A 57,671-nucleotide genomic window follows, 5' to 3' on the forward strand; every position below is an offset into this window, starting at 1 on the left:
GTATCGGCCGAGCACGATTCCTTATCAGGAGCATCGAGGGTTCAGCCGAACCTTCACTCCGGGTCATTTGAGCCTGGGATTGTTCTTTCCTTTGGAGGCCTTCGATGGGGACACGCCGAACATGCTCAACCAGGTCGCATTGGCCAAACGAGCAGAGGCGCTGGGCTTCTGCGCGCTCTGGTTTCGCGATGTGCCTCTTCGGGACCCTAATTTCGGTGATGTCGGCCAAGTCTTCGACCCCTGGGTTTACCTGGGCTATATGGCCGCTCATACGTCGGAGATAGCGCTTGGCACCGCATCCATTGCCATCCCGTTACACCATCCTCTGCACACGGCCAAGGCATCAGCCAGCGTCGATCAGTTGAGCGCAGGTCGCTTGATTCTGGGTGTGGCTTCCGGCGATCGCCCAGTGGAGTTTTCGGCTTTTGGCATCGATCCCGAAAGGCGCGGAGACATCTTTCGAGAGCACTACGAGGTGATTCGCCAAGCCCACAGCACCAGCTTTGAGCCCATTCGCTGGAGCGGTGGTGAGATGCAGGGTGCAGACCTCATTCCGAAACCCACAACCCAAGTCATTCCAATGTTCGTGACAGGCAATAGCCGCCAGTCACTGGATTGGATCGCGCGCGAAAGCGTCGGATGGATCAACTATCCACGCCCACCGAACATGCAGCGACTGATCGTGGAAGATTGGCGGCTGGAGGTCATGAAGCAATGTGGTTCCGTCTATAAGCCCTTCACTCAGTCGCTTTACATCGACCTCGATGAGAACCCGTCCACGCCGCCCACTCGCATTCATTTGGGGTTCAAACTTGGACACTACCATCTCCGGTTTTTGCTGGAGTCGCTTGAGGAAATCGGAGTGGACCACGTTATCCTGAATCTCAAATACGGAAAGCGCCCTGCTGCGCAAGTCATTGAGGAGCTGGGGACTCACATCGTTCCGCAATTCGGAGTACAGCCACGTCCTGAAGCGAATTGATCCGCCGGCCGCCTCCACGCCGGCTGAGGTGGTGCGATTCAACTGGTTGAATCATAAGGCCAATACCTGCTCAAGGAATATCAGTTGCAACGGCTCTTCGAGCAGGTGATCTGCCGTGGCGGCAAAGCGCTGAAAGTAAGGCATCGAAAAATGCGCATCCAGCGCCGTCTGATCCCTGAAAGCCTCGCGCATGTAGAACGTGTCCTGCTTGTCGCGCAGCTTGAACAACACATAATCGAGATTGCCCGGCTCTGCTCGGGTCGGCTCTACCAGCGCCAGCAGTTCTTGTTTCAATGCCAGTTCTTTGCCTGCCTTGGCCTTGAGCACGGCAATCGATACCAACACGTTACTGGACGAATTCATCGTCAACGCTCCAACATTAAAAAAATGGCAAGTGATGCCGCAGGCGGTTCAGCGGGCCCGCAAGCGACCCGCCTGAAGTGAAATCAGAAACCTTCGAGAACGATCTTGCCCCGGGCCTTGCCGCTCTCGACTAGCGCATGGGCACGACGGATGTTTGCCGCATTGATCGCACCGAAGTGCTCGCCCACAGTGGTTTGCAGAACTCCTTGGTCAATCAGAGCGCTGACCCGATTGAGCAGGTGATGCTGGTTGATCATGTCCGGGGTTTCATACAGCGAGCGGGTGAACATCAGCTCCCAATGCAACGACAGCGACTTGCGCTTGAGCGGCATCACGTCAAGGCTGTCGGGATCGTCAATCACACCCAGACGCCCTTGCGGTTTGAGCACGTCGATCAGTTGTGCAAAGTGCTGTTCGGTGTGAGTCAGGCTGGCGACATAGTCGATTTCCGGCACGCCGAGCGCTTGCAACTGTGCGAGCAGTGGCTGGCTGTGATCGATCACGTGATGCGCGCCCAGCTGCCGCACCCAATCAGCGGTTTCCTGGCGTGAGGCAGTTCCGATGACGGTAAGGCGGGTCAACTGTCGGGCCAGTTGCACCAGCATCGAACCGACGCCGCCAGCCGCTCCGGTGATCAACAGGTACTTGCCCTCCCCTGACCCCTCGACGACACCAAGCCGGTCAAACAACAATTCCCATGCAGTGATCGAGGTCAACGGCAACGCTGCCGCATCGGCGGCACTCAATGACCCAGGCTTGTGCCCGACGATCCGCTCATCGACCAGATGGAATTCGCTGTAACTGCCGGTGCGGGCAATCGAGCCGGCATAGAACACTTCATCGCCCGGCTGAAACAGCGTCACGTCAGCGCCGACCTCGCGGACAATGCCTGTGGCATCCCAGCCGAGGATTTTCGGTTCTTTTGTGAAAGTTCCGGCGCGCACCTTGGTATCGACGGGATTCACTGATACCGCGCGAACTTCAACCACCAGATCCCGTGGACCAGGCGTGGGCACCGGGAGGCTGATGTCGATCAATGCGTGTGGATTGTCGATGGGCAAAGCATGTTCGGTAAAGGTGATGGCTTTCATGGACACTCGCTGTCTGAAGGGTGATGCACTCGTTCGCAGCCATCTTCGACTTCCCATGCACAAAGAAAAACAAGCAGAATGCGCCAACACTTTCACTACAGGAGTGAAAATGATCCGCATCGATGATCTTGGTTTATTCATCCGCAGCGCCACGCTGGGCAGTTTCACCGCAGCGGCGCTGGAGGCTGATCTTCTGCCTGGTCAGGTCGCCGCCGCCATCAAACGTCTGGAACGCGAGCTGGACGTACGCCTGTTCGCCCGCACCACTCGCAGCCTGCGATTGACTGCCGAAGGCGAGCAATATCTGCCCACCGCCCACTCAGTGCTTGAGACCCTGCAGCAAGGCAAGGAAAATTTGCGTGGTAAGAACGCCACGCTACGGGGCGTCCTGCAGGTGACAGCACCCTCCGATCTGGGGCGCAACATACTGCTGCCGTGGCTGACGCTGTTCCGCCGTCAGCATCCAGAATTGACTTTGCGTTTTTTCCTATCGGACCAGATGGCCAATCTTTTTCGCGACCCGGTGGACGTGGCGATTCGATACGGCCCGAATGAAGACGCCAACTACGTGGCACTGCCGCTTGCACCGTGGAACCAGCGAGTGCTGGTTGCCTCGCCAGAGTATGTGCAACGCTGCGGTTCTCCCCAAACGCCGGATGACTTGAGCAAGCATCACTGCCTGCTCTATCTGCAAAATGGCCGGGTCTACGACAAGTGGAACCTGGGCGGGCAAACCGTGCAGGTTTCGGGGCCACTGTTCAGCGATGACGCCGATGTCGTGCGACGCTGGTCGTTGGACGGTGAAGGTATCGCCTACAAATCCTGGCTGGATGTCAGTGCCGATATCGCCGATGGGCGCCTGCTTGTGCTGCTGCCGGATTTTCCTGGCGAAGCTTCGCCTTTGAGTCTGGTGTGCCCGCATCGCAAGCAGATCAGCCCTGCGGTTTCCCAGCTTTATACGTGGTTGAGTGGTCAGTTTTCTGCGCTGAAGCGCAGTTGAACCGAATGACGACAATTGATGCTTGTTGAGCATCCCTCGCTTCGTGGTTCGGCGGATCAATGCGCTCACCAAGCACAATATCCGGAGCGTTCACCAAGAACGCTCCAAGGTAGGAATGACACCTGAAATGTAGCGCAGGACACCGGCATCGTTTGAAAGGGTGACAAAAAATTCAATAGCTTCTCCCTGTCCGTACCGTAAAGGGCCGGCTAACAGTCCTTTCCTTTATAGCAAGCGCATAGGTATGACCTAAATCTTTGGCCAGTTACTTCGGCCACAACATTAACCTTAAATACAAGTGCTTTAATAGGCCAGCATACAACCCATCTGATACTATTTTTTTTCGTTCACCTGAGCCTTTTTCGTCAACCAGCATTCTATAAAGTGCAAGCCCGATGTTCTTTAAAACAACAAAAAAGAAGCCAACTTATTTTGGCGCTTGGGCACACTGACGCGCTCAAGAATCCAGACCATCCCAGGATAAACAATAGGACCATGCTTTATCAGAAAGAAATGGGACAAATAACTATTCATTTGATTTGGAGATGGTGCCGTGCGAAAGCTTGGCTTGGGTTTCCTGGTAACGGGCGTTGTAGGGCAACTATCAGCATTATTATGGACGTACACAGCCACAGGACCACTTTGTGAAAACAATGTCGACAACTCCTACATCCAGAAAAACGTGACAAAGCTAAAACAACTCATCGATGACACCGCTAATGAAGTTGTAACAAACCTCACTACAAAATATTCCGACGGGCTCACGCCCCTTGCGGAAAACGAATCCCCCATACCCGACTCAACGGAGGCTCACGCCGTACAGTTTTTGATCGAAAAGCCAGACGAATCGCCAGTATTTTCGCTGCCTTCACTGCCCACACAAGCACGCAATTGGACAATTATCCTTAGCGGCCTGATTACTTCTACCGGCCTGCTCCTGGTGCTCTTCGCCCGCAAAAAAACCTCTGATCCGCAATGGCACGTCTTTCGCTCCGTACCTGGGTCGCTAATCACGCTGGAAAGCCCGTGCTTAACGTGTGGTAGCTATATTTTCCACGCTAAAAAAGAAGCTTCAACCACGCCTTCATCAGGCTTGTGGGTGATCGAAATAGCGTTGAACACACCCAGCCGCCATCGCGCCACAAATGCCATTAAGCAACTGGAATTACCGGTAGCGCGTAAAGAAAACAACTTTGTCGTCATCGGCCCGTATAAACAAAAACAAGACGCAGTTCGAGTCGTGAAAGAGTTGAGTGAAAGTCATGGCGTTCGAGGATGGATGATGGCAGGAAATTGACACAGCCCTATTGAGCACCGAGCCAACTTCGGACAACCAGCAACTTATTGTATGCCAGAAGAGAGCATTCATGATCGCAAAAGAACTTAGAGCAGAACTTGCCCTGAAGAAGTTTCTGGATTGCAACTTATGGATCCAACTTGAACTCAGCGAGCTGAGCTACAGCCTCGCTGATAATTGTGGATTGTCGCCGGAAGAATATCGCCTTAAATTTCTAAAAGAAGCATTTGAAGCAGAAGCAGACGCTCACGACTGCGATTGCTGGGATTTCATTCTGCAGTGGGTAGCCGAAACCATGGAAGAGCTTGAGTTGATGCGTGAAGAACGCATGAAAGAGATTTATGATTTTTTGGACGATTAGTGCATCCTACAAGTTTCGTAATCTATACACACCACTAATTCTAAAGATCAAAGACTAACTTCATCGGCGGGAGTATTGGCAAATACCCCCGCCCTTCTCTCGGTTCAAACCGCCGCGTAACAATCCACTACACGCCGATACTGGCTGGGAGAAGCTCCGATGTGTTGGCGGAAAAACCGTGTGAAATGACCTTGCTCGGAGAACCCGAGATTCTCCGACAACAGGCCCAACGTTCCACTGCGCTCACGCTCCAGCCAGGCAAAAGCCCGGCGCATGCGCGCGTCGTTCAGCAAAAGGGTCGGCGTCATGCCGGTGTCTTTCTTGAACAGCGCAAAGAAGTGTGCCCGAGACAGACCACAAGCCCGCGCGGCGTTGTCGATCGGGTTCGGATCATCGAGGTGCTCAAGCAACCAGGCGGTGCCACGGCGCACGCGCGCGTCCCGAAACTCATTTGAGTTCGGCGCACCCAGCAGCGACAAATGCCGCCAGCTGGAAAAGTCCTCGATCAGTTCGATCAGGAAGTCGAACAGCATGAACTCCAAGCGCTCTTTCGGCACGATCCCACAACCATGCGCTTCGGCGACCAGGATGTCGGCCAGGGTGCGATTTCGACTCGACAGCTCGATGCATGATTGGGAAAAAAAGTCCGGCCGACCGCTGAGCGCCAGCGACTGCTGGGCAGTGGCCAGCCAGGCGGGCTCGATGTAGAGCGCCAGGATGACGGTGGCACCCGCACCCGGCTGCGGATCGTAGAAATGCGGCTCCCAGGCGTTGACCAGCACCGCCGTGCGATCACTGAGCGGAACCCGCCGACCGTTAACGTTGAAGTAAGTGTCCTCGCCGGACACTTTGACCAGCACATGGCATTCGGAATGGGTATGGGTGACCAGCGAATGATCCATATTCAGCAAGGCGACCCGGCCAAACCTGCCGTGGAAAACCCGTTGGGCAATCGACATCAGATTCCTCCGCTCGCTTGAAGCGATATCGTTATCGGCCTCAATGCATATCATCGGGGCGTCTATCTATTTCTCAAGTCCGGCGATCGCTCTATGGTTCAGCAACACTTGGCTGGCCACTATCGCGCGCGAATGACCGAGCGTCTATATCGACTTTCGCAGGCCCCACGCTCGTCGGGAAAACCGCCTTACAAGGCATGGCGCTCTTTCCCGTGATAAACGCGCAGGATATCGGCCACCACCGCCAAGGCGATTTCCGCCGGGGCCTTGCTGCCCAGATCGAGGCCGATGGGCATGTGCAAACGGGCGATCTGTTCATCCGTCAGACCACCGATGCGTTTGAGCCGCTCGGCGCGTTTGGCCGAGGTTGCCTGAGAACCCATGGCGCCAATGTAAAACGCCGGGGTGTGGACTGCTTCCATCAGCGCCAGATCATCGATTCGCGGATCGTGAGTCAGCGCCACCACCGCGGTCGCCGCGTGGCAGCCTCCGGCGGCTATGAACATCGAAGGCAGCACACGTTGCATCTCCACGCCTTCGAGCTGGACATGCAGCATCTCCTCCCGGGGGTCGCAGGCGATGACTTCGCAGCCGATGGCGCGGGCGAAACTGGCGCAAGCTTCAGCGACCGGCGAGAGCCCCGCCAGAATCAATCGCAAGGCAGGGCCAACGCTGATGCGCACCCTTTCGTCGACGACTTGCACTCGCTCGCTGCCGTGTCCGGTGTCCGGGTCCAGGCGCAAGGCACCGCTGCTTAGCTCGACGTGACGCAGCAGACGACGCTGGCCGAGTAACGCCGCTTGCAGGCTCTCCAGGTGCGCGATCCATTCGAGACTGGCAGCGCGGTGCTCGACCAGCACGATCAGCACACCGCCACAGGGCAATCGTAAACGGTGGCGTTGCTCGACACTGTCGCCATAACTGACGATCTGCGACGGTTCGCGTAATTCACCGCGCGTCAGGCTCTCGAGAAACTCCTCTTCGACGCAGCCCCCCGACAGCGAGCCGACGTGTTCGCCCGCGCCATTGGTCACCAGCATCGCCCCCGGCGCACGCGGCGCCGAGCCATAGGTGGAGAGCACCGTGCACAGCCACTGGGCCTGCCCGTCGCGAGCCCATTGCAGTGCCTGGTCGATCACCTGAACATCGAGATGACGCATATTGTCTGTACCTCAAGCAAAGCGTGGTACTGCATGCCGGGTTACGTTTACGGTAACCTGCGAGCAACCTTGTTCAATCGTTGATTCAACATGTCTCCACAACAATTTCTGCAACTTGGGCCGCTACGCCTGGAATATCGCCAACTGCCTGCGGCTGATCCTTCGCGACCGACGCTGGTGCTGTTGCACGAAGGCCTCGGCAGCGCCGAACAATGGAAAGATTTCCCTCTGCAACTGGCCCAGGCCAGCGGTTACGGTGTGATCACTTACAGCCGTCAGGGTTATGGGCAATCGAGCCCGGTAAACCTGCCGCGTCCGCTGAACTACCTGAGCAGCGACGGCCCTCGGGAACTGCGGCAATTGCTCGATGCCTTGCAACTGTCGCAAGTGGTCTTGCTCGGTCACAGTGACGGCGCATCCATCGTCCTTGCCTATGCCGCCACCAACGATCCACGCGTGTTGGGCAGCATCGCACTGGCGCCTCACGTAATTGTCGAGGCCGAGAGCCTCGATGGCATTCGCCACACCACCGAGGCCTGGCATCAGGGCGAGTTGCGCGACCGCCTGGCACGCCACCATGGCACCAATGTCGACGGCGCTTTCTACGGCTGGAGCGACAGCTGGTTGCATCCGGACTTTTCCCTGGACGATCTCGAAGCGCAGTTGGCTTGTATCGAAAAGCCGCTGCTGGTCATTCAGGGTCGCGACGACCACTACGCCACGCCCGAGCAACTGGTGGTCATCCAGCGACAGGTCGCTGGACCGTGCCGCTGTGTGTTGCTGGATGACTGTCGGCACTCTCCTCAAACCGAAGCGCCAGAGCGGACTTTGCAGCTGATCGGCGAATTCCTGGAGCACCTCCCCACCGTTATTTGAAGTTGCCTTGGGTTTCTGGAATCACCACGCTGCCGATCAAGTAGATCACCGACAGACCGACGGCGAACATCGCCAGCACCATGGGAATCTGCGCCGGGCTGCTGCTGACCAGGGAGACAAAGGTCGGCATGGTTCCGCCGAGGGCGAAACCGATGTTCCAGGACAATCCGGTGCCGCTGGCTCGCAGCTCGGTGGCAAAGCGTTCGTTGAGGAAGATCAGAATCGGCGCGATGATCGCCCCGCCCATGAAGCCTATGCCCACGCAATACAGCGCAGTACGGGTCAGCGAACCCGATTCGGCGACACCCAGAAACATCATCGGCAGGCTCACCAGGTTGATCACACCCAGCAGCATGAAGGTCTTCTTTCGACCGATCAGGTCGCTCAGGTAACCGAAGGCCAGTGCTCCGACAATGGTTGCCACCGACCCGTACATGAGCATTTGCGAAGTCTGCGTATGAGGCACTTTGGCGACCACGTTGAGCAATGTCGGCAGATAACCGCAGGCCAGGTAATACGTGGCACCGCCGCCAAATGTAATCAGCAAGTTGACCAGCATCACGGCGCGGTACTCGCGACCGAACAGACGTTTGAGCGGCGACACGACAACTACCGCCGGCCCTTTGGTTTTGCGGGCTTGCTGCAGTTGCTGCCAGACTGGGGTTTCTTCCAGGTAACGGAACATCACCAGACCGAAAACCGTGCTGAGCAGGCCGCAGAAGAACATGAAGCGCCAGCCCCAGACGTCAAATTCCTCCCCGGGAAAGATCTGCGACAACACCAGATAAGTAGCTGACGCCAACAGCGCGCCCATGCCGGCGCCAGCGCCACCGATCAACCCGGACATCAAGCCGCGATAGCGCGGCGAGATGGATTCGGTGCCGATGGTGTGAGTGGAGGCAACGATGCCGCCAACGAAGATGCCCTGAATCACCCGTAATATCAGGAACAGTATCGGGGCCAATATGCCGACCTGATGAATGGTTGGCAACGCGCCAAACAGTGCCGTGGAAATACCGACGCCGACCATCGACACCATCAACGCACGCTTGCGGCCGTGTTTATCGGCATACGCGCCGAAGATCGCCGAGCCCAGTGGACGCACGAGCAAGGCCACGGCGAACGAGGCATAGACCGCGGCCAGCGACAGGGTCGGGGTGTCCGAGGGGAAGAACATGCGGCCGATGATCGGCGCCACATAGAGCAGAATGAACAGGTCAAACAAATCCAACGCCCAGCCGAATGTCGAGGCAAATGCCGCGAGCAAAGCCTTGCCCGGTGGAATCTGCGGTGTATCGATAGCGGCGCTGTTGGGTGATGCAGTTATTGTTGTTGTCGTAGTCATGGTTGCCTCACACAAGCGGTGAATCAAAAGGGGCGGCAGGCCCTGCTCCGTAAGGTGTACGCCGTTACCAACATACTCCCGGGCCTGCTCGCCGGTACGATTTACTCGCCGATAAACACGGCCGCGCGCTTGCTGTGAAACGCTTCAACGCCTTCCTTGAAGTCCTTGGAGCTGCGCAGACGGCTGTAGCAGTGACCTTCCATTTCAATCGCGACGGTCAGCGGCGCATCTTCGTTGTCGTTGATCAGTTTTTTTGCCGTGCGCTGAGCCAGCGGCGAGAAGCGCCGCAGTTCTTCAACCAACGCATCGACAGTGCTTTCCAGTTCGGTATCCGGCACGACCTCGGTAGCGATACCCCAGGCATAGGCCTGGTCGCCGGTGATGCGTTTGGCACGCATCACCATGTGCTTGGTGCGGGTGATGCCGATGATTTTCTGCAGGCGTGCGGAGCCACCCGAGCCCGGGATCTGCCCTAGGTTCTGCTCGGGCAAGGCGTAGCGAGTGGTTTGCGAAGCAATGCGGAAATCGCAGGCCAGGGACAGCTCGAAACCGACGCCAAAGGTATAACCACGGTTGGCAACGATCACCGGTTTTTCGCAACGTGCCGGTGCCGCGACGTTCCAGGCCAGCTTCGAAACGTGCTCCGGCGACGCTTCGAGGAAGCCTTTTATGTCGCCGCCGCTGGAGAAGTGTTCACCCACCGACCGCAGCACGATGACGCGCACATCTTTGTGTGCATCAAGGGCTTCGAAGACCAGGCGCAGTTGATCGCGCTGCCCCATGGAAATGACGTTCAACGGCGCCCGGTTCAGGATGATGTCAGCGCGCTCGCGGGACACATCGACTTCAACCTGGAAGCCATCGAACTGAGTGTCGAGAAATTGCTGGATCGCTTGTTGTTGCATGGGAGTGTCCTCTGGATGATTAGCTGATGGCCTTCAAGGCCTGTTCCTGGAATTGCGCCAGCAGCACGCGCCGCAGCACCTTGCCCACTGGAGATTTGGGAATCTGCTCGATGAACTGGTAACGCCGTGGCCGCTTGAATTTGGCCAGGCCCGAAGCGATGCAATGGGCATCGAGGTCGCCTTCCGAGACTTCGGCGCGCAGCTTGATAAACGCGGCAATGATCTTGCCCCACTGCTCGTCGGGCAGACCGACCACCACCACTTCTTCCACTGCCGGGTGCAGAGAAAGCATGTTTTCGATTTCTGCCGGGCTGACGTTTTCGCCGCCGGTGATGATCAAGTCATCGACACGACCCGTGACGAACAGATCGCCCTCCAGATCGAAGTAGCCGATGTCGCCGGTGAAATACCATCCATCACGCAACGCCTTGGCGGTCGCTTCGGGGCGGTTCAGATAGCCCTCGAACGCCTCGTCACTTGCCAGGTCGGCGATGATCTGGCCCTCCTCCAATGGGTTGACCTGCACGTCCGGCGTTTGAGCATCGATCGGCACCACGCGCACGCGCTGGTTCATAGCACTGCGCCCTGACGAACCGGGTTTGCGGTTGGCTTGCTGGTCGATGGTGAAGGTGTAGATTTCCGAGCTGCCGTAATGATTGACGAACAATTGCGGCTGGAACGCCTGCTCGACGCGACGCATCAAACCGTCGCTCATCGGCGCACCGGCAAAGCCGATTTTCTCCACACTGGCGACTCGTTCACGGGCAAAGGCCGGGTGCTCAATGAGCATGTGGTAGAGCGTCGGCACCAGGTACAGGTTGCTGACCTTTTCCCGTTCGATGGCCTGCAGCGTGGCTTCCACGTCGAACTTCGGCACACAGACGAAATGTCCGTCGATCAGCGCCATGGACAGCAACGAACGCACGCCCATGGTGTGGTAAAGCGGCATGACACCCAGCGTGCACTCGCTCTGGCGGTAGAGGTTTTGCGCTACGTGGGCAACCGCCGCGGCGCGTTCGCAACGGTGCCGCCGGGGCACGCCCTTGGGCTTGCTGGTGGTTCCGGAGGTGTACAGCAGCAGTGAAAAATCCTCGGCGTCGGCCTGCAAAATGATGCCTGAGGGGGTCTGCGAACACAGTTCCTCGAAACTCAGGTCGGTGTTGGCGGCACGCAGACCGGCGGTGATCCGTGGCAGCCTTGTGGCGGCGCTGCAACCGGCCACGGCGGTCACGGTAGCGTCGTCGTAAGCCACTGCACGGATTTGCGCATCTTCGATGCAGTAGCCCAGTTCATCGGCGGTCGAACGCCAGTTCAACGGGGTCATGACGATGCCCGTAAACTGGCAGGCCCAATGCAGGGTTGCCATCTGCCAGCGGTTTTGCATTGCTACCAGCAGTCGATCACCGCGTCGCAGCCCAAGGCATTGCAAGCCCCAAGCGGCGCTCTGGATATCGACGAACCAGTCCTCATAGGTTTTCTTCAGTTCACCGTCACTGACCGCCACGGCGTGCGGCCGGCGTTCAACGGCAGCGAGGAAACTGCGTCCGAGATCGAACATTTTTGTTATACCCCTTTGTTCGTTTGGCGCTGGGCAGCGACTTCGAGCACGGCCTGGACGATGCCTGTGTAGCCGGTGCAGCGACATAGATGCCCCGAAAGCATGTCGCGTACCTGGATCTCGTCCGGGCTGGGTACCCGTTCGAGGAAATCCACGCAGGACATGAGAATGCCCGCAGTGCAAAAGCCACACTGCAAGGCGTGATGTCGGCGAAAGGCTTGTTGCAGATCGCTCAGCGTGTCGTCGTCGGCCAGGGACTCGACGGTCTCGATACGGCGCTCGTGCCCCTGTACCGCGAGCATCAGGCAGGAACGCATGGCGACTCCGTCCACCAACACCGTGCAGGCGCCGCAGACGCCGTGTTCGCATCCGACATGGACACCGGTGGCACCGAGGTCGTGGCGCAGGAAGTCGCAGAGTTGGGTCCGCGGTTCAGCCAGTGCTTCGCGGGAGCGGCCATTGAGTTCCAGGCGAATCGGAAAGGTTTGGTCGGCAGTTACACGCATGTTCAGACTCCTTCGATCAGCTGATGACCCAGCTCGCGAATCAGTTGGCGGCGATAGGCAGCGCTGGCCTGCACGTCGTCTTGAGCGTCGAGCGACCAGGCGGTTTGATTGAGCGCGTCCGGCAGCCCCGCACCACGAGGCAGACTGCGACGTTGCGGACGGTCAGCGACCCCGCCGATGCCGAGTTCGACCTGCTCCGCGCCGATGGCCGCGGCCAGGGAGACAATTGCAAAGTCGCCGTGGCGCATGGCGATTTCGCGGAAGCGATAAGTGATGCCTTCGCGCTTGAGCGGAAAACGCACCTCGACGACCAGTTCATCTGCACGCTTATCGGTGGTGAGAATGCCTTGGAAGAAGTCGGCAGCCTTGACGATGCGTTTGCCTTTTTTCGACTCGAGAACGATCTCGCCGCCCAGCGTCACCAGGCACAGCGGCAGCTCGGCGCTGGGGTCGGCGTGAGCCACCGAACCGCAGACGGTGCCGCGATTACGCGTCTGGAAGTGACCGATCCAGGGCATCGCCAGTGCCAGTAAAGGCACCTCGTCCATCAGGGTCGAACGCGCCAACAGCTGCGCCTGTCGTACCCCGGCACCTACCGCCAGGCAATCCTTGCGCAGTTCGATGTAGGCCAGCTCAGCCACATGATTGATATCGATCAGCAACTTGGGTTGAGCCAGCCGCATGTTCAACACCGCCATCAGCGATTGGCCACCGGCAATGATGCGAGCTTCCTGGCCGTACTCGGCGAGCAACTCCATCACCTGACGACGGGTGTCAGCCCGAACGTAATCGAAAGCAGCCGGTTTCATTGCGCACCTCCCTTGCCAAACAGCGCGCCAAGCGAGGCCTGCAATCGTGCCCACCAGCTGGTGGAAATGGCTTGGCCGCTGACCCGTTGCGACAGGCGAGTAAAGATTTGTCCGATGATCACTTTCGAGGCCCCTTGCAACATTCGGCCGCCGACCGCGGCGACTTTGCCGCTGACCGCCACCTGGTACTGGTATTCCAGGCGTGTGTGCCCATTTTCCAGTTCGACGAAACGCACCTTGGCCTGGCCCTGGGCCGAACCCATCAAGCTGCTTCCGGAACCGGACAGTCGCAATGAATGCGGAGGGTCCAGATCACTCAGGGCAACCTTGGCCTCGAAGCGCGCACGGATCATGCCGACGCCGACGGTGACATCCGCGCGGTAACGGTTTTCGCCTTCTAGCACCAGGTCGTGACAACCGGGAATGATCGCCGCCAGCGTCTGCGGGTCGAGCAAGGTATCGAAGACCTGTTGCGGCGAAGCAGGAATCACCACCGAGTCGTTGGCCCGCAGTGCCGGTCCACCGGCAGGTGCTGTGTCCAGGTTTTCATCAGGCTCCATACCGGCGGGCCGTGGTGGTTCGTCGATCCCGATGAGCGTGCGTACTTTGGAGGGAGTCAGTGGCAGACGAATGTCCGAGCGACCGAGGGCGTCGGCCACCGCGTTGGCGATACACACCGGCGTGCTCATATTGTTGCCCTCGCCCACGCCCTTGGCGCCCAGCGGGGTGAATGGCGATGGCGTTTCCATGTGCAGGATCATCGGTTCGATCACTTCCGGTGCGGTCGGCACCAGATAATCGGCGAAGGTCCCGCTCAGGAAGCTGCCGTCCTCGCCGTAGGCGAACTCTTCCATCAGCGCCGCGCCGAGGCCTTGGGTGAAGCCACCACGAATCTGGCCATCGACCAGCGCCGGGTTGAGCAGGCGGCCGGCGTCATGACAGGTGACGTAGCGATCAATGTGGATCTCGCCGGTCATGCGGTCGATTTCCAGACCACAGATGTCGAAGACAAAGCCGTAGCACAGCGAGCTATTGACCTGATCCTGGTCGTCCGGGGCCACCAGTTGCGGCGGGCTCCAGAAGGCGGTTTCGCGCAGACCGCCGCTTTCACCTTCCGGCAGCAGGCCCGGCGACCAGTGGGTCGCACCAGCAATCCGATGGAATGGCGCCACCGCCCCACCATTGACGACAAAAATTTTGCCGCCCGCGAAGCGAATATCTTCGGGACTGGCCTGCAGTTGCTCGGCGGCAATCGCGGCGAGGCGATCGCGGATCTTCAGCGCGGCCTTATAGACGGCACCGGCTACAGCACCGGCGAAGCGGCTCGAATAGTTGCCCGAGGCAATCGACCAGGCGTCCTTCTGGGTATCGAGCTCGACGTTGACCACGATGGATTCCAGCGCAACCCCAAGCACTTCGGCGACGACCTGGGCCACGGTGGTTTGGTGGCCCTGCCCTTGCGGGGCCGAGGACACGTGCACACTGACGTCCCCCAACGGGCCGACGTTAATGGTTGCCGTTGCGACAGCGCCGTTTTTTGGACCGGCCTTACGCCGCTCTTCGGGTGTCATCGCGGTGGTGATGTAACCCATGTTGGAAATCGAGGGTTCGATGACGGCGGCATACCCAATGCCATAGATTCGGCCTTCGGCACGCGCCCGATCACGACGTTTGAGCAACTCGTCGAGACCGCCATCAGCCACCGCCAAGGCAATGCCTGCCTGGTAATTGCCGGAATCGAGCAACGCACCCGCGGCCGCTTGGTAAGGAAAGGCATCGGCGGGCACCAGGTTGCGGCGGATCACGTCCAACGGATCAAGCTTCAACTGCACGGCGATGTGTTGCAGCAGCCGCTCCAGGGCGAAATACACTTGCGGGCCACCGAAACCACGGTTCAGGCCGGAGGGGGTCTTGTTGGTCAGCACCACCCGGTTGCGCACTTGTACATTGCGGATTGCGTAGGCACCCGTCAGATTCCCGTGCATGCGGTAGAAAGTTGCCGGCTCGGGCGCTCTCAGGTAGGCACCACAATCATCGATCTGGTCATAACGCAACGCGGTGATGCGGCCATCGGCTTCTACCGCCGCTTCAATTTCGGTCACCCGATTGGTCGCCGAAGAAGCCCCCTGAAGATGTTCCAGACGGTCCTCGACCCACTTCACCGGTGCACCGACCTTGCGTGACGCCAGGCCCATCATCACCACGTAAGGGAACACGCCTTGCTTGATGCCAAAGCTGCCGCCGGAATCTTTCGGTGTGCGCAAACGCAATCGGTTGCCGGGCACATTCAGTGCACGGGCCATGACCGTGTGTAACGCATAGGGGCCCTGGAAATTGGCAAGCACGTCATAAATGCCAGTGGCGCGCTCGTACTGAGCCAGCACCACATAGCATTCGATGGGTGTGCAGGAACTGCGCGGAAACTTCACTTTGAGCGAGACCTTGTGCGGCGCCTGCTCGAACGCCTGCTCCGGTTTGCCATAACGAAAGTGCCGTTCGTTGACCACGTTGCTGCCGACTGCTTCGTGCAGGATCGGCGCCTGTTCGGCGGTGGCCAGTTCAGGATCGATGATCGGTGGCAGCGGCTCGTATTCAACGCGCACACCTTCGATGGCGTCTTCGGCCAGATAGCGGCTCTCAGCGATCACCACGGCCACCGGCTCTCCGACGTAACGCACCTTGTCGACGGCAACGCACCAGTGCTCCATCGGCTGACGCACACCCACCGGGAACGGTAGCGCCCAGCGTTTGACGTCTTCGCCGACCAGTACGCCGTGCACGCCTTTCATCAGCAGCGCTTTGGAAAAGTCCACCGAGGTGATCCGCGCATGAGCGTGGGGTGAACGGATGATCGCCGCGTGTAGCGTACCCGGCGGGATCGCAGCGTCATCGGCATAGCAGCCAAGGCCGCGCAACAATGCGGCGTCCTCGACACGGGTCTGACGGGCGCCGATGTGGCCGGTCTGGCTTTCGGTAGCAGGTTGGAAACTAGTCATTTTTCGCGGCTCTTGTTGTTTTGCAGCGCGATAGCGTTAGAGCCGAGTGTGTGAGAAAGGCGCAGGGAGCGCCTTGCCTGGGGAGAGGGAGTTCTGCGCTGGGGTCTGAAAATTTGCCTTAGCGTCTGAATTTCAGGTCTGGGACCCGACACAATTGCCGGTCAGGGAGAGGGAAACGGGATGGCTCAGGAACGCTTCGATTTCTGCAAAGGGCATCGGTTTGGCAAAGTAATACCCCTGAAAAATATCGCAGCGACTGACCTCCAGAAAATCCACCTGGGCAGCCGTTTCCACGCCTTCGGCGACCACCGTCAGGCTGAGGTGATGGGCCATGGAAATGATGCCTTGGGTGATCGCTGCATCGTGATGGTCGGTGGCGATTTCCTGGATGAACGAGCGGTCAATCTTGATCTTGTCGATGGGCAAACGCTTGAGATAGCTGAGGCTGGAAAAACCGGTGCCGAAATCATCGAGAGCAATGCGCACCCCCAACGCCTTGAGCCGGTGCAACGTGTCGATCGCCTGTTCAGCGTTATGCAGCAGAAGCGACTCGGTGATCTCCAGCTCCAGCTGCTCACCCAGCAGACCATGTTTGTCCAGGGTAGCCTGAATACACTGGACGAAATGGCCACGCTGAAAATGCATCGGCGAAATATTCACGGCCATTGAGATGCCGGTGATGCCCTGCTCGCCTAGCTGGCGCAACTGCGCGCAAGCCGTATCAAGAACCCAAAGGCTTAGCGGGATGATCTGACCACTGTCCTCTGCCACTGGCACAAACACCGCCGGAGAGATGAATCCTTTTTCCGGATGCTCCCAGCGCAGCAACGCTTCGATCCCGACCACCCGCCCCGTGCGCGCGTCTATCTGCGGTTGATAATGCAGCTGTAACGATTGAGTTTCGATAGCCTTTTGCAGGTCATTGCGCAGGCTCGCGTGCTCACAAACGCGCTGATTAAGATCGCTGGTGTACCACTGAAAGTTGTTGCGCCCTTGCTGCTTGGCTTTGTACATGGCCATGTCAGCCTGCTGGATCAGCTGCATCGGCTGCTCGATGTGACCATCGCTCAGGGTGATGCCGATACTGGCACTCACGTGCAAGTCAATGCCCTGGACACAGTAGGGTCTGGCAATGCTGGCCATCAAGCGCTCGGCCACCGGTACAACGTCCTCATCACGAAGCAGGTCAGGCAACAGCACGATAAATTCGTCACCGCCCATGCGCACGATGGTATCCCCGGGACGAACCTGCTGGGTCATACGCTGCGCCACCTCGATCAGCACCTGATCGCCGAAGTAGTGCCCGGTCGAATCGTTGATGGATTTGAATCCATCCAGATCTATGCACATCACCGCCAGACGACGCTTACGCCGACGACTGATGTGACAATCCAGAACAAGTCGGTCTTCAAGCGTGACACGGTTGAGCAAACCGGTCAGACGGTCATGGCTGGCGTTGAAGCTCAATTGGCGCTCGAAATGCTTTTGCTCGCTGATGTCCCGGGCAATGCCAAATACCCCGACGATCTCTCCGTTGACCATGATCGGCAGGTTAGAGATGTCCATGGTCAACAGCTTTTCACTCTCGTCGCGAACCCGCGCCTCGAAGCGCTGAGGCTCTCCGGCGCGGGCTGCGGAAAAATGCTGACTGACCCGTTGCAGGTCTTCTTCAAGCACCAGATGGGAAAAGTGATGACCAATGAAATCGGTTGCGGTGTGCGGTTTCAGCTTCAGGCCTGCTGGGTTCACACTCTGGATGTTGCCAGCCAGATCAAGGGCGAACACCGGGTTGGGGTTGTAGGTGAACAACGACCGAAAACGTTGCTCGCTTTCCTCCAGTCGTTGGCCGTCACGCTCATGGCGGATCGCGATGACTGCCAGTTGGGCTGCGCAGGCCAGTCGTTGAATCTGCGCCTCGTCCGGTGCATGGACGCGGTTCTGGTATAGGGCAAATGTACCCAACACGTTTCCTTGATGGGAGAGCAAAGGCACCGACCAGCAGGAACGCAGGTTATGCCCCAGCGCCAGGTCGCGAAAACGCTCCCAGTTGGGGTCCCGGGCGATGTCTTCGGTGACCACCAGTTCGCGCCGGAACGCTGCGGTGCCACAGGTTCCTTCCTCTGGTCCAATGGTCATACCATGAACCGCCTTGCTGTATTCGATCGGCAGGCCGGGCGCCGCGCCGCTCAGCAAGCGTTTACCCTCGGCATCGGTAAGCAGAATCGAGCAGAAGGTTTCGGGGGACTGTGCGTCGAGCATCTCGCAGATGGCGCAGAGTATTTCGCCCAGATGATGGTCGGTCGCGATCATGCCGAGGATGTCACGTTGCGACTCGGGCAATGCCTTGCTGTGGAAGCCAGGACGAGTATTCATGGTGGTTCCTGAAGACTCTCGAGGTCATCCGGTCATCAGAGAGCCCGAAATAGTGGGCGGCCGATCACTGTCCACTAGTGCGTCGGACGCGCACTCTATAGAGCACCGACCAACAAAAAAAAGGTTCAGATCCAACATAAAAAACCGTATCAGATTGCCGCCGTTTAGCTGACTTCGATTTCTCGACTCGCTCGACCTAGGAGCACCCTCTGGTCAAATCGATTATGTCTTTTCCAGCGTACGTCGCCACAGTCCCCCTACTGCCGTCCTCGGTCAGATTCTTCAATACTGAATCACTTAAAGTTTTGTAGCGCTCGCAGAGCGCTTGTTTCAGGTCAACTCCGGCTCGGATTGATCGGCAGCAATCGGCCCAGAGTGTGTAAAAACGCTTCGCCAAAATTGAAGTGCGTGCGTCTACATGAAATTTGAAATTTATCGGCACGTCAGCAGATTTGAGATTGAAATCTTTAACCGACTTTTTCAACAAAATCGGTCGGTAGCGGCCGGCTGTGAAGTGCCATTTTCGACTCAGGCGGAGCACGCGTACCAACCTTGCGATCGTGACCAGAACAAGGTCGCCCTTGTGCGATCAGTCGACTGACTGTGGCGCGCGCCTGAGCGCCTCAGCCATGAAAGGAGCTGTCTGGCTTGTTGGCGCGACCGCTACCTGCCGGGGCGTGCCGACCGCTACTATCCGGCCGCCCGCCTCTCCCGCGCCAGGCCCAATGTCGATCACCCAGTCGGCCTGGGCCACCGCGCGCATGTCGTGCTCGATCATCACCACGGTATTGCCAGCATCGATCAGGCGCTGCAGTTGTACCAGCAAGCGGTCGACATCCGACGCGTGCAGGCCGGTAGTCGGCTCGTCGAGCACATACAGGCTGCGACCTCGCTGGCTTCGCTGAAGCTCCGTGGCGAGCTTGATGCGTTGCGCTTCGCCCCCCGACAACTCCGTGGCGGGCTGCCCAAGGCGCAGATAACCCAGCCCGATGTCCCGCAGTAGCTGCAACGGCCGCGCGATGGCGTCCTGGCTCGCAAAGAAGTCCTGGGCTTCTTCCACCGTCATGTTCAGCACATCGGCGATGTTGCTTCCATTCCAGCGCACGGCGAGCGTGGCCTCGTTATAGCGCGCGCCATGGCACGTGGGACAGGGTGCGTAGACGCTGGGCATGAACAGCAGCTCAACGCTGACGAAACCCTCACCTTCGCACGTCTCGCAGCGCCCCTTCGACACGTTGAAGGAAAATCGCCCGGCGTCGAAGCGACGACGGCGCGCGTCCGGCGTAGCGGCAAACAGTTTTCGCACGTGATCGAACAGACCGGTGTAGGTGGCCAGGTTGGAACGTGGCGTACGGCCAATCGGCTTCTGGTCGACCTGGACCAGGCGCTGGACCACCTCCACATCGCCTGCGAGGTGGCCACCGGTGACTTCGATCATCGCCGGCCCTTCGCTGCTGGCGTTTTCAGCCGCATCGTCCTCGGGCTCGTGCCCCAGGTGCAACAGCAACAGTTCCGGCAAGGCCTGAGCGGCCAGGCTGGACTTTCCCGAACCCGAGATGCCGGTCACCGCCGTCAGCACGCCGAGCGGGATGTTGGCATCCACGCCGTGCAGGTTGTGCCGCCGAATACCTCGCAACTCCAGCCAGCCGGCGGGTTCGCGCCCACGGCTAGCCGGCGCAGGGATTTCATCGAACAGATAACGTGCGGTGCGCGACTCGGCAATCTTACGCAGCCCTTGCGGCACACCGCTGTAAAGCACATGGCCGCCCCGCTCTCCCGCATCCGGCCCCACATCCACCAGCCATTGCGCGCGGCGCATCAAGTCGAGGTCGTGTTCCACCACGAACACCGAATTGCCGGCATCGCGCAGCTTGTCCAGCGCGTCGTACAGCGACTGGCTGTCTGAGGGGTGCAGGCCTGCTGAGGGTTCGTCGAGCACATACACCACGCCAAACAGCATGGAGCTCAGTTGCGTGGCCAAGCGCAAGCGTTGCAGCTCGCCAGCCGATAGCGTCGGGGTGGCCCGATCCAGGGTGAGGTAACCCAGGCCCAATCCGCGCAGCTGGCGCAGTCGCGCCATCACACCCCCGACCAGGCGCTGTGCGGCAAGGCGCTTCTCCTCCGAGAGCGCCGAGGTCCGGCGCACGTCAGGCGATGCGGCATGCACCGCACGACCGTGCGCGGCACGTTCGGATCGATCACGACGGGTCGCGGACAGGTCGGAGCCCTCCCCGGCGGCGTGCGCGCGAAAATCGCCCTGGGCTATGGGCTCAAGCAGTGCAGCCAGGTGGTCCAGCGGCATTTGCATGAACTCGCCAATGTCCAACCCGGCAAAGGTGACCGACAGCGCCTCGGCCTTGAGCCGCTTGCCGTGGCAGGTCGGACATGGCTTGCCTTCCATGTAGCGCGACACGCGCTTTCTCATCAATGCGCTCTGGGTATTGGCAAAGGTGTGCAGCACATAGCGTCGCGCGCCGGTGAAGGTCCCCATGTAGCTGGGATCAAGCTTGCGCTTGAGTGCGTCACGGGTTTGGCCAGGTGTGAAGCCCGCATAGACCGGTACCGTGGGCGTCTCCTCGGTGAACAGGATCCAGTCACGGTCTTTTCTGGACAGATCCTTCCAGGGGCGGTCGACGTCGTAGCCCATGGTGACCAGGATGTCGCGCAGGTTCTGACCATGCCAGGCCGGTGGCCAGGCGGCGATGGCCCGATCACGTATGCTCAGCGACGGATCGGGTACCATGCTCGCCTCCGTCACCTCGTACACGTGGCCCAGGCCATGACACGCCGGACAGGCCCCTTGCGGCGTGTTTGGCGAAAAGTCCTCCGCATACAACATCGGTTGATGGGCGGGATACGCGCCGGCACGCGAGTACATCATGCGTATGAAACTGGACAGCGTGGTCACACTGCCTACGGAAGAGCGCGCATTGCTCGCCCCGCGCTGTTGCTGCAATGCGACCGCTGGCGGCAGGCCGTCGATCGCATCGACATCCGGAACGCCCGCCTGGTCGATCAATCGCCGCGCATAGGGGGCAACCGACTCGAAGTAGCGCCGCTGCGCCTCGGCATAGATCGTGCCGAAGGCAAGCGAGGACTTGCCGGAACCCGACACACCGGAAAACACCACGAGCGCATTGCGTGGAATGGCGACATCGACGTCTTTGAGATTGTTTTCCCGCGCGCCGCGCACTTCCACCAGGCCGCTGGCCGCAGTGGTGCAGGAGGATTCACCGAATGAAGGGTTTGGCATGGGTTCCCGTCCTGCTGTGCGTGATGGCAACGTGCTGATGATCCGGGTGGGTCGAACGCTCATGTTGCCGGAGTTCAGTGTTTAAAGTTCGCCGCCCGCGTTGAATCCCCTGCTCTGCCCCGGGAACCTTTCGCCTGTCGCTGTCAATCCAGCGACCGAACATTTGCTGCAGATCTGCCAGGCGCTGGTGAATTCGTTGCTGGAAGATGTTGAAAGCCGAAGTCAGGCTCGGAGCCCGATAGAGCCGGAACGGTTCCAGTAAAGCGTTTAATGGAGTTTGCGGCCGCAGTTGCGGCCTTTCGAGCTTGTATGGACCTGCCTCAATTGACGACATATCTGCTTTCAACTCTTCGCGGACGTTCGCGAATCGCTGCTTCTGCAATAGGCTAGCTAGTCGACAAGCTCGACGTAACTAGACTCGCCCCCCCCCGTCGCACCGGATAGCCATCCCCAAACAAAGTGAAGCGTCGTGCGCCCATGATGGTCTTGGCCAATCTCGCCGCGCGACCAGCCAGCAAGGATCTCGTCCTCAGTGGTAAGGCAGTGATAAAGAAGCTCGATAGTGTTGCTGCCCGTCACCCGCCCCACTTGACTGCCCATGCGGATCCGGCCGCCGTGGTAAGTGCCGGTGATGGCCCCGCCGTCGACGAGATAATGAAATACCGTTCCGTTACCCGATAGCCCTTGGGTGTTGTTGGCGACGATGAATCGACGGTTGTTCAACCGTTCGTGAATTTCGGAACTTTCCATAAGCCACTTGCCCTCACCTGGAAATCCATTTCAGAAGCGCACAGCCTATACGTAGATGGTTGGGGCTTCCATCTGAACGGCCGCTAGCCAAAAGCAGTCGTTCAAGACTGTGTACAAAAAAATGTGACGGCTCACTTCATATATATAAAACGCAACTGTTTAACATTTAGGCTGCCGGTGCCCTGCCACAGCCAACTGCTGAACATCTGGCTGTGATCGCCCGGCGATATCGGGGTCAGCGCTTTGATGGGTTTCGGTGCAGCGTTCGGCTCCATATCCAACCAAAGGGCATCGGGCAATTCGGCTTGCACACTGGTGTGGATACAGGCGTCAGCAGGATCGCCAGCCCCCTCCACGGCTTTATCCCAGTTGGCATCGCTAAACGTCCAAACTCAGCCGCGCCCCTGATGCTGCAAAGTGGCGGCAGGGAAATTGGTTGGAGCGCCTTGTTGGACTTGCTTAGCCGGGTAGCTTGGCCGCAAGGACGTCAACCTTCTCAATTGATGGCGGTGTGGCAAACAGCTCGGCAGCCTTGGCCATAAGCGCCGCTGCGACCTTGCCCGAAAGATGAGCCTGCCGGCCTGCTTCATCCGGGAAAGCGTCAAAGATGCCAAAGGTGGACGGCCCCAAGCGGATGGCGAACCAAGCCGTAGTGGCCGGCTCATCCTCCACTATTGGAAGGCCACCCAAGAGAAAGCTCTCTACCTCTTTCTCTTTCCCGGATTTGGCTTCCAGACGAACGAACAACGCTACCTTGACCATTACGTGCCTCCTGTTGTTACGCCTACGCCATCATGCGCCATTCTTTCCAGTAAGCCCAACGCGATATTCACCGATTTGCCGCCCAGCTCCAGCGTGGCGGGATGAGGGGTAGCGTCGAGTCATTTTCGCAGTCGTGAGAAAAAGGCGAAAAGCGGTCAGTGACAATATTTGTAAAGGCTACCGTGACAACCGTTCAGCTTCCCGAAGACCGATCTCGACTATTCGTTAAGTGCAGCACCATCTCTGGGCTGCGTTTCGGCCAAAGCCTCCTGATCAAGTGCTTCGAGATACTCACGCGCGGCTCGGGTACTCAGGGCCGGATCGCTCCAGTTGACCGGTTCATCACCTGGTACGCCGCGCTGCCGACTCGCATCCGCTTCGATAATGCTGGCGTCCACGGTAAAGCCTTCGCCCTTGACCAAGCCGGCGTCAATGCAGCGACGCAGCACTTCATTGAACAACCAGCGAAACAGATCACTGTCCCGAAAACGGCCGTGTCGGTTCTTGGAAAAGGTCGAGTGGTTGGGGACTTCATCTTCAAGGCTCAACCGGCAAAAACAACGATACGCCAGGTTCAAATAAGCCTCTTCGCAAAGCCGCCGATCGGAGCGAATGCCGGAGCAATAACCCACGATCAGCATACGAATCATCAGTTCGGGATCAATCGAAGGACGCCAATCGGGCTGTAGAAATCGGCGAGGTAATGGCGCAAATCGCTCAGATCGAGACACCGATCAATGTTGCGTAGAAGGTGATTGGCTGGGATGTGATCTTCAAGGTTGAACGAGTAAAACAGCCGTTCCCGCCCACTCGATAACTGTCCCATCATTCTTCGTGCTTCCCTGCTGGCCAATGCAGATATTTTGCCGCAGGCCAGACAGAGGAACTACTTTTTCAACAGAATCGACCGTTTCTGCCTGTAGTGGCCGGCTGAATCCACAGCCGATTTCGGCCTTTGATCTGGCATCTGCAACTTACTGCATCAACTTGCTCCTTATCGGCCCGAAGATGCTGACTTTGCCCTCAGGAATCGGACATTGTCGCCGCGGGTTTCCGGGATTTTGGCTTGCGCTTGGCCGCCGGCGCCTGGCGTAGCTGCATCAGTTGCTGCTCCAGTGTGTCGGCACGCGCCTGCTGCGCGGCGGCACGTTGCTGGGTTTGGCTGAGCTCAGTCTGGATCGACTCGAGCCGACGTTGTAGCTGCTCGACTTGCCGTCCCACTGTCTTAAATTGGGCCATAATTGCCTTGCCCTCCTCCCGCGCGCGGTCAACCTCACGGTGCGCACGATCTTCGATCCCACGTACGTAGCCCTCCTGCGTCACACGCTCCTGCTCGGCCTTGAGCCGTAACGCCTGCAGATCCTGCTGTAGCGTGTGGTTGTGGCGCTGCGCTTCACGGCGTTCGTGCGACAAACCCTCGCGCTGAAGCTGCAAATCCTCGATCTGCGTCTGGCGCTGTGCCAACAGCAGTTCCAGGTCGGTCAGGCGCGACTCAGCCGCTTGGCGCCCCGCTACGGCGTCCATCGACTGTTGGCGAAACTGTGCCGCGTCCTGACGCGCCTGATCCTCGACCTCTGCCACCCGCTCGCGCTCGGCAGCCAAGACCTGACGTTGCTCGGACAACGTCTGCTCAGCAACACCCTGGGCCAGATGAATCGCCTGCTGCCACACCGCGACAAACGCTTGCGAAACCTCGCCGGGCAGTTCCGGGAGGCGGGTCTCGCCGCTCAGCCGCTCGGCCAGGCGCGCCCACCATTGATCGAGCAGACCGCCGACCCGCGCCGGGCTACCGCGACCAAGTTCCACGCGCACGCGCTCGACGGTCGGGCGTTCGCCGCGGGCCAACACCGCATCCGCGGCGGCAAATACCTCGTGTTCCGGTACCCCTACTGCCATGGCCCACCTCCAAGTATATTAGGTCTGATAATAAAAGATTATCCGACGTTATTTGCTGATTAATGGAATTATCATACGTTGAACGTATTAAATATTACGGACCAATTGCCTCTGGTCGACAAAACCCCATTGGATCCGCATTTTCTGGCGCTTAACGCCCAGGCAGCCGCCGCGGCCTTTATCGCCGCCGGCACCGCGGCCAACACCGTGCGCAGCTACCGCAGCGCCCTCGCCTACTGGTCGGCCTGGCTGCATCTGCGTTACGGCCAGAATTTGGGCGATGCGCCACTGCCAGCCACCGTGGCCGTGCAGTTCGTGCTGGATCACCTGGCCCGACCGTTGGCCGACGGCGGCTGGGCGCACCTGCTACCGCCATGGATCGACGCCGCGCTGGTCGCCGCCCGGGTCAAGGCCAAGCTGGGGCCGCTGGCGTACAACACGGTCAGCCACCGTCTTTCGGTAGTCGGTAAATGGCACCGGATCAACGAGTGGGACAGCCCGACCGAAGCGTCAGCGTTGAAGACCCTGCTGCGTGACGCGCGCAAGGCGCAGACGCGTCAGGGCGTGGCGGTTCGTAAGAAAACCGCCATCGTGCTCGAGCCGTTGCAGGCGTTGCTCGCCACCTGTACGGATGGTGCACGCGGAGCGCGTGACCGCGCTCTACTCCTGCTGGCCTGGAGTGGCGGTGGCCGACGGCGTTCGGAAGTGGTCGGCCTGCAAGTCGGCGACGTGCGTAAGCTAGATGACGACACTTGGCTATACACCCTAGGCGTCACCAAAACCGATACCGGCGGCGTACGTCGGGAGAAGCCGCTGCGCGGCCCCGCGGCGCAAGCCCTCGCCGCTTGGCTGGAGGTGGCACCGACTGACAGCGGGCCGCTGTTCCGCCGACTGTATAAAGGTGGCAAGGTCGGTACATCAGGCTTATCTACCGATCAGGTCGCCCGTATCGTCCAGCGCCGAGCGAAGGTTGCGGGGCTGGTCGGTGATTGGGCGGCCCACAGTTTACGCTCAGGCTTCGTTACCGAGGCGGGCCGTCAAGGCGTGCCACTGGGCGAGGTCATGGCCATGACCGAACATCGCAGCGTCGCCACGGTGATGGGATACTTCCAATCCGGCTCACTGCTCACGAGCCGCGCAACAACCCTCCTGACCTCAACCGGGATATCTCCGATCGACAGTGACGAGAGTGTAAATTCCGATTCCGACCCGGAATAAACTTCCAAGAAAGGCGCCGGCGTTCGACAAGCTCCACATGAACCTTAGGCACCTGTCCACATTCCATGAATCGTGGACAACGGTTGAGGGGGCTAAACTGAAAAGTCAACGAGCTAGTACTTTTGTTTTTCCGACGCACCGAGCTTCACAGTACGTCTGACTGCAGGTCATGCATCGCTAAACAACAGTGAAGAGCACTTCGTCGCAGCCGTCTTTCGAGGGACTATCGTCGATTTCACAATATTCGCCACCTCCGGACAACGTATACACCACACAGGGCCTACCGTTCCGCGAGCGCCGAACAATTTGCTGTAGGCTCTCCATTCGCCACCCTTCAGAGTCATTCAGCCAGCTCGGACTCGCCAACCAAACGCCCTTGATGGCGAACGTAGGGCCGACCAAGGCGCTAAGAGCCTGGAGCTCCTCCACTTCCCACACCAAGGTTAGTCCGCTCCGTAGCCCTGCTTCGACAGTATGCCGCTCCTCGATGGCGACGCAAAACCAAGGCTCGTCAGATAAGTACTCAACACTCCTCCAGAGACGTCCCGCCTTCAGCATCCGGCCTGCTGGGTGTTCAGAATGATCGAGGGTTAAAAACATAGCGCACCAGGCAGTTTAAAATGAACACTATAGATTGTAGCCCTATAGGGCTCTAAAAGGCTTCATCGTTCCTTTTGCAGGAACGAAAAAATGGAACTGAAGCAGGCATTTGGCGTGGCACTGAGGCTGTTAAGGCAAAAAAACGGCCTTTCACAAGAAGACTTTTCTGACGTGAGTAGCCGAACCTATCTCAGCACACTGGAGCGAGGGCTTAAGAGCCCAACACTGGAGAAAGTCCAGGACCTAGCCGGCGTATTGGACGTCCACCCGCTTACAGTCTTGACCAAGTGTTACCTTACACAGGACCCAACCATTTCATTGGATGATCTCTTCAGCCAGATCAAGAAAGAACTGTAGGTTCCGCATGAACGGATTGCATCCTTGAGATGGCAAGGAGATAGCTTCATTCCAAGTTGTGCTTGACGTGACTCAAAAACAATCGGAGTCCAGGAAACATCTCTAGCACTTCATCATCAAACACATGACACATAGCCTCGTACGCTATATGGGAATAGGGGCCACCTATATACGCCAGATATTCGATGGATGAAAACCAGGGATATTCTGAAAAGAGGCACGCACTCTGGATCCGCCTTAAATCGCTGTCAGAAAAAACATCGAAAAGATAGCCGAGCAGAAACATCGCCATCATGCGCTGATACGGAGTACTTTCGCCGGCCCCCTTGCTCAGACGCGCGCCAAAGGTCTTATCACCATGAGCCACACGATCCCGCCCGCTGCAGAAATATGTACGCGCCAGTCCACCGCGCCCTCCAGGAAGGGCGAGACGCAAAAAATATTGCAGCAGAAACTCAGTCCCTCCCACCAAGAACGGACTTGAAGGTAATGCGTCTGTGGCGCGAAGGTAACGTGTCGGGGTTCGTAAGCCGCAAAGCCATGACTGTACCTTGATGCCGAGATCTGTGCCGAGAAGCGCGACTGGGACGCCACCCCATTGCCGTGCCCGGCGGAAGTAGGGGTGATGCGGATCGAGTATTTGCTGTCGACTGGCAAATGCGCACCATGATTTTACAAATGGAACGGGATCCGATAAATGCACCAACAGCAATCGATGCCTCATACAAAATGGGGCGCTCACATAACACCACGTCTTCCGCCAGACAGGTAGCCCATAATTGCGTATATCTTCTCGTATACAGAGAGGGCAGTAACTGAGCCGAAAACCAGTGTTAAGCAGTAAAGTGGTATCTGGCTTGAAGTAAGCGCTGATCAGATTTGGCGCACCCTGCAAGTGATGGCAAAGCACGAAAAAATCCCCGCTGGAAAAATCAAAGTCGTAGTCGATATCTTTATCAAGCGAACAATAGGTTTCGGCCATTTCTTGTGTCATGCCGCGACAACCTTTATTTAAGCTGCAACGAAACAGCCACGAAGTTAACGTTTCGTCCGGAGTGGCACGAGGATACCCTTTCAGTTTCATGGCTTCGTATAATCTCCTAAACGCTCAAACTATTGCTAGAAGTCTTACGCACAAAAGCGCCAACGATGCAGGCTGGAAAACTATCCAGGAATATTCGGCGGTCTCGGAATCACCCCATGCACATACGCGGAGTGCTGAATGCCCTTTAAAAGCGGTTCAATACGCAAGTAAATATGGCGCGGTAGAAGTGAAAATAACTTCCCCATATTGTCATATTCACTTTTTGTTGCACAGGGCGGGCAGTAATATCCAAGCTCTTCTATGTTTCTGTACCACTGATAGCCAGATACCTTGGCAGCTTGAGCTAAACAACCAATCTCCTCTCGCTGAAATAGTTCAAAAACCCATCCGACCCATATGAGAGCGATCATGCGCTGGTAAGGCGAGGCTGAGACCGCACCCACCTCCATCGCCGTGGAATAGTCAATTTCCCCATGAACTATATCTTGTCTTGAATTGGAGAAACAAAAACGTGCAGGTCCAGAGGGGCGAAACGTACTTTTGGCGGCCAAAAATATTCTCATCAAATTGTGCACTGTTCGGATGAGCGATTCAGTCTCGACAACTTCATCGCAACCAGGAAACTTGTAAGTATCACAAGACTTCAGCGTATTGACCCAAAGCTGAGCCCGTGAACCGAGCCTAGCCAATAACTTGAGGTTTGACATCCCCCGCCACGAATTAAGATCTGCCTCAGGATGCAAGCGACTTACCTGGTGATGGAGAGCAAACGCCTGCCAAGGCTTATCGAAGCCTAAATAGCGATCATTTAGAATCAATAATTGCTCGTGCCGACAACAAAACGGGGCACACACATAACACCAAGATTTCCTCCAGACTGGATAACCGTGCATCGTCACATCAGACCTCAAGCAATGCAGACAAAAAGCAAACCGCTGCTGCGGGGAAAGCAGAAGGCTTGTATCTGGATTGAAGTGGCTGGGCCCAATGCCGATAGGCCAGTTTAGAGAACTTTCCAATTCAAAAAATGCAGAACTTTTAAAGTCAAAATCCGCATCGCCAGTTATACCGCACATCTGATAGTAACGTTCGCCCTTGCTTTCACTGAGTGGGCGACATTGCGGGTTCAGCGCACACCGAAAAACCCAAGACATAAATGTCTCATCTTCAATAGGAGGTGGCCACGTAGTCGACTCGAGCATGCGCATTTTCCCGAACTAACTTAACATTTATACGCCCAAGGATTTAGAATTGCTTCCTGCATCGATTTAATCGAAACTTCTTCCTCACCCCTTGATACAGCCAATATGGCGCCGTATTTTATCATCTTGACGATATTATCTGTTACTCCACCCGAATTGCTAAGTATGAATTTCACCTTGTCCGCACCATAAAGCATTGATGGCTTTAACAATGGGATGTTTTCTTCCAAAGCAGCCAAAAACTCACGGAAAGTCTCTGACTTGGTCCATTTTTGGATTTCATGGATATGATAGCGCCTGGACAATTGGGTATCATGCAACAGTGCATTTCTGGCCAGCGACGTTCCAAAACCGATCACTGACAATGAATAGGGTTCACCGGAAAGCCCTTTCAAGATAGACAATGTTTTTAGTTGTTCGCTGCGATTGGATATCAGTGCATCGTGAAATTCATCGATCACAATGGCGCGAACTTTCCTTAACTTCACAAATTCCGCTAGCTCCTCCGGCACATTTGGCTTTAACCGGCTACGAGCTGAACGTGGTATACCCATGGCCTCCAACAAATGGTCTCTGAAGCTAAGGCTGCCGGGATTTTCATTGAGCGCCATAAAAATGATCTGCTCATCCCAGCCCTTAGAGATCAGTTTAAGTTGGCGAATGATACTGGACTTACCACTCCCCCCCTCCCCGCACACCAACATACAAGGCGCAAGCGACTGACTAGGAGCTTGAACGATGTTTTTGATCATATTTAATACCTGTATGGATTGAGGGCAATCTATCCATACATCCTGTTGTATCGCCCTTATTCGCTCGGGAGCGCTCAGTTGCAAAAGATGACGCTTGGATGCTTTCACGTGTTCATCATTCACTTAAACGTCCTCGCTGGCGTAGGGTCTTGGCTTTTTCGAATAATCTAAATTTTCGTCGTACAGCTCTTCCGCAACAAACTCCCTGCCCGTTTTCTGCCCGACATCAGTCAAATACTTCTGGTACTCCTTTATCGCAGCGGCTTGCTTTTTGATTTTTTTGGTCGTCCGGGCACTTCCTTGAATGAGCGTCTCATTTTGTTGGTAGGTTTTTGCGACCGCCTCTTCCGATATCCATGCCAATTTTTTAGAATTACCAACTCTTAGCAGGTGCTCCTCTAAACTCAAATGGGATCCGGTTAGATCACTGTAGTTAGCCACTACATACTCGCCATTCAACTCAACCCATATGGTCAAAAGCGACAGCGGATCAAATTTTATCAAAACATTTTTAGTGCCTACGAAAGGATTGAATCCAGGCGACCAGTAATACCGTCCTTTAAAGGCGATACCTTTCGGTGATATACTTCGCCGAACGCTTGGCATAAAGTTCAATCTGAATCTCAGTGGTTCGTGAATCAGAGGGGGCATGTTGATACTGCCGTCTGCATTTGCGAAGGCTTTATTCCAACAATCCCCAGGAGTCTGTTTGATTCCTCGATGCATGGTGGCGTGATAGATTACAACCTGTCCGGCAAACCATTTTGCGAACTCGCGGAGTGACAGGACAGATTTCCTTTCGCTGTCATAACCCTTACGCTGCTGGACATTTGAAAAGGTTGTGCCGGATAAGAAATGAACATTACTGGTCATCAGTGTACCGATAAGTCGTTCTACCGCCCCTCCGTAGTGCTTCTTCCCCGGAGGTCTAAATTCAGTTTTAATCCCGTAAATTGAGCAGGCGCGTTCTAGCGTGAGCGACCTGAATTCAACGGCATTGTCCATTTGGAGTACCTTCGGTACACCATAAAAGGGATAAAGTACATCTGAATTCTCGAGGCCTATTTGTTTCAGGTAGTGCTGTTTTGGAAAAGCTGCGTGGGTGATTGCACAGGCAACGGAGACGGCCGAGGGGGCATTAAATCCAATGTAGTAGCCCAGCAAAACTCTAGTATGCACATCAATCACGACCGTGAGCCAGGGCCGACCAATTGGGATTCGGGACTCCTCGTCACATAGTATTATATCAACTAATGTATGATCTATTTGGGCCACGGCCAGTGGACCTGTTGTTGTTTGAGCGCCCGGTTTGGCGCCGTAGACTTGAGCTGCAGCTTCCGAGCCAAATCGCTTTGCATGAAGTGTCTTGCCGTCCAGCTTTTTTATCCGTGCGGTGACGGTTCCTATGCTGGGGATTGGCTGATGGTTTTCCACGCATGAAAAACGAACTTCAGACCAAACTTTGGCGTATGTGAGTCCTTTCCCAACTCGCTTTTTGTCTATCGCCCGCTGTATGAGCGCTTCCACCTCAGCAGAAATTTTTGACTCGCCTTTCTTTCTACCTTTCCGTTTGGGCAACAGTGAGGCTATTCCGATATTTTCGTCATACGTCCTCAAAATTTGATAGAACCTTGCCTTTCCCACATTACAAACGCTTACTGCCATTTCGATCGTAATTTCTTTTGACAGATACTGCGATATTGCCAGAAATCGTTCTTCGGCAGTTTTGATTTCCTTGCTAGACGCACTTTCAAGTAAATCCATGAAATTATCTATAGGCACTATAGAGTCGTTACACTGTGCGGGCGGTAACAACACGATGTTATCAACGGGTACCGAAAACCTCCTCTTGTCTTTCAAACGCAAAACCTCGACCTCTGAAGGCGGCGTGCATTTGATAACCCTCGCCGGCTCTCCGGCGACGAGTACCATCAAGCCTACTTCTAATGTAGAAAATTGCATTTGATAAATCCTTTGTGCAACACACAGGAAAGCCTCACCAAAAAAGATATTTGATAATTCGAATTTGGCAACCTCGAATCTCAATTTTTCCTAACGTTAGAATAGTGAATTTGATTTTATTCATGTTTATCATAAGGTTAATTCAACACTGCTCACTCCATTATACGAGTAATTGTCTCCTGGAGCTGAAGCCCCATAAAACAAAAGAACACTCACAGTGTCATTTTTCAATGGTAAATAGTGTCACATTTCAATGAATCCATTAGAAAAAATACACCACCTCATTACTTTTAAATGGCCACCCCAACCTCATCCCTATCGTCCACCTCTATACATTGGCACTGATTAGCAGTTGCACTGGCGCTGTGCACGATGAATATCGTGTTAACCCGACTTAAACAACGAGCAAGCCCACACGCCCGCCAAAAAAAAGCATGTCTTATCGCTATATCCGACTTGGCAATTATGTAGTTGATGAATTCCACAGAGAAATTGTCAGCTAGGATGCTAGCCTGACCAGCCATTTGCATCAGGTTCGACCAACGCGCCTCACAGACACGGCCGCCAGAAAGCGGATAAGAAGGCCTATTAAGAGGCAGTTGTATCCCCGCGCTCGCTGTGGCGCCCTGCACGCCTGGTTTTTCCCACTTCGAGAAATTATGAATTTTTGCATAATTGTGCATAATTCTTGTTTTTTGGAATTTTTTACCACGAACCAACCAGCACCGACATGCAAACTCTAATTTTTTTCATAACTACGTCATTTGGCGTTCGCCTTCTACTCACCCCCAGGCATCCCAACCACCGCTCTGGCTACTGCACCTCGTTTGCCTTGTTACTGCCTCCTTCATCAATAAAGCTAACGAGATGCTTCAAGTGCCAAATATGCGCGATTTGACCCCGCGTGCATTTGACTCGACCACTGCTTAGCGATGCTTCTGTCCACCGAGTCTATCGGATGCATTCCCTCCAAATAGAGATCCCAGAAATTTGCTCTGTGATGCTTGGGGCTACTAGCGTCGGCTCGACTGGCCAGTGTTGGTAATTCAAATCCGAGCCACCGTAAGACGCGTGACAGATCACAAAAAAACATTTAAAAAGTAGAGTTTGGAAAAATCACGCGGTTTTTATTCTAGCTTTTAATTGATAAAATAAATTTTACCTAAGCTCATCAGTAGGTTAAGAAGTTATAATTTTTAGCTGGCGCTCACACTTCGACCACATCCCCCAAGGATTGTCCCTCATGCATGAAGCAGCCCATCAGATCATCGATCTCTACGAACGTCACGCTCAAACATGGGATCGTGTTCGCTCGCGGCGTCTGGTCGAACAATCCTGGCTGGATCATTTTCGCCTGGCCATGCCGGTTGCGGCTGGTCATGTCCTCGACATCGGCTGTGGCTGTGCCGAACCCATGGCGGGTTACTTGATCGGCGCGGGACACGCTGTGACTGGCATCGATTCGTCCATGGCGATGATCGCCTTGTGTCGGCAACGTTTTGCGCAGCACGATTGGCATGTGGCCGACATGCGCCAATTGGCGCTTGAACAGCGTTTCGCTGGCATTCTGGCGTGGGACAGTTTCTTTCATCTGACGCCTGAGGATCAGCGTCGAATGTTCCCGATTTTCCAGGCCCATGCCCAACCTGGTGCTGCGCTGATGTTTACCAGTGGGACGGCCCATGGCATTGCGTTGGGCAGCTTCGAGGGTGAAACGCTTTATCATGCCAGCCTGGACCACGATGAATATGTTGCACTGCTCAATGCCCATGGTTTTAGCGTTGTGGAGCAAATAACGGAAGATCCAGCTTGTGGTGGGCATACGATCTGGTTGGCTGTTTGCAGTTAGAAACATCCCTTTGCCCTGCTCATTTATATAAGTAATTATTATAACTAAACTAAACATCTATTTAGTTGAGTTGGAATTTATTGGCATCTGACCTTTGAGTTAGAGGTTACGAAGGTCCCACTTCGGCCGCTTTCCTTTCCAATTCGAGCCGTCAAACAAAAATCCAACTTTAAGCAGCGCAACACGGTGATGAACTCTGGAAAAACGCTCACTCCGCTCCAGTGGAATTATGTAATTGAAACCGCAGAAATCATAGCTCAGGAGGAACCTCGACATGAGCGGGCCCTATTTATTGTGGCCACCCTCTTCTCTCTCTACCTCAGAATCTCTGATCTTGTCGGTTGGGACAACTGGACACCTACAATGGGTTCGTTCGAGTACGACGGTGAAAACTGGTGGTTCAACGATGTCGGTAAGGGCAACAAGGCCGCGAAAATTAGCGTGCGAGACGAATACATTGAAGCCTACTTGAAGCGATATCGGATCACCCTCTCCCTTCCGCAGCTGCCGTCTCACAAGGAGAGTACTCCACTAGTCACAACGGTCAGAGGTCGTGCTGGTCTGTCAGATCGTTACATTCGTGCCCTTATTCAGATAGTGTTCGATAAATCACTTCAGCGCATGAAGGACGAGGGACACACCGACTTAGTGATGGACAAGCTTCGGTCTGCATCCTTACATTGGTTGCGTCACACGGCGGCTACATTTGACGCACCATTTCGCGATATCAAAGATCTCCAAGCTGACCTACGCCACGAAAGTATGTCGACAACTCAGAACACCTATTACAACTTGCTGGATCAGAATCGTGCAAAGTCAGTTAAGAGGCTCGGGATCAAGGACAGGGGTTAGGATTTAGCTAGAACCGACAAGCCAGGCTCTGCTGTTCACTGCGTTAGGGCGGGCAGGAGGAGTATTGCAGATGTAGCAGAGAACTCGGATCTAGTACGCCGACTTCCAACCTGCTTTGCCCCTTAGGATCTAAGGCAGATGAAGCCTTGCGTGAGCGGTGAGCTGATCTAGAAACCGGCTTACCGTACTCTTTTGCTCTACCCCTTGACGGGTTATGCAATGAAAGGCGGAACGATAAGCCAACCGTTGCGGCATGATCGATCGAAGTCTGCCTCGCTCGACCCAGCTTGCGGCGTAGTGGGTGGGCAGGTAACCGATGTAGGTGTCGGAAAAAACCAGCAGCGCAATGGCCTCCATCGAAAACGCGCTGACCGCGCTGGCGAACCTGAGCTCGCACGGTCGTTTGTTTTCGGCGACATAGCCTCTGTCGACATAGTCCGCTGCGCCTAACTCTTCATACGTCAGGTCCTGATCAAGGCGCTGGAAAAACGGATGTCCGCTGCCGCAATACAGGTGCTGTTCCTCTTCGAACAGCGCCTGATAATGAAGCCCCGACAATCGGTGGTGGAAGGCACCGACGGCGACCTGGATGCGCTCTTCAAGGACCGCCTGTTCAAGTTCGTCAGGACGCATGACTTGCAAATCGATATGGACACCGGGTTGCGCAGCACGTAACTGGGCAATGGCCGCCGGTACAGGGCTGTGCTCAAGGGTGATCAGGCTGTCGACCGTGCCGATGCGCAACAACTCCCGATGGCGCCCGCTGAGTACCGCCGTGCGCTGGCGGAAATGTCCGATGTTGGCGAACAGCTCCTGGGCTGCCGCGTAGGTTTCTTCGCCTTCTTCGGTCAACTGGAAACCGCTTTTCCCGCGTTTACACAACGAGTAGCCGAGCCTGACTTCAAGGTCCCGAACGAGCACGCTGAGGCGCGACAGACTGGTGTTCAGCGGGACTTGTGCAGCCGTAAAACCACCGGCGTCCACGATCGCACAGAAGATCCGCAGCATGCGCAGATCCACATCCGTCAAATTCACCAGCATGCCGCCTTCTCCTCGTGTGTTTGCTTGCGACCGCAATCAGCTGTTCATTACACCGCCGCCATTGACGCCCAGAATCTGCCCGGTCATGAAACTGGCCTGCTCCGAGGCCAGGAAGATCACCGCGGCGGCAATTTCTTGCGCCGTTCCCAGGCGCAGCATCGGGTAACGCAGCGCTTCTTCACGAATATAAGCCTCGCCCAGGCGTTCGACCATCGGCGTCAACGTACCCCCGGGAGCAACCCCGTTTACCCGTATACCATGGGCCGCCAACTCTCGCGCCAACGACTTGGTCAACGCAATGATTCCACCTTTTGCAGCCGAGTAATGGCAGAGATTGGCACACCCGAGCTGCCCAAGGTCAGAGGCAATATTGACGATGGCGCCGCTGCCCTGGCGGGTCATCAGGGCCGCCGCCGGCTTGCAGAAAAGGAACGCCCCATAGAGATGAACACGGATCATCCGATCCCAGGCCTCGACACTGAGTTCGCTCAGCGGCGCCTCCTGCAGGAACCCCGCGTTGTTGACCAGCACATCCAGGCGTTGCAGCCCGGCAAATGCACGTTCAGCTGTTGCGGGGTCCGAGACATCACCCAGCGCAAGACGCACCTCCACGCCCCGCGCCTGCAGCTCATCGGCCAAGGTCAGCAGCGCCGGGCTTTCCTGCAAATCATTGAGAACGGCAAGACTGCCTTGCTCGCCAAGAGCTAGCGCGACCGCACGGCCGATGCCTTGGGCAGCACCGGTTACCAGATAGGTTTTCATGAATCACCCCGGCCTTCAGGCCATTAGTAAGGATGCTGTTCCAGCCACTGCGCATACATGGCAATGCCTTCATGCAGGTCGAACCGGGGGCGGTAGCCCAGTTGGTCGCCCGCCGCCGAAATGTCGAAGCGCGCATTTTCATCCAGCACGTTCAACGTACCGGGGCCGATGCTGAGTTGGGCATTGGGGTAGAACTTGCGAACCTGGGCCGCGACTGCCCGGTAGCTGTCCTGCTCGCCGGCCGTCACATTGAACACCCGTTGTTGCAACCGCTCTTCCTGAACAGTGGCCGCCAGTACACAAACGTGGGCGACATCCACGACATGCACGTACTGAAAGCGGTAATCGCCGCCCTCCTCCTCATGCCACGGCTCGTTATCGATCGCGCTTCTGAGCATGCTCTTGAGGTAGCACTGCATGAACTGGCCAGGACCATAGATCCAACCCGGCCGCAAAGACACCACGCTGACCTGGTACAGGTCGCTGTAAACCTGACCGAGCTTTTCGGTGAACACTTTGGTACAGCCATACGGCGTGGTCGGTTCAAGGGGCGCGCGCTCATCGACCACATCCATTTCCCGGTTGGGACCGTAGGCGCATTCGGAACTGAGGTTGACCACCCGAGAAATACCGCTGAGCCGGGCGCACTCAAACACATGGGTGGTGCCCAGTGCATTGGTCAACACCGTTTGCAGGGGAATACGCCGAGAGTCCACCGGATGCGAGATCGCCGCGGTATGAATGATCGCGTTGACCGGACGGCTGCGGCAGCTCTCCAGCAAACTCGCCAGGTCAGCCAGGTCACCTTGTACGTAACGATACGCAGCGTGTTCGATGGCGCACACCAGACTGCGGTCGTAGCCCACCACTTCGTTACCCTGAGCCAGTAACTGACGCACCACTTCCTGGCCAAGAAATCCGTTGGCCCCGGTTACCAGTATGTTCATGATCCGTCCTCAGTAAGGATGCAACGGCAGTGTCAAATCGCCCGCCTGCCAGCGTGAGTACACATCGTCAGGCGTGCAGATCCAGACATCGTCATAGTGTTGAATCTGTTGGATCAGCCGCTCCAGCATCGCAATGCGTGACGCGCGGCCGATCAATTGCGGGTGCATGGTCAGGATGAAATGGCTGCCGTAGTGACGCATTCCTTCCAGTTCCGCCGACCAGAGTCGAAAGACCTTTTCCGGGTCTTCGATCACACTGCCCACCGCAGGTTCTGCCGAATAGGCGAACTGCTCCCAGTCGTCCAGCAACCAACTGACGGGCAGCTCCAGCAGGCTCTTTTCGGTGCTACCGACGCGGTACGGCCGGTCATCGCCCATCAAGCTGCTATCGCTGTGAAAGCCCAGGGCAATGAGTGAGTCAACGACGTCCGGTGTCAGCTCCCACAACGGTGCGCGGTAATGGTTGACCGGCCGATCGATGGTGGCTTCGAGCAGCGCCTTGGAGTCTTTGAGAATCTGCAGATTCTGCTCGGGCGTCTGTTCATCGGTACGCTCATGGAAGTAACCGTGGCAACCAATCCCGTGGCCGGCAGCGGCAATGCTGCGGACCACCTCGGGGTCGATCTCGACTACCCGAGCGGGAATATAGAACTGCGCCCGTACACCGTAGCGGGCCAGCAACTCCAACAGCCGCGGCACCCCGACACGACGTCCGTAGGCGCCCATCGACAGCAGCGAGAGCCGGCGCCCGTCGAGGCTGGAGGGTTCCCAGGCGCTTTCTGCATCCAGGTCAAAACTCAAGGTCACGGCAAAGCGTTTGTTTTCAGGCCAGGCAGTCATCCATTCGATTCCTTCTACGAGCGACGCTTGATTGAGTCGGCGAGAATGCACAGCAACTCAAACATCATGGTCGCGCCCACCAGCGCCGTGGCCCCGCCCACATCAAAGGGCGGCGACACTTCCACCACATCGGCACCGACCAGGTTCAGGCCCTGCAGGCCCCGTATAAGTTGCTGCGCCTGCAGCGTGGTGATGCCACCGATCTCGGGGGTGCCGGTGCCCGGGGCAAACGCCGGGTCCAGGACATCGACATCGAAGGTCACGTAGGTCGGTTCGTCGCCCACGATGCGTCGCGCCTCGGCAATCGTCGCGGCAACGCCGATGTCGGCGAACTCCTCCATATGGATCACCCGGATACCGCAGTCCTTGGCGAAGTCTTCGTCTTCTGCCGAATAGATCGAACCGCGAATACCAATCTGTACTGTGCGCTTGGGGTCCAGCAGCCCCTCCTCGATCGCACGGCGAAAAGGTGTGCCATGGGTGTAGAGGTTATCGCCGAAGTAACGGTCATTGGTGTCGGAGTGGGCATCGAAATGGACCATGCCGATAGGCCGGTCCCGGGCAATGGCGCGAAAGATCGGCAACGTCACCAGATGATCGCCACCGACGGACAACGGCACCGTGCCGACCTCATGGACCTGCCGATAGAACGCTTCAATTCGCTTGAGGGAATCGAGCAGATCAATTGGGTTGACCGGCGCGTCACCCAGGTCGCCGACCCGCACCAGATCATAGGGTGCGATATGACTGACATGGTGAACCTTGCGCATCATGCTCGACTGGTTGCGCACCTCCCGCGGACCATGCCGGGCGCCCGCGCGGTTGGTGGTGCCGCCATCCCAGGGGATACCCAGCAAGGCGATCTGGACGTCTGCAGGATCGTCGAATATCGGCAGGCGCATAAAGCTAGGCATGCCTGCAAAACGGGGGATGACGGCGGCGTCCAGAGGTTGCGGAAAGTCATTGGCCATCAAGATTACTCCTGGGTATCAGTAGATGAATTGACGATAAAAAAGGGATGTTCAGGACGTATCACGCCTTCGCCGGCATCACACCGGCACCTCTACGGCGGCGTTTACCCGAGAGCACGATCAGCGCACCACTCACCAGGGACAGCGCGCCCAAATACCAGGCGGTATAGAGGTCGTCCGGGGAGACCGGGTTGGCGCCCGCGGTGTAACCGATGTAGGCGAGTACAAAGAGCGCCAGCAATGCGGGGATCGACAGCAGTGTTGCGGTGCGTGCCTTGTGTTGTTTCCAGGTCATGACCATGAAGGCTGCCAGCGCCGAGATGTAGGACATCACCAGGGTGATAGTGACCACGTCGTAATACCAAACGATCTTGTCCAGCGGTTTCCACCAGAGCAAGGCAATGCCGGCGAGCGACACCAGCCCCAGGGTGAACCACGGTGCCTTGAAACGGTTGACAGCGCTAAACGCACCCGGCAGATGCCCCTCCTCGCTCATCCGATACAGCGTGCGCGCCGATGAATTGGAAGAAATCTGCAAGCCGGCGCACGCCGAAGTAATCACTACGAACAGCGCCAGCCAGGCCATGGCCGGTGGCAGGTAGACATTGGCGACAGCGGCGATCGGCCCGCCGTTGCCGTTTTCAACAATGGCAGCCAACTGCTCCACCGGAACCGCGTATTGCCAGCCGATGGCCGCCAGGCTGTAAATCACGAAGGCCGAGGTCAGCACGATCAACAGTGAACGCTGCACGGTGCGAACCGGTACGCGTGCCTCTTCGATGTAGTTAATGGCCGAATCGAAGTTCGCCAGCATCCACACACCAAACAGCACGCCCGGGCCAATCGCCGCCAGACCACCGGCGCCTTGCAGCGAATACATCGAGGCAAACGACAGGTTCTCGACCTGGGGATGGATCAACCCCATGAAACCGAGCCCGGCGACCACGGCGATTTCGAAAACCAGAAAGGTACTGGCGAGCTTCGCTGTCACACCGACACCACGTACCGACACCGCAAAGAAGGTCACGATCAACAACGTACCGATGATCTTCGCGTTGAGTTCGCCAGCGAGAGAAGGAATCAGCGCCTGAATGTACTCGGAGCCAATCAACGCACACATCGGCGTGACGGCGATGCAGGCAACGGCATAGGTCCAGCCCAGGATGCAGCCAATATCCGGATGCAGGAAACGCGAACAAAAGGTAAAGATGCCCCCTGCCGATGGTGCCTGACGTGTCAGCGAAACCATGCACACGGCCAGCACCAACATGGGAAAGAAAAACGCAATCAGGATCGCCAGCGGTGCCTGGTGACCAGAGATCGAATAGAGGATCGACATCGAAGAAGCGGCCACCCAGGCCGGCGCGTTGAACCCCAACGCGGAAAAACTGACGTCCTTGGTGTTGAGCTTTCCTTTGTTGAGCGCAGTGTCGAGCTCGCTGATTGCACCGTGACGGTCGTAACCGAAAAGTTCGTAGAGTTTCATGATTGTTCCCAGGCTCGTTTTTTATTGGCAGGTAGCGAAAACGCTTCTTGTAGGACAGAGCTCTTGAGCAACACCCGATCATTGCCGGGTGTTATCGCCCACTCAAGATAGGGGGATGGCTGCGAGGCACCAATTACCAAAGACGAAAGCTGACTTGCACAAAACCGCACGGATGCCGGACGCCGGCAGGATTTATGGACAAAAAAAAAGCCGAAGACCTTAAAGGCTTCGGCTATTTTTATCGGTCTATTGTGATTTCAAGGGTTCGAAGGTACTCGGGCACTACTCGCCACCCCGTCCAGCGGACCTTGATTGACCTGCAGTTGCCCCTTTGGCGCGCGCAATGTCCACAGCAGGCAAACACCCACCAACCCCGCTGCCGACAGCGACAACATTCCAGCCCGGGGATCGGTGAACCAGACCTCCATATTGGCCTTGAGCATTGGTGCGACAAAGCCGCCGATGTTGCCCATGGAGCCAATCAGGGCAATACCACCGGCCGCGGCAACCCCGCCGAGGTAGCCAGTCGGCAGTGTCCAGAACAACGGTTGAACGGTCACGAAACCGGCGGCTGCGAAACAGAAAGCCAGCAGTACCGGTGCAAAACTGTTGAGCAAGGCTGAGGCCGCAATGCCCAGCGCAGCCATGCCCAGCATGCACATGGCCATCTTGAGATGAGCCCCATGCCGGTCGGCATAACGCGTCACAAAGTACATGGCGATGGCAGCGCACAGCCATGGTAATGAAATGAACATGCCCACCTCCAAGCCGACCTTGGTCCCCAGCAGCTCCGCGATGCGCGTCGGCAAGTAGAAGATGACCCCGTACACACTGACCTGAACGCTGAAGTAGATCAGGATGAACTTCAACACCCGCTTGTTGCGCATCAGACCCAGCAGGTTGGTCGGGCCATGGGCCAGCTTGAGCTTGTCTTCAACCTCGATCTCCTGGCTCAGGGCCGCTTTCTCTTCGCGGGTGAGCCAAGGGGCGTCCTGTGGTTTGCTCTTGAGGTAGAACAGCGCAATGATCCCCACGACGACCGCCGCCAGGCCTTCCACCAGGAACATCCACTGCCAGTTGGTCAGGTTGAATATCCCATGCATTTCCAACAACCAGCCCGACAACGGGCTGCCTAACATCAAGGCCATTGGCAGGCCAAAATAGTAGATACCGATGGCCTGGCCGCGACGCTGGGCCGGGAACCAGTAGGTCAGGTACAGGATGACACCCGGTGAAAAGCCCGCTTCGGCCACGCCGAGCAAAAAGCGAAGCACGTAAAACGTTGTTTCATCCCGGGTGAACATCATGGCGGCGGACACCAGCCCCCAGGTGATCATGATCCGGCTGAGCCAGACTCTCGCACCGACGCGGTGCAACATCAGATTACTCGGCACTTCGAAGATGGCATAACCGATAAAGAAAATACCCGCACCCAGGGCGAAGGCCGCATTGCTCAAGCCGATATCGGTCTGCAGTGCCGCCTTGGCGAAACCGACGTTGGAGCGATCGATCATTGCCAGGGCAAACATTAAAGCGAGGAACGGCAACAGCTTCCATCGACACTTGGCAATGGCGCTCTCGATGGCTGCCGCATGATCCGGTCTTGTCGTGTTTTTGGTCATCATTTGTGTGCCTTATTATTATTGTCCAGCGACCACTGTTTTTATCCGCCAGGAACCTCTGGCAGGCAAATCAGTGGAGTGATTTACCTGCCACCAGACCGCGAGCGGCCAGGTTGCCCATCAATGCACGCAGGCCAAACGTCCAGGGTGTGGCTTCATTGCTGTAGGTGACGCGATTGTGAAGCGTGCCCAACAACGGGCTCCCGATGCTAACGCTATCGCCCGGCTTGTGAGTGAAGCCACTGCCCGGCTCTTCACGGTCTTGTGTCGGGGCGAACAGCGTGCCGAGGAACAGCATGAAGCCGTCCGGGTACTGGTGATCGCTGCCCACAGTCTGCGCGACCAACTCAAGCGGGTCGCGACTGATCTGCTCCATCGAACTGCTGCCGCGCATGATAAAACCGTCTTCACCCTCAACGACCAGGTCGACCACGCAGCGGCGCACATCATCCAGAGAAAAGCCTTCGTCGAACAGGCGAATAAACGGGCCGATCGCACATGACGCATTGTTGTCCTTGGCTTTGCTCAACAGCAAAGCGCTGCGGCCTTCGAAGTCGCGCAGATTGACGTCGTTGCCCAAGGTTACGCCTTGTATCCGGCCACGGCTGTTTACCGCCAGGACTATTTCCGGCTCAGGGTTGTTCCATTTCGATTTGGGATGAATACCCACCTCATTACCACTGCCGACGGAAGCGAGAACGGGGGCCTTGGTGAATATCTCGGCATCAGGGCCGATACCGACTTCCAGGTATTGTGACCAAAGCCCCTGCTCGATCAACAAGGCCTTTAGCCGGGCGGCTTCGGTTGAACCCGGTTTGATCGAACTCAGGTTGTCGCCAATAGCCGCTTTGACGAGGCTGCGTACACTTTCGGCCTTGACTGCATCACCACCCGCCTGCTCTTCAATCACGCGTTCAATCATGCTGGCAGCGAATGTCACACCGGCAGCCTTGATCACTTGCAGGTCAGCCGGCGGCAACAGAAAAGCCTTGGCAGGATCGGACCCTGGCCCCGTATTGGCCAACAATGCCTCAAGACTCCCGATGTATTCACCGCGAGTGCTACGAACAGCCTCAAGCGGGGAAGCGCTTTCCAGTAGATCACTCAATGTCGGGAACACCTGCGACAAATCAAACACCCCGTCGGCGCGCAGCACTACCGGCGAGGGGCCAGCGGCCTCCCCAGGCACCCAGGCACGACCGATCAGAGTGCCTTCCAGCCCATCGATCGGCAGGGTGTTTTTACAGGTCAATTTCAGATGCGGCATATATAGGTCCAGGTCAATTCGATGACGACACGGCAAAACTAGTGGACTTGCTTGATAAATCCCAATGACATATTTTCAGTGATTGATATCGTTTCGTTATCAAGCAGATCGAGCCCCTTTATGGAAAACGACGAGATTTCATTCTCCAGCGTGAGCAAATGGCTGAAGATCAAGCATTTGATATTGGTCGACACTTTGGCCAAGACCCGCAACATGCACACCACTGCCGAACTGATGAATCTGACACAGCCAGCCATCAGCAAGATGTTGCGCGACGTCGAGCTGTTACTCGGTTTTGCGTTGTTCGAACGGCAAACCCGCAGCATGGCCCTGACCGAACTTGGCGAGTTCGTGGTCCGTTATGCCCGGATGACGCTCGACGACACGCAGTCATTTGTCGATCAACTCAATAAATTGCGCAAAGGTGGACATGGTCATTTGAAGGTCGGCGCGATTTTCGCCGCGACCTCGGTCGTGCTGCCCGAGGCGATCACCCGGATCAAATTGGACCGCCCCATGCTGTCCATCGAAGTGATCGAGCAAACCAGCAATCAACTGCTGGAAATGCTTGAACACAAGAAGCTCGATTTGATCATTGCCCGCTTCACGGATGAGCGGTATCAGCAACCGTTCGACTTCCGTGCACTCGGACCTGAACCCTTTTGTCTGGTGGTCAACAGTCGCCATCCCCTCGCGCAGTTCGACGAAGTGGCTACCGAGCAGCTGAGCGACTGGCCCTGGGTGATGTACCCCTTCAATGCCCCCATACGGCGCCGGATGGAAAGCGCCTTCACTGAATTCAACATGCGCACGCCCACTAACACCGTCGAAACCATCTCGATGCCCACCTTCCTGCAACTCCTGCAATCGGGGCCGATGCTCGCGATGTTGCCCGAGTCCATGGTGCAGTCGCAGGTTCAGAGTGGCTTGCTTAAAGTGCTCAACACGCCGTTCAAGGTCGAGCCTCAGGACTACGGCATCATCACGCGCAAGGACGAACCACTGACCGAAGCGGCCCGCGAATTCGCCGACACCTTGCTGGAATTCGCCAGGCTGCGACGGGAAACTGCCGATCACTGAGGAGTTTTTTGTCATTAACGGTAAATAAGATGAGAAAAAGTTATCGATCAATCCAAAGGTCTCATTAGGCAGCAGCATCCGGGGGCTCTTATAGTGCAGCAACAAAGGTATGGCGCGGCCTGTTGGCCAGCGACCTCCCACGCTTGATAGCCAGAGAGTTTCCGATGGAATTGATCATGAAAACCGGTGCAGCCGCCGTCCTGCGCCTCAATCCTCTGGACGATGTATTGATCGCCCGTCGGCCGTTGATACCGGGTGAAGTCCTTGAACAGGAAGGCGTGACCGTACGCCAGCCAGTACCCGCCGGTCACAAGATCGCCGTACGTCGCATTGATGCAGGCCAGGCCCTTCGTCGCTATGGGCAGATCATCGGTTTTTCCACCGAGGTTATCGAGGCTGGTGACCACGTGCATGTGCACAACCTGACCATGGGCGATTTTGCCCGTGATTATGCATTCAGCCTCGATGTGAAACCCGACAAGCCGTTGAACAGCGAGCCTGTGTTCATGGGGATCGTACGCCCGGACGGTCGCGTGGCTACCCGAAACTACATCGGCATCCTGACCTCTGTGAATTGCTCGGCCACTGTCGCCCGCGCCATAGCCGACCACTTCCGACGGGACATTAACCCTGGCGCATTGCTGGCATACCCCAACGTCGATGGCGTGGTCGCCCTAACCCACTCCGCCGGTTGCGCCGTAGACCCCACCGGCGAAGGCCTGGCGTTGCTGCGCCGTACATTGGCGGGCTACGCGACCCATGCCAACTTCGCCGCTGTGCTGATGATCGGGCTGGGCTGCGAAACCAACCAGATCGAAGGGCTGCTCAGCACCCAGGGTCTGAGCCGCAGCGATACGCTGCGCACTTTCAGCATCCAGGACAGCGGCGGTACATCCAAAGCAGTCGCCAGCGGCATCGCTCAGGTCAAGGCGTTGCTTGAGGAAGCTAACCAGGTCAAACGTGAACCCGTCAGTGCCAGGCACCTGATCATTGGCCTGCAATGCGGTGGCTCGGATGGTTATTCCGGCATCACCGCCAACCCCGCGCTGGGTAATGCAGTGGACCGACTGGTCGCCTGTGGCGGTACGGCAATCCTTTCTGAAACGCCGGAAATCTATGGCGCCGAACACTTGCTGACCCGCCGGGCAGTCAACCGCGCAGTGGGCGAAAAACTCATTGCACGGATTCAATGGTGGGAGGCGTATTGCGAGCGCATGGGTGCAGAACTGAACAACAACCCTTCGGCCGGCAACAAGGTTGGAGGCTTGACCACCATCCTGGAGAAGTCACTGGGTGCGGTTGCTAAAGCAGGGTCCAGCAACCTGGTCGATGTTTATGAATATGCCCAGACAGTCAGCGCCAAAGGCCTGGTGTTCATGGACACCCCCGGCTATGACCCGGTATCGGCCACAGGTCAGGTCGCCGGTGGCGCCAATTTGATTGCCTTCACCACCGGACGTGGCTCGGCCTACGGTTGCGCCCCCTCCCCATCGATCAAACTGGCAACCAATACCGCGTTGTGGAACCGCCAACGCGAAGACATGGATATCAACTGCGGCGAGATCGCTGAAAACACCATGACCATCGAAGAATGCGGTGAAACCATCTTCAAACTCATGCTGCGCATCGCTTCGGGTGAACGCAGCATGAGCGAGCAGCACGGTTACGGGCAGAGCGAATTCGTGCCCTGGCAGATCGGCGCCGTCACCTGAATCCCTGCCCTCCTCCCCACTAGCCTTGAAATCCCCGCAAGGGGGATTCGAACATCCTTTTCTGGAGCCAGAAATGTCCACGATTATCGGCCACAACTACATCGGCGGTCAGCGCAGCGCTGCTGGCACTGTCATCGTCAACAGCGTTGATGCCAACACCGGCGATAACCTGCCATACAGTTTCCACCAGGCCACCCTCGAAGAAGTCGACGCCGCTGCCAATTTCGCGGCTGCCGCTTACCCGGCGTATCGCAGCCTGAGCGCCGAACGTCGCGCACAGTTTCTCGATGCCATTGCCGATGAGCTGGATGCATTGGGCGATGATTTTGTGGCACTGGTCAGCCGCGAAACCGCGCTGCCTGCCGCACGTATTCAAGGCGAGCGCGGTCGCACCAGCGGCCAGATGCGCCTATTCGCCAAGGTCCTTCGTCGCGGGGATTTCTACGGTGCGCGGATCGATCGGGCGTTACCGGATCGTTTACCGTTGCCGCGTCCGGACCTGCGCCAGTACCGCATCGGCCTTGGCCCGGTTGCGGTGTTTGGTGCAAGCAACTTTCCGTTAGCATTTTCCACGGCGGGGGGCGACACCGCATCGGCATTGGCCGCCGGTTGCCCAGTGGTGTTCAAAGCCCACAGTGGTCACATGGCCACTGCCGAGCTGGTCGCGGACGCGATCATCCGCGCCGCGGAAAAAACGGCGATGCCAGCCGGTGTATTCAACATGATCTACGGCGGCGGGGTCGGCGAAGCGCTGGTCAAGCATCCGGCGATTCAGGCGGTGGGATTCACCGGCTCGCTCAAGGGCGGTCGTGCGCTATGCGACATGGCTGCTGCGCGTCCACAACCCATCCCGGTGTTCGCCGAGATGTCGAGCATCAACCCGGTGATCGTGCTGCCCCAGGTGTTGCAAGCGCGGTCAGAGTCGGTCGCCCGTGACCTGACCGCTTCAGTGGTTCAGGGCTGCGGCCAGTTCTGCACCAACCCAGGTTTGGTGATCGGCATTCGCTCGCCGCAGTTCAGTGCGTTCATGCAGCAGGTCGCGGTTTTCATCGACGATCAGCCAGCGCAAACCATGCTCAATGCCGGGACCTTGAGCAGCTATGGTAACGGCTTGCAGAAGCTCCTCGCGCATCCCGGCATCGCGCACTTGGCTGGCACTGCGCAACAGGGCAGTCAGGCCCAGCCGCAACTGTTCAAGGCCGATGTCAGCTTGTTGATCAATGGCGATGAAGTGCTGCAGGAAGAAGTGTTCGGACCGACTACAGTGTTCGTCGAGGTCGCAAATCAGGCGCAACTCCGTGCTGCATTGAACGGCCTGCACGGGCAACTGACGGCGACCATCATTGGCGAGCCGGAGGACTTCGAACAGTTCGGCGAACTCACGCCGCTGCTGGAGCAAAAGGTCGGACGGATCCTGCTCAATGGCTATCCGACCGGCGTCGAGGTCTGTGATTCGATGGTCCACGGCGGACCGTATCCGGCGACGTCCGATGCGCGCGGTACGTCGGTGGGCACCTTGGCGATTGATCGTTTCCTGAGGCCGGTTTGCTTTCAGAACTACCCCGACAGCCTGTTGCCCGACGCCTTGAAAGCTGCCAATCCCCTCGGCATCTGTCGCCTGGTAAATGGCATGGCCACCCGCGAAGCTCAGTAACACTCGCGGTTTTTTCCACGAGGAGCCGGTCGATGGCTCCTCGTTTCAAGGGTGTAGTTGAACCCTAGCGCTAAACATCCCACATCATCAAACTTTCCTTCCCAAACACCACTGCTACCTTCACAAAATAACGCTTTATCCAGGACTGAACTCCTGCCAGGTCAGCACTGCTGACTGCCTTGATGCGCAAGTGATGGCGTGTTGAAATAGTGTCATGCCTGCAATAACAATAGAGTGAATCCGTCTCAGACGTTCCCGGCTTGTTTGACAATCCAATCAACGAACAACCGCACTTCGGGAGCAGCGCTGCGCTCTTCATTACAAATGCAAAAGTAATCCATCTCCGCTGGAACCTTGAGTGGGAAAGGTTGCACAAGTGTTCCCTCACGCAGATCCCGCGATGAGTTGATTTCGTCACTCAGTGCCACCCCAAATCCGTCTCTGGCAGCTTGTAGTGCCATTCCGAAATCCTCCATGTGCACATCCGCATCTCCAGGATAGGGTGTACGTGCGTCAACCAACCAACGACGCCATTGCGAGCCATCATCCTCGTGAAGTAGCCGGTGATGAATAAGGTCTGCAGGTTGCTTCAGTGCATTCGTACCGCAACCTGCGGGAACGCTATTTTTAACGTCCTTGCCCAGCCATCATCCACTGTGTGAGCGCGCCAGGCTCATCCTGGTCGACCTGGCAAACGTACCCCACATCCTTGCTCACCGTCGACGAAGCCGAACAAAATACCCGACGCTATTGGAAACAGGCCAGGCAATCGCCCAATGTGCGTGCGCACCGGCTCGGTGGAAGCCGTGCGTAGTATGGTGGTCAACGGCAGTGGAGTGGCAATCCTTTCCGACATGGTCCACCGCCTTTAATCCCTACTACAGTTCGTGATTATTTCCACTATGCCTTTCTTGCACCACAACAGTTTTCGTTACAGCGCTGATAGTTCAGATCCGAAAACTGCCCACCAACTGTTTCAAGCGAGCCGCCTGCTGTTCCAGATCGGAACAGGCTCGCAGGGTTGCATGAAGGTTCTCCACGCCATCCTGATTCAGGGTGTTGATTTCTCTAATGTCCCTATTGATCGACTCGACTACGGCGGTTTGTTCTTCCGTGGCGGTGGCAACCGATTGGTTCATGCCATCGATCTCCCCGATCCGCAGGGTCACACTGTTCAAGCGTTCGCCGGCCAGGTTGGCGATCTCCACGCTTTCCAGGCTGTGACGCTGACTCTGACTCATGGTGCTGACCGACTCGCGGGCGCCGACTTGCAGTTCTTCGATCATCGTCTGTACCTGTTGCGCCGATTCTTGGGTGCGATGGGCCAGGTTGCGCACTTCATCGGCAACCACCGCAAAACCGCGCCCTGCCTCACCGGCACGGGCAGCTTCAATGGCAGCGTTGAGCGCCAGCAGGTTGGTTTGCTGGGAGATGCTGGTGATCACCTCCAGGATCTGCCCGATGTTCACTGTTTTACTGTTGAGGCTCTCGATATTACCGCTCGAGGTGCCGAGCATCCCGGATAACGTGTTCATTGCCTGGATGGTTCTTTCAACGACCTGTTGACCCTCTTCGGCCAGGCCACGGGCATCGCTGGCCTGATGCGAGGCCTGGGCGGCGTTGTAGGCAATTTCCTCGGCGGCGGCACCGAGCTGGTTGATAGCGGCCGCCACGCTGTTACTCCGACTGGACTGCTCGTCAGAGTTGAGCATCGACGAATTGGAAGCGCTGACCACCCGCTGGGCCACTTCGTTGACCTGTTCTGTGGCCGAGGACACCTCGCGGATCGAACCATGAACCCGTTCGACAAAGCGGTTGAACGCCGTGCCGAGCATGCCGAATTCGTCTTGGGCGTAGATGCTCAGTCGTTTGGTCAGATCGCCCTCTCCTTCGGCAATGTCCTGCATCGCCCGGGTCATCACTTGCAATGGTTGCATCAGGAGCCGGATCAGCAGACTGAGTAACGCGACAATAATCAGCACGGCGATAACCGTAGCGATCAGGGCTGAAGCTCGAAACTCGCTGAGCATCGAATACGCCTTGTCCTTGTCAATGGACAAACCGATGTACCAGTTCAATGACGGCAAGCCTTTGATCGGTGCAAACGTCACGACGCGGGTTTTGCCATCAACGAGAACTTCACTGATATCTCCACTGATGCGCAGGGTATTTTGCGGATAGACATCTGTGAGCGTTTTCATCACCAGCGTTTTGTCCGGGTGGACCAGAATCTTGCCGTCGGCGCTGACAAGAAAGGCATAACCCATACCGTTGAAGTCCAGGGCATTGATACTGTCGGCAATGGCCTGCAGGCCCAGATCACCGCCAGCGACGCCCTGGGCCTGCCCGGCCTTGCTGATCGCGTTGACGACGGTGATCACCAGGTTGCCGGTCGTGGCATCGATATAAGGTTCGGTGACGGTCGGGCCGCTGCTGTTGACCGCATCCTTGTACCAGGGGCGGGCACGAGGGTCGTAGCCTTCCGGCATCCTGGCGTCTGGATAGGTGATGAACTTACCGTCCTTATCTCCCACGTAGGTGGCGATAAAGGTCGACGCCAAGGCTTGTTGCTTCAGCAGCAGCGTAATGTTTTCCGCAGACGGATTGATCGCCACCGACTGTGAAAGGTTCTCCATCAATAACACCCTGCCGTAAAGCCAGTTGGCAATATTGCTCGCAGTGATCCCCCCCATTTCGTGCAGATAACTGTCCAGGTCCTTACGAATGGCGCTGCGCTGCAGATAGTCGTTGTAGACCGTGAATAACCCAAATGCGGCAATGACAATCAGAGAGACGGCCAGCAGGATCTTGTGGCTGAACTTCAGGCTATTACTCATGCTTAATCTGCAGCCTGCATCGGATACAGCACCAGCGAGCCATCGGCATGACTGCTCCACCAGTTGTCAGGGAAAATCGAGTCGGGTGTATGGGGGAATGCACTGTCCTGGGCAACCAGCGCTTCTACCCCTTGCTCGCGTAATACCGCTACATAGCCATCAAACTCTTCGAGGGCCCGAGCTTGCGCCTGATCCTGAGGCAATGAGCACTTCTGAAAACGATTGTTCGCGGCGGTATCAACGTTAAAGGAGAAGCGCGAAGGTCGAATCATCAACACGGTAGTAGTTGTTTGCATGGGAGCCTTTCAAGAAAAGGAAGTGAGTGCGGTTATTCTCCTTCCTCCCCTGCCGCCGACTCGGCTGTTATCCCACTGGCACTCGACTCAGAATGTTGAAAGCTTTAACTCGGCAGCCGATTCCGCTTTTGCTGAAATGGGCGCTCAACACCGAGACTCATCAAATGAAAATCACTGGTTAGATGAAACAGCCCCTCGGTCGTTTAATCCCGTTTTACAGCGTCATCCGCTGCGCGAGCGGCAGAACACCACATAAACAAACGACGCCTTTGCATAAAAATTCCATGGCTGTTCGCTCAATGCCTGATGGACCTGGCTGATGCCAAATCCACGCCAGCATGGGGCCATTCCTCATCCACTATGGAAGACTCGATATGCCACGTTTCATGCTCAGTACGCTGACGCTCGCCCTGGCCTTGACGGCAATGATGCCGGTGGTCAATGCCGCCCCTTTACTCGATCCAACCCCTGAACATCCTCGCGTCGACAATCTATCAGGCCAGGCCAATACCTGGCTGGAGATTGATCAGGCCGCCTTCGAAGGAAACATCACCAAGCTTCAGCAACGGCTGGCGGGTAAAAGCCAGATGTGTGCCGTGATGAAAGCCGACGCTTATGGAAATGGCATTGGTTTGCTGATCCCTTCCGCCATCCGGATGGGGATCACCTGTATCGGCGTGGCGAGCAACGAGGAGGCGCGTGTTGCACGGGAAAAAGGCTTCAAGGGGCGCCTGATGCGTTTGCGCAGCGCTACCGTTGAAGAAGTCGAGAATGCACTGCGCTACAACATCGAAGAACTGGTCGGCAACCTGGAGGTTGCACGTCAGCTCAATGAACTGGCCACCCGAAAAGGCGTGAAGCTGCCTGTTCACCTGGCGCTGAACTCGGCGGGCATGGGCCGCAACGGTCTGGAAATGAGCACGACTGCAGGTCGACAACAGGCGGTTGATCTGACCCGACTGGATCATTTGAACATCGTCGGAATCATGACCCACTTCCCGGTCGAAGAACGAGAAGATGTCCTTCAGGGACTCGCCAAATTCAAGGAGCAGTCCGGATGGCTGATTGAACACGCCAAACTGGACCGCAGCCGGATCACCCTACACTGCGCCAATACCTTCACCACCCTTGAGGTGCCGGAAGGTTGGTTGGACATGGTTCGCCCGGGGGCTGCGCTCTATGGCTACCCAGTGGGTGGGCATAACGAATTCCAGCGGGTGATGCAGTTCAAATCGCGGGTCGCGGCGGTCAACGCCTACCCGGCAGGCAGTACGATCAGCTACGACCGCACCTTTACCCTGAGCAAAGACTCATTGATCGCCAACATCCCGGCCGGCTACTCCGATGGGTATCGACGAGCATTCTCCAACAAGGCTTCAGTGCTGATCCGCGGCCAACGCGCGCCGGTGATCGGCAAGGTCACCATGAACACCCTGATGGTCGACGTCAGTGGTATCAAGGGCGTGCAGACGGGAGATGAGGTGGTTTTGTATGGCAAACAAGGCGATGAAGAGATTACCCAGACAGAACTTGAGACCATCAACGGCGCGTTGTTGGCGGACCTGTATACGATCTGGGGCAACTCCAATCCGAAAGTCTTGAAGTCTAAATAAGGAGAAAAAAAGAAGGTGCGCAGACTAAACGCTGCGCCCCTGTGGGACCGAGCCTGCTCGCGATGGACGTTAACGATAACGCGTGTTTTCTGAATAAACGCGCAGTCCTCGAGTCCATCGTCGGAACGCCGCCCGAAGCTAACGAGTGTCGACCGGCTGCTCCTACACCTCAAAGTGGTCCTTCAGGTACTCAGCCGCTTCATCCGATGCTTGCTTGAGATGCGTTGTCATCAACGCAACGGCCGCCTCCACGTCTTTTGCCCGGTACGCCGCGAGGATCGCACGGTGCTCGTCCTGGCTATCAATCCCTGCGGATCGCAACTGCATATAGATGTGCGTATAGCGCTGCGCAATGGTGTGCGCACGGGTGATCATATTTTCCAGGTGTTTCATTTGCGCAGGTGCATAAAGCGCCGTATGCAGTGAAAGGTTCCATTGACTGCTCAGGAGAGGATCCTGAACCTTCTCGAACTCATCGATGATGCGCTCGACAGCATCAAGTTGCTCGGGTGTCGAGAGCGGTACCGAATGGCGGACGGCCAACGGCTCTAGAACCGCCCGTAATTCAAAGCACTCGTTCATTTCATGCAGGGAGGGCTGCGTCACCATGAAGCCACGGTTTGGCAGGAACTGGACCAGTCCCTGACCTTCAAGCTCACGTAACGCTTCGCGAACCGGCACCTTGCTGGTGTTGAGTTCTGTTGCGATCAGGTCCTGACGCAAAGGTTCGCTACCGGAAAGCGCGCCGGTGACGATGGCTTCCCTGATGACGGCCGCAACAAATTGCGGTGCCGACACACGTGCCAGCGGAATCAGACCTGCAATGTATTTCAGTGGTGATTGGTTAGACATATGACACTAAGTGGCCAGGAGCGATTTAAAGGCGTGTCTGGGTTTGGCAGATACGAGTAACAACATCGTTGTGCACGACGGTATACGATTATACGAAAACGAACAAGGACGGCATCCGCAGCCTAGTCCCCTCGAACTGCAGTCCTGCCCCTCTTCCCACTCATCTGAAATATGAGCCGGATTCATCGCTTTGTTGTTGTCGTTGGCGAATCAATAATCGTATACTTTCTACAGTAGGAAGAGACTGATACGTCCTGGTCAGCCGTTTGCGATCAGGTCCTCGTCCCTCTTGCGCCATCTGCAACCACATCAGGACAACCACCGTGATCAACATAAAAAATGTTTCCAAGTGGTACGGTAACTTTCAGGTACTGAGCGACTGCTCTACCGCAATACAAAAGAGTGAAGTCGTCGTGGTGTGCGGCCCTTCCGGTTCTGGCAAATCAACGCTGATCAAAACGGTAAATGCACTGGAGCCTTTCCAGAAAGGCGAAATTGTCGTCGACGGTATCAGCCTCTCGGACCCGAAAACCAACCTGCCCAAGCTGCGCAGCCGGGTCGGCATGGTGTTTCAGCACTTCGAGTTGTTTCCACACCTGTCCGTGACGCAAAACCTGACGCTCGCCCAGATGAAGGTGCTTGGCCGTGGCCAGGACGAGGCGCTCAAACGGGGTCTGAAAATGCTCGATCGTGTTGGCCTGAGCGCCCACAAGGACAAGTTCCCAGGGCAGCTCTCAGGTGGTCAGCAGCAGCGTGTGGCAATTGCTCGTGCCTTATCGATGGACCCGATTGTGATGCTGTTTGACGAACCTACCTCCGCCCTGGACCCGGAAATGGTCGGAGAGGTTCTAGACGTCATGATCAAGCTCGCAAACGAGGGCATGACCATGATGTGTGTCACCCACGAAATGGGCTTTGCCAGGAAGGTCAGTGACCGCGTGATTTTCATGGACGCGGGGAAAATCATTGAAGACTGCAAAAAAGAAGAGTTCTTTGGCAGCCCCGAAGCACGCTCCCCGCGTGCCAAGGACTTCCTCTCGAAGATCCTGCAACATTGATCACACGAAGTCGCCAAGGGGGCCTCACCAACGCAACTCAAAGGTGTTTTGCGCGCCTGGCTGGATGCTGGTGCCCAAGCGTGCGCACTCGCGGGAAAGGGTGTCGTGCAGCCATTGACGGTCATCCCCTTCAGCGCGACAGATGCGAAAGCGACACAGCCGGGTGGGTATCAAGTCCAGCGACTGCAGGTGCCCGCCCGCGTCCAGCGAGGCAAAGTATAGAAACCCCAGGTCGCCGCGAAAGGCTGTGTAGCCCTCGATGCCTTCGTAATCGTTCAGAAGATCACCGCAGCCATAGAGAATCAGGTGTTCGCGGTATACCTCGATGCCTTTGACGTGGTGCGAGGAATGCCCGTGCACCACGTCAACTCCGGCCTCGTCGATCAAGGCATGGGCGAACCGGACTTGCTCGCGTGGGATATCGAACCCCCAGTTGCCGCCCCAGTGAATGGAGGCGACCACCAGATCCCGCGGTTTTTTGCCCTCGAGAGTCCGTTTGGCCACATTGCGCAGGCTTTGCCTCGACAGATCCTCCAGCCGCGCGACGCCCGCGCCCTGATCCGTGGCGGCCCAGTCCGACGCAATGCCGCTGTCGGGTGCGCCGAGACCAAACACCAGCACGCGCCGCCCGCCAGGCTGCAGCAACACGGCGGGCGCTTCGGCAGATTGCCGGTTGTGCCCGGCGCCGGCGCTGCACATACCATTGCTGGCCAGGGTCTCCAGCGTATCGGCCAGGCCGGCTGCCCCCCAGTCCAGCACATGGTTGTTGGCCAGCACGCAGCAGTCGATGCCGGCTGCGCTGATGGCAGGGAAGTTCTCCGGGCTCATGCGGTAATTGATGCCCTTTGGCTCCGGTCGTCCGCGGCGGGACACCGCAGTTTCAAGATTAATGATGCGTGCGTGTGGCTGGCGAAGTTCTAACTCATCCAGCGCAGTGCCCCAGACATAGGTGAAATCGACCGGGTGGGGAATCGGGCCATTGACTCGTTCTGCCAGCCGGACGTAATCGCCAGCATTCTTGACGTAAGCTTCGTAAAGCCGCGGGTCGCCAGGATGCGGCAGTACTGCGTCAATGCCGCGGGCAGTCATGACGTCGCCGCAGAGAAACAGCTTAAGCGTATCGGTAACAGCTGCCATGGCACCCTCCCGAATATAAGCCGGGGGATGTTTCCATCCCCCGGCTTATTATTACGCTGAAATAGGCAGAACGACTTCTGAACCTCTACTCAGTTGTTCATCATATGCAACTGATAAAGCTCATTGGCAATGGCGATATCCTCCAACCCCAGTCCGATTGAGCGAAAAAAGGTATGGCGCTCGGGATCGGGAAGTCGGGCGACCCCCGTCATCAGCTCGGGCAAATCCCCGCAAATACTCTCGGGTAGCCAGCCATGCTGGTCTTTTGCCAAGCGCATTTCCCCTGCGCTGTCGGGCGTTGTAGCCCGGTAATCGCAATAGACGCTCATGTTCAGCAGGGATTCAGGAGGTACTTCGTGTGCCAGTGGGGCATTGGTACAAATGGAAGTGATCAGCGCAGGCTTTTTCAGCACTGCAGGATCAAGCACCGTATGACCGGCCGAGGTGCACAGCAGGATGACATCCGCATCATCAACGGCACTGGCCAGTTCGGTATGAATGCTGACGCGCGGATCGAGGTCCCGGAGTGCCTGCTGCTCGGACACTGGTAGAGCGTCAATGTTGGGTGCGTACAATCTGATATCCCCCCACTCGCGCAATGCCGAAACATGCCGGACATGCGCTTGACCCAGCCGCCCTACTCCCACTACGGCCAGTTTGCTGACCTGCGCGGGCGCAAGTAAGTCGACGGCGAGCGCTGTCGTGCCTGCTGTTCGCTCAGCCGTCAATTGCCCCGAATCACAGAGCAAGCGAGGTTGACCGTCATCCATCGACATCATCAACGTCCAGGCCGTCACCAGGGCCCCTTCCGGACGCGGGATATAGGGTGAGAGCTTTGCACCAAAGACCCGCTCCTCGGCAAGCGTTCCAAGGTAGCTGATAAAGTTGCCTTGCCCGTCGGGAAACGGATTGCGCAGTTGCGGAGGTTGCACAGCCTTTTCCTGTCCCAACGCCAGGAACATACGACGCATTGCGGACAACACATCAATCCGACCGATCAGTTTGGCCACTTGAGTTGAATCAAGTACGGCAATGTCATTATTCATCGAATACATTCCTTCATCGAGCACCTGACAGAAAACCTTAAACGTCGAAACAACTCAGTTCGAGTTCATGGGAAAGATTATTAAAACAACTAGTTAATTAGCTTGCAGCGACCAAGAGAACTGTTAGTTCTTACAAAATACACCCCGCCACATCCGTTTTCTAATGATGGGCGACGACATCGATTTCAATATCAAACGGAAACGGCCATGGCTTGACTGCAACGAATGACCGGACAGGTGGGTTTTCAGGGAAGTACTCGCGATACACGGCGTTCACCTCATCCATCATCGATGGATCGGTCACGAAGATCGTGGTTTTCACGACGTTATCAAGGCAGGACCCTGCCGATTCAAGAACAACTTTCATCACC

At 56.8% G+C, this 57,671-nt stretch carries 46 protein-coding genes and 4 pseudogenes (2 of these 50 cut by a window edge); 15 read left to right on the forward strand and 35 right to left on the reverse strand.

Features of this window, described 5'->3' with window-relative positions:
* A protein-coding gene (locus BSF40_RS18250; protein ID WP_015095116.1) for an LLM class oxidoreductase crosses the window boundary here: on the forward strand, positions 1–982 show its 3' portion. Its footprint begins 2 nt before the window's first position; 982 of the gene's 984 nt are visible here — the last part of the coding sequence; only part of the start codon is in view: it crosses the left edge, with 1 base visible at position 1; it ends in the stop codon at positions 980–982.
* A 51-nt stretch (positions 983–1,033) separates the two neighbouring features.
* Here the strand turns inward: BSF40_RS18250 and BSF40_RS18255 are convergent, their stop codons facing one another.
* Both BSF40_RS18255 and BSF40_RS18260 read right to left on the reverse strand, forming a co-directional pair.
* Positions 1,034–1,345, reverse strand: a complete 312-nt coding sequence (locus BSF40_RS18255) for a putative quinol monooxygenase (RefSeq protein WP_015095117.1) — start codon at positions 1,343–1,345, stop codon at positions 1,034–1,036.
* Between the two features lie 83 nt (positions 1,346–1,428).
* Positions 1,429–2,436, reverse strand: coding sequence for a zinc-binding alcohol dehydrogenase family protein (locus BSF40_RS18260; protein WP_015095118.1), 1,008 nt, complete (start codon positions 2,434–2,436; stop codon positions 1,429–1,431).
* Positions 2,437–2,545: 109 nt separating this feature from the next.
* On the opposite strand from BSF40_RS18260, the gene BSF40_RS18265 reads away from it, so the two are divergent.
* The 3 genes from BSF40_RS18265 (at position 2,546) to BSF40_RS18275 (ending at position 5,094) form a co-directional block, all read left to right on the forward strand.
* Positions 2,546–3,436 carry a LysR family transcriptional regulator gene (locus tag BSF40_RS18265; protein ID WP_095966129.1) on the forward strand — a complete coding sequence of 297 codons (891 nt, stop codon included), beginning with the start codon at positions 2,546–2,548 and terminating at the stop codon, positions 3,434–3,436.
* Positions 3,437–3,989: 553 nt separating this feature from the next.
* A complete protein-coding gene (locus BSF40_RS18270) occupies positions 3,990–4,733 on the forward strand; it encodes an SPOR domain-containing protein (protein ID WP_095966130.1) in 744 nt (247 codons plus the stop codon).
* 70 nt (positions 4,734–4,803) lie between these two features.
* Positions 4,804–5,094, forward strand: a complete 291-nt coding sequence (locus tag BSF40_RS18275) for a DUF6388 family protein (protein ID WP_095966131.1) — start codon at positions 4,804–4,806, stop codon at positions 5,092–5,094.
* Between the two features lie 104 nt (positions 5,095–5,198).
* Here the strand turns inward: BSF40_RS18275 and BSF40_RS18280 are convergent, their stop codons facing one another.
* Both BSF40_RS18280 and BSF40_RS18285 read right to left on the reverse strand, forming a co-directional pair.
* On the reverse strand, positions 5,199–6,053 hold the full coding sequence (locus BSF40_RS18280; RefSeq protein WP_015095122.1) for an AraC family transcriptional regulator: 855 nt from the start codon (positions 6,051–6,053) through the stop codon (positions 5,199–5,201).
* A gap of 188 nt (positions 6,054–6,241) precedes the next feature.
* Complete coding sequence (locus tag BSF40_RS18285; RefSeq protein WP_015095123.1) at positions 6,242–7,213, reverse strand: XdhC family protein; 972 nt, start codon at positions 7,211–7,213, stop codon at positions 6,242–6,244.
* Positions 7,214–7,303: 90 nt separating this feature from the next.
* Between BSF40_RS18285 and BSF40_RS18290 the strand changes: the two genes are divergently transcribed.
* Positions 7,304–8,089, forward strand: coding sequence for an alpha/beta fold hydrolase (locus BSF40_RS18290; RefSeq protein ID WP_015095124.1), 786 nt, complete (start codon positions 7,304–7,306; stop codon positions 8,087–8,089).
* Here BSF40_RS18290 and BSF40_RS18295 read toward each other — a convergent pair.
* From BSF40_RS18295 to BSF40_RS18355, 12 genes and pseudogenes are all read right to left on the reverse strand, one after another.
* Complete coding sequence (locus BSF40_RS18295; protein WP_015095125.1) at positions 8,082–9,434, reverse strand: MFS transporter; 1,353 nt, start codon at positions 9,432–9,434, stop codon at positions 8,082–8,084. The two genes, BSF40_RS18290 and BSF40_RS18295, sit on opposite strands and share 8 nt — an antisense overlap.
* 101 nt (positions 9,435–9,535) lie before the next feature.
* Complete coding sequence (locus BSF40_RS18300; RefSeq protein WP_015095126.1) at positions 9,536–10,339, reverse strand: enoyl-CoA hydratase/isomerase family protein; 804 nt, start codon at positions 10,337–10,339, stop codon at positions 9,536–9,538.
* A gap of 19 nt (positions 10,340–10,358) precedes the next feature.
* Positions 10,359–11,897 (reverse strand): AMP-binding protein, encoded by a 1,539-nt coding sequence (locus BSF40_RS18305; RefSeq protein WP_095966132.1) that lies wholly within the window; start codon positions 11,895–11,897, stop codon positions 10,359–10,361.
* A 5-nt stretch (positions 11,898–11,902) separates the two neighbouring features.
* A complete protein-coding gene (locus BSF40_RS18310; RefSeq protein WP_015095128.1) occupies positions 11,903–12,403 on the reverse strand; it encodes a (2Fe-2S)-binding protein in 501 nt (166 codons plus the stop codon).
* Between the two features lie 2 nt (positions 12,404–12,405).
* Entirely contained in the window at positions 12,406–13,212 is an 807-nt protein-coding gene (locus BSF40_RS18315; protein ID WP_015095129.1) for a xanthine dehydrogenase family protein subunit M, read from the reverse strand.
* Positions 13,209–16,208 carry a molybdopterin cofactor-binding domain-containing protein gene (locus BSF40_RS18320; protein WP_095966133.1) on the reverse strand — a complete coding sequence of 1,000 codons (3,000 nt, stop codon included), beginning with the start codon at positions 16,206–16,208 and terminating at the stop codon, positions 13,209–13,211. The genes BSF40_RS18315 and BSF40_RS18320 overlap by 4 nt, the downstream gene beginning before the upstream one ends.
* A gap of 132 nt (positions 16,209–16,340) precedes the next feature.
* Positions 16,341–18,581 carry a bifunctional diguanylate cyclase/phosphodiesterase gene (locus tag BSF40_RS18325; RefSeq protein WP_095966134.1) on the reverse strand — a complete coding sequence of 747 codons (2,241 nt, stop codon included), beginning with the start codon at positions 18,579–18,581 and terminating at the stop codon, positions 16,341–16,343.
* A 589-nt stretch (positions 18,582–19,170) separates the two neighbouring features.
* On the reverse strand, positions 19,171–21,834 hold the full coding sequence (locus BSF40_RS18330; RefSeq protein WP_095966135.1) for an excinuclease ABC subunit UvrA: 2,664 nt from the start codon (positions 21,832–21,834) through the stop codon (positions 19,171–19,173).
* A gap of 390 nt (positions 21,835–22,224) precedes the next feature.
* Positions 22,225–22,584 carry a hypothetical protein gene (locus BSF40_RS18335; RefSeq protein ID WP_095966136.1) on the reverse strand — a complete coding sequence of 120 codons (360 nt, stop codon included), beginning with the start codon at positions 22,582–22,584 and terminating at the stop codon, positions 22,225–22,227.
* Between the two features lie 459 nt (positions 22,585–23,043).
* Positions 23,044–23,346 (reverse strand): putative quinol monooxygenase, encoded by a 303-nt coding sequence (locus BSF40_RS18345; RefSeq protein WP_095966138.1) that lies wholly within the window; start codon positions 23,344–23,346, stop codon positions 23,044–23,046.
* Between the two features lie 242 nt (positions 23,347–23,588).
* Positions 23,589–24,175 (reverse strand): annotated as a pseudogene (locus BSF40_RS18350) (transposase); the annotation flags it as partial.
* Positions 24,176–24,369: 194 nt separating this feature from the next.
* Positions 24,370–25,242 carry a DNA-binding protein gene (locus BSF40_RS18355; protein WP_095966139.1) on the reverse strand — a complete coding sequence of 291 codons (873 nt, stop codon included), beginning with the start codon at positions 25,240–25,242 and terminating at the stop codon, positions 24,370–24,372.
* A 78-nt stretch (positions 25,243–25,320) separates the two neighbouring features.
* On the opposite strand from BSF40_RS18355, the gene BSF40_RS18360 reads away from it, so the two are divergent.
* Positions 25,321–26,460, forward strand: a complete 1,140-nt coding sequence (locus tag BSF40_RS18360; RefSeq protein ID WP_095966140.1) for a site-specific integrase — start codon at positions 25,321–25,323, stop codon at positions 26,458–26,460.
* 690 nt (positions 26,461–27,150) lie between these two features.
* Positions 27,151–27,417 carry a helix-turn-helix domain-containing protein gene (locus BSF40_RS18370; RefSeq protein WP_095966142.1) on the forward strand — a complete coding sequence of 89 codons (267 nt, stop codon included), beginning with the start codon at positions 27,151–27,153 and terminating at the stop codon, positions 27,415–27,417.
* A gap of 46 nt (positions 27,418–27,463) precedes the next feature.
* Here BSF40_RS18370 and BSF40_RS18375 read toward each other — a convergent pair whose 3' ends face one another.
* The 4 genes from BSF40_RS18375 to BSF40_RS18385 all read right to left on the reverse strand — a co-directional run bounded on the left by BSF40_RS18375 (position 27,464) and on the right by BSF40_RS18385 (position 32,378).
* A complete protein-coding gene (locus BSF40_RS18375; RefSeq protein ID WP_095966143.1) occupies positions 27,464–28,501 on the reverse strand; it encodes a TniQ family protein in 1,038 nt (345 codons plus the stop codon).
* Between the two features lie 80 nt (positions 28,502–28,581).
* On the reverse strand, positions 28,582–29,664 hold the full coding sequence (locus BSF40_RS32040) for a hypothetical protein (protein WP_141249759.1): 1,083 nt from the start codon (positions 29,662–29,664) through the stop codon (positions 28,582–28,584).
* A 20-nt stretch (positions 29,665–29,684) separates the two neighbouring features.
* Entirely contained in the window at positions 29,685–30,539 is an 855-nt protein-coding gene (locus BSF40_RS18380) for a TniB family NTP-binding protein (protein ID WP_095966144.1), read from the reverse strand.
* A complete protein-coding gene (locus BSF40_RS18385; protein WP_095966145.1) occupies positions 30,540–32,378 on the reverse strand; it encodes a Mu transposase C-terminal domain-containing protein in 1,839 nt (612 codons plus the stop codon).
* A 1,243-nt stretch (positions 32,379–33,621) separates the two neighbouring features.
* Between BSF40_RS18385 and BSF40_RS18395 the strand changes: the two genes are divergently transcribed.
* Together BSF40_RS18395 and BSF40_RS18400 are read left to right on the forward strand one after the other, a co-directional pair.
* Entirely contained in the window at positions 33,622–34,227 is a 606-nt protein-coding gene (locus tag BSF40_RS18395) for a class I SAM-dependent methyltransferase (protein ID WP_095966147.1), read from the forward strand.
* 138 nt (positions 34,228–34,365) lie between these two features.
* Positions 34,366–35,079, forward strand: a pseudogene (locus BSF40_RS18400) (site-specific integrase); the annotation flags it as partial.
* 129 nt (positions 35,080–35,208) lie between these two features.
* Here BSF40_RS18400 and BSF40_RS18405 read toward each other — a convergent pair.
* The 8 genes from BSF40_RS18405 to BSF40_RS18440 form a co-directional block, all read right to left on the reverse strand.
* A complete protein-coding gene (locus BSF40_RS18405) occupies positions 35,209–36,120 on the reverse strand; it encodes a LysR family transcriptional regulator (RefSeq protein WP_095966148.1) in 912 nt (303 codons plus the stop codon).
* Between the two features lie 36 nt (positions 36,121–36,156).
* Complete coding sequence (locus tag BSF40_RS18410) at positions 36,157–36,882, reverse strand: SDR family NAD(P)-dependent oxidoreductase (protein WP_095966149.1); 726 nt, start codon at positions 36,880–36,882, stop codon at positions 36,157–36,159.
* 23 nt (positions 36,883–36,905) lie between these two features.
* A complete protein-coding gene (locus BSF40_RS18415; protein WP_095966150.1) occupies positions 36,906–37,829 on the reverse strand; it encodes an NAD(P)-dependent oxidoreductase in 924 nt (307 codons plus the stop codon).
* Positions 37,830–37,838: 9 nt separating this feature from the next.
* Positions 37,839–38,669, reverse strand: coding sequence for a polysaccharide deacetylase (locus BSF40_RS18420; RefSeq protein ID WP_095966151.1), 831 nt, complete (start codon positions 38,667–38,669; stop codon positions 37,839–37,841).
* Positions 38,670–38,683: 14 nt separating this feature from the next.
* A complete protein-coding gene (gene speB, locus BSF40_RS18425; RefSeq protein WP_095966152.1) occupies positions 38,684–39,640 on the reverse strand; it encodes an agmatinase in 957 nt (318 codons plus the stop codon).
* 61 nt (positions 39,641–39,701) lie between these two features.
* Complete coding sequence (locus tag BSF40_RS18430; protein WP_095966153.1) at positions 39,702–41,126, reverse strand: APC family permease; 1,425 nt, start codon at positions 41,124–41,126, stop codon at positions 39,702–39,704.
* Positions 41,127–41,383: 257 nt separating this feature from the next.
* Complete coding sequence (locus BSF40_RS18435) at positions 41,384–42,751, reverse strand: MFS transporter (protein ID WP_256585658.1); 1,368 nt, start codon at positions 42,749–42,751, stop codon at positions 41,384–41,386.
* A 67-nt stretch (positions 42,752–42,818) separates the two neighbouring features.
* Complete coding sequence (locus BSF40_RS18440; RefSeq protein WP_095966154.1) at positions 42,819–44,015, reverse strand: fumarylacetoacetate hydrolase family protein; 1,197 nt, start codon at positions 44,013–44,015, stop codon at positions 42,819–42,821.
* Positions 44,016–44,135: 120 nt separating this feature from the next.
* Between BSF40_RS18440 and BSF40_RS18445 the strand changes: the two genes are divergently transcribed.
* From BSF40_RS18445 to BSF40_RS18455, 3 genes are all read left to right on the forward strand, one after another.
* Complete coding sequence (locus BSF40_RS18445) at positions 44,136–45,095, forward strand: LysR family transcriptional regulator (protein WP_095966155.1); 960 nt, start codon at positions 44,136–44,138, stop codon at positions 45,093–45,095.
* Between the two features lie 164 nt (positions 45,096–45,259).
* Positions 45,260–46,807: a UxaA family hydrolase gene (locus tag BSF40_RS18450; RefSeq protein ID WP_095966156.1), complete on the forward strand. Its 1,548-nt coding sequence runs from the start codon at positions 45,260–45,262 to the stop codon at positions 46,805–46,807.
* A gap of 73 nt (positions 46,808–46,880) precedes the next feature.
* A complete protein-coding gene (locus BSF40_RS18455; RefSeq protein WP_095966157.1) occupies positions 46,881–48,461 on the forward strand; it encodes an aldehyde dehydrogenase (NADP(+)) in 1,581 nt (526 codons plus the stop codon).
* A 245-nt stretch (positions 48,462–48,706) separates the two neighbouring features.
* Here BSF40_RS18455 and BSF40_RS18460 read toward each other — a convergent pair whose 3' ends face one another.
* Entirely contained in the window at positions 48,707–49,105 is a 399-nt protein-coding gene (locus BSF40_RS18460; RefSeq protein WP_095966158.1) for a LysR substrate-binding domain-containing protein, read from the reverse strand.
* Here BSF40_RS18460 and BSF40_RS33115 point away from each other — a divergent pair.
* Positions 49,098–49,404 (forward strand): annotated as a pseudogene (locus tag BSF40_RS33115) (LysR substrate-binding domain-containing protein); the annotation flags it as partial. The gene BSF40_RS18460 and the pseudogene BSF40_RS33115 overlap by 8 nt on opposite strands.
* Positions 49,405–49,408: 4 nt before the next feature.
* Here the strand turns inward: BSF40_RS33115 and BSF40_RS18465 are convergent.
* Both BSF40_RS18465 and BSF40_RS18470 read right to left on the reverse strand, forming a co-directional pair.
* Positions 49,409–51,298 (reverse strand): methyl-accepting chemotaxis protein, encoded by a 1,890-nt coding sequence (locus BSF40_RS18465; RefSeq protein WP_095966159.1) that lies wholly within the window; start codon positions 51,296–51,298, stop codon positions 49,409–49,411.
* 14 nt (positions 51,299–51,312) lie between these two features.
* Positions 51,313–51,594, reverse strand: a pseudogene (locus BSF40_RS18470) (arginine deiminase-related protein); the annotation flags it as partial.
* Positions 51,595–51,968: 374 nt separating this feature from the next.
* On the opposite strand from BSF40_RS18470, the gene alr reads away from it, so the two are divergent.
* Complete coding sequence (gene alr, locus BSF40_RS18475) at positions 51,969–53,207, forward strand: alanine racemase (RefSeq protein WP_095966160.1); 1,239 nt, start codon at positions 51,969–51,971, stop codon at positions 53,205–53,207.
* Between the two features lie 162 nt (positions 53,208–53,369).
* On the opposite strand, the gene BSF40_RS18480 is transcribed toward alr, so the two are convergent.
* On the reverse strand, positions 53,370–54,059 hold the full coding sequence (locus tag BSF40_RS18480) for a GntR family transcriptional regulator (RefSeq protein ID WP_095966161.1): 690 nt from the start codon (positions 54,057–54,059) through the stop codon (positions 53,370–53,372).
* 323 nt (positions 54,060–54,382) lie between these two features.
* On the opposite strand from BSF40_RS18480, the gene BSF40_RS18485 reads away from it, so the two are divergent.
* Entirely contained in the window at positions 54,383–55,117 is a 735-nt protein-coding gene (locus BSF40_RS18485) for an amino acid ABC transporter ATP-binding protein (RefSeq protein ID WP_007994108.1), read from the forward strand.
* 24 nt (positions 55,118–55,141) lie between these two features.
* On the opposite strand, the gene BSF40_RS18490 is transcribed toward BSF40_RS18485, so the two are convergent.
* From BSF40_RS18490 to BSF40_RS18500, 3 genes are all read right to left on the reverse strand, one after another.
* Entirely contained in the window at positions 55,142–56,254 is a 1,113-nt protein-coding gene (locus BSF40_RS18490) for a CapA family protein (protein ID WP_095966162.1), read from the reverse strand.
* Between the two features lie 89 nt (positions 56,255–56,343).
* Entirely contained in the window at positions 56,344–57,300 is a 957-nt protein-coding gene (locus BSF40_RS18495) for an ornithine cyclodeaminase family protein (RefSeq protein WP_095966163.1), read from the reverse strand.
* A 160-nt stretch (positions 57,301–57,460) separates the two neighbouring features.
* Positions 57,461–57,671, reverse strand: the 3' portion of a protein-coding gene (locus tag BSF40_RS18500) for a RidA family protein (protein ID WP_007991048.1). It continues 179 nt past the right edge of the window; the window shows 211 of its 390 coding nt (coding positions 180–390); its start codon lies beyond the right edge, outside the window — the gene reads right to left on this strand; its stop codon occupies positions 57,461–57,463.

Origin of the sequence: Pseudomonas sp. ACN5 (assembly GCF_002303975.1) — a bacterium.
Lineage (GTDB): Bacteria > Pseudomonadota > Gammaproteobacteria > Pseudomonadales > Pseudomonadaceae > Aquipseudomonas > Aquipseudomonas laurylsulfatiphila.

Excerpts from the sequence above, each read along its gene's own strand:
- BSF40_RS18255 (WP_015095117.1), bottom strand. The coding sequence starts at position 1,345 with ATGAATTCGTCCAGTAACGTGTTGGTATCGATTGCCGTGCTCAAGGCC.
- BSF40_RS18260 (WP_015095118.1), bottom strand. The coding sequence starts at position 2,436 with ATGAAAGCCATCACCTTTACCGAACATGCTTTGCCCATCGACAATCCA.
- BSF40_RS18265 (WP_095966129.1), top strand. The coding sequence starts at position 2,546 with ATGATCCGCATCGATGATCTTGGTTTATTCATCCGCAGCGCCACGCTG.
- BSF40_RS18275 (WP_095966131.1), top strand. The coding sequence starts at position 4,804 with ATGATCGCAAAAGAACTTAGAGCAGAACTTGCCCTGAAGAAGTTTCTG.
- BSF40_RS18280 (WP_015095122.1), bottom strand. The coding sequence starts at position 6,053 with ATGTCGATTGCCCAACGGGTTTTCCACGGCAGGTTTGGCCGGGTCGCC.
- BSF40_RS18285 (WP_015095123.1), bottom strand. The coding sequence starts at position 7,213 with ATGCGTCATCTCGATGTTCAGGTGATCGACCAGGCACTGCAATGGGCT.
- BSF40_RS18290 (WP_015095124.1), top strand. The coding sequence starts at position 7,304 with ATGTCTCCACAACAATTTCTGCAACTTGGGCCGCTACGCCTGGAATAT.
- BSF40_RS18295 (WP_015095125.1), bottom strand. The coding sequence starts at position 9,434 with ATGACTACGACAACAACAATAACTGCATCACCCAACAGCGCCGCTATC.
- BSF40_RS18300 (WP_015095126.1), bottom strand. The coding sequence starts at position 10,339 with ATGCAACAACAAGCGATCCAGCAATTTCTCGACACTCAGTTCGATGGC.
- BSF40_RS18305 (WP_095966132.1), bottom strand. The coding sequence starts at position 11,897 with ATGTTCGATCTCGGACGCAGTTTCCTCGCTGCCGTTGAACGCCGGCCG.
- BSF40_RS18310 (WP_015095128.1), bottom strand. The coding sequence starts at position 12,403 with ATGCGTGTAACTGCCGACCAAACCTTTCCGATTCGCCTGGAACTCAAT.
- BSF40_RS18315 (WP_015095129.1), bottom strand. The coding sequence starts at position 13,212 with ATGAAACCGGCTGCTTTCGATTACGTTCGGGCTGACACCCGTCGTCAG.
- BSF40_RS18320 (WP_095966133.1), bottom strand. The coding sequence starts at position 16,208 with ATGACTAGTTTCCAACCTGCTACCGAAAGCCAGACCGGCCACATCGGC.
- BSF40_RS18325 (WP_095966134.1), bottom strand. The coding sequence starts at position 18,581 with ATGAATACTCGTCCTGGCTTCCACAGCAAGGCATTGCCCGAGTCGCAA.
- BSF40_RS18330 (WP_095966135.1), bottom strand. The coding sequence starts at position 21,834 with ATGCCAAACCCTTCATTCGGTGAATCCTCCTGCACCACTGCGGCCAGC.
- BSF40_RS18335 (WP_095966136.1), bottom strand. The coding sequence starts at position 22,584 with ATGGAAAGTTCCGAAATTCACGAACGGTTGAACAACCGTCGATTCATC.
- BSF40_RS18345 (WP_095966138.1), bottom strand. The coding sequence starts at position 23,346 with ATGGTCAAGGTAGCGTTGTTCGTTCGTCTGGAAGCCAAATCCGGGAAA.
- BSF40_RS18355 (WP_095966139.1), bottom strand. The coding sequence starts at position 25,242 with ATGGCAGTAGGGGTACCGGAACACGAGGTATTTGCCGCCGCGGATGCG.
- BSF40_RS18370 (WP_095966142.1), top strand. The coding sequence starts at position 27,151 with ATGGAACTGAAGCAGGCATTTGGCGTGGCACTGAGGCTGTTAAGGCAA.
- BSF40_RS18375 (WP_095966143.1), bottom strand. The coding sequence starts at position 28,501 with ATGAAACTGAAAGGGTATCCTCGTGCCACTCCGGACGAAACGTTAACT.
- BSF40_RS32040 (WP_141249759.1), bottom strand. The coding sequence starts at position 29,664 with ATGCTCGAGTCGACTACGTGGCCACCTCCTATTGAAGATGAGACATTT.
- BSF40_RS18385 (WP_095966145.1), bottom strand. The coding sequence starts at position 32,378 with ATGCAATTTTCTACATTAGAAGTAGGCTTGATGGTACTCGTCGCCGGA.
- BSF40_RS18395 (WP_095966147.1), top strand. The coding sequence starts at position 33,622 with ATGCATGAAGCAGCCCATCAGATCATCGATCTCTACGAACGTCACGCT.
- BSF40_RS18405 (WP_095966148.1), bottom strand. The coding sequence starts at position 36,120 with ATGCTGGTGAATTTGACGGATGTGGATCTGCGCATGCTGCGGATCTTC.
- BSF40_RS18410 (WP_095966149.1), bottom strand. The coding sequence starts at position 36,882 with ATGAAAACCTATCTGGTAACCGGTGCTGCCCAAGGCATCGGCCGTGCG.
- BSF40_RS18415 (WP_095966150.1), bottom strand. The coding sequence starts at position 37,829 with ATGAACATACTGGTAACCGGGGCCAACGGATTTCTTGGCCAGGAAGTG.
- BSF40_RS18420 (WP_095966151.1), bottom strand. The coding sequence starts at position 38,669 with ATGACTGCCTGGCCTGAAAACAAACGCTTTGCCGTGACCTTGAGTTTT.
- speB (WP_095966152.1), bottom strand. The coding sequence starts at position 39,640 with ATGGCCAATGACTTTCCGCAACCTCTGGACGCCGCCGTCATCCCCCGT.
- BSF40_RS18430 (WP_095966153.1), bottom strand. The coding sequence starts at position 41,126 with ATGAAACTCTACGAACTTTTCGGTTACGACCGTCACGGTGCAATCAGC.
- BSF40_RS18435 (WP_256585658.1), bottom strand. The coding sequence starts at position 42,751 with ATGATGACCAAAAACACGACAAGACCGGATCATGCGGCAGCCATCGAG.
- BSF40_RS18440 (WP_095966154.1), bottom strand. The coding sequence starts at position 44,015 with ATGCCGCATCTGAAATTGACCTGTAAAAACACCCTGCCGATCGATGGG.
- BSF40_RS18445 (WP_095966155.1), top strand. The coding sequence starts at position 44,136 with ATGGAAAACGACGAGATTTCATTCTCCAGCGTGAGCAAATGGCTGAAG.
- BSF40_RS18450 (WP_095966156.1), top strand. The coding sequence starts at position 45,260 with ATGGAATTGATCATGAAAACCGGTGCAGCCGCCGTCCTGCGCCTCAAT.
- BSF40_RS18455 (WP_095966157.1), top strand. The coding sequence starts at position 46,881 with ATGTCCACGATTATCGGCCACAACTACATCGGCGGTCAGCGCAGCGCT.
- BSF40_RS18465 (WP_095966159.1), bottom strand. The coding sequence starts at position 51,298 with ATGAGTAATAGCCTGAAGTTCAGCCACAAGATCCTGCTGGCCGTCTCT.
- alr (WP_095966160.1), top strand. The coding sequence starts at position 51,969 with ATGCCACGTTTCATGCTCAGTACGCTGACGCTCGCCCTGGCCTTGACG.
- BSF40_RS18480 (WP_095966161.1), bottom strand. The coding sequence starts at position 54,059 with ATGTCTAACCAATCACCACTGAAATACATTGCAGGTCTGATTCCGCTG.
- BSF40_RS18490 (WP_095966162.1), bottom strand. The coding sequence starts at position 56,254 with ATGGCAGCTGTTACCGATACGCTTAAGCTGTTTCTCTGCGGCGACGTC.
- BSF40_RS18495 (WP_095966163.1), bottom strand. The coding sequence starts at position 57,300 with ATGAATAATGACATTGCCGTACTTGATTCAACTCAAGTGGCCAAACTG.